This is a genomic window from Halomarina rubra, assembly GCF_023699475.1.
GTDB lineage: Archaea > Halobacteriota > Halobacteria > Halobacteriales > Haloarculaceae > Halomarina > Halomarina rubra.
In genome coordinates this window covers 390925-445419 of record NZ_JALXFV010000005.1, presented here as the reverse complement: position 1 = coordinate 445419, position 54495 = coordinate 390925, and the positions used below count along the sequence as shown (strand labels likewise).

Annotated in this window: 59 protein-coding genes (1 of these 59 only partly in view); 34 read left to right on the top strand and 25 right to left on the bottom strand. The window is 67.0% G+C overall.

All coding sequences use genetic code 11. The annotated features are described in order from the left end of the window. From M1L36_RS12025 to M1L36_RS12010, 4 genes are all read right to left on the bottom strand, one after another. Positions 1–698 carry the 5' portion of a radical SAM protein gene (locus M1L36_RS12025; RefSeq protein WP_250873974.1) on the bottom strand. Its footprint begins 295 nt before the window's first position, so only the first 698 of its 993 coding nucleotides appear in the window; the start codon lies at positions 696–698; the stop codon falls past the left edge of the window. 83 nt (positions 699–781) lie between these two features. Then, positions 782–1435 (bottom strand): hypothetical protein, encoded by a 654-nt coding sequence (locus M1L36_RS12020; RefSeq protein ID WP_250873973.1) that lies wholly within the window; start codon positions 1433–1435, stop codon positions 782–784. Positions 1436–1514: 79 nt separating this feature from the next. Continuing rightward, entirely contained in the window at positions 1515–2630 is a 1116-nt protein-coding gene (locus tag M1L36_RS12015) for an AI-2E family transporter (protein WP_250873972.1), read from the bottom strand. Between the two features lie 171 nt (positions 2631–2801). Continuing rightward, positions 2802–3398 carry a YbhB/YbcL family Raf kinase inhibitor-like protein gene (locus tag M1L36_RS12010; protein WP_250873971.1) on the bottom strand — a complete coding sequence of 199 codons (597 nt, stop codon included), beginning with the start codon at positions 3396–3398 and terminating at the stop codon, positions 2802–2804. Between the two features lie 91 nt (positions 3399–3489). On the opposite strand from M1L36_RS12010, the gene M1L36_RS12005 reads away from it, so the two are divergent. Both M1L36_RS12005 and M1L36_RS12000 read left to right on the top strand, forming a co-directional pair. After that, a complete protein-coding gene (locus M1L36_RS12005; protein WP_250873970.1) occupies positions 3490–4173 on the top strand; it encodes a DUF6517 family protein in 684 nt (227 codons plus the stop codon). A 65-nt stretch (positions 4174–4238) separates the two neighbouring features. Further along, a complete protein-coding gene (locus M1L36_RS12000; protein WP_250873969.1) occupies positions 4239–5324 on the top strand; it encodes a DUF373 family protein in 1086 nt (361 codons plus the stop codon). A gap of 114 nt (positions 5325–5438) precedes the next feature. Here the strand turns inward: M1L36_RS12000 and M1L36_RS11995 are convergent, their stop codons facing one another. Further along, the gene (locus tag M1L36_RS11995; RefSeq protein WP_250873968.1) at positions 5439–6053 is read right to left on the bottom strand and encodes a hypothetical protein; all 615 of its coding nucleotides are present in this window, start codon (positions 6051–6053) and stop codon (positions 5439–5441) included. A 175-nt stretch (positions 6054–6228) separates the two neighbouring features. Here M1L36_RS11995 and M1L36_RS11990 point away from each other — a divergent pair, with 175 nt between their 5' ends. Next, positions 6229–6573, top strand: a complete 345-nt coding sequence (locus M1L36_RS11990; protein ID WP_250873967.1) for a hypothetical protein — start codon at positions 6229–6231, stop codon at positions 6571–6573. Positions 6574–6576: 3 nt separating this feature from the next. On the opposite strand, the gene M1L36_RS11985 is transcribed toward M1L36_RS11990, so the two are convergent. The 3 genes from M1L36_RS11985 to M1L36_RS11975 all read right to left on the bottom strand — a co-directional run bounded on the left by M1L36_RS11985 (position 6577) and on the right by M1L36_RS11975 (position 11342). Beyond that, complete coding sequence (locus M1L36_RS11985) at positions 6577–8259, bottom strand: hydantoinase B/oxoprolinase family protein (RefSeq protein ID WP_250873966.1); 1683 nt, start codon at positions 8257–8259, stop codon at positions 6577–6579. Next, positions 8259–10295: a hydantoinase/oxoprolinase family protein gene (locus M1L36_RS11980; RefSeq protein WP_250873965.1), complete on the bottom strand. Its 2037-nt coding sequence runs from the start codon at positions 10293–10295 to the stop codon at positions 8259–8261. The genes M1L36_RS11985 and M1L36_RS11980 overlap by 1 nt, the downstream gene beginning before the upstream one ends. Before the next feature lie 105 nt (positions 10296–10400). Next, positions 10401–11342 (bottom strand): branched-chain amino acid transaminase, encoded by a 942-nt coding sequence (locus M1L36_RS11975; RefSeq protein ID WP_250873964.1) that lies wholly within the window; start codon positions 11340–11342, stop codon positions 10401–10403. A 278-nt stretch (positions 11343–11620) separates the two neighbouring features. Here M1L36_RS11975 and M1L36_RS11970 point away from each other — a divergent pair, with 278 nt between their 5' ends. The 3 genes from M1L36_RS11970 to M1L36_RS11960 are packed head-to-tail and all read left to right on the top strand — an operon-like array spanning position 11621 to position 14281. After that, complete coding sequence (locus M1L36_RS11970; RefSeq protein WP_250873963.1) at positions 11621–12139, top strand: hypothetical protein; 519 nt, start codon at positions 11621–11623, stop codon at positions 12137–12139. Beyond that, a complete protein-coding gene (locus M1L36_RS11965; RefSeq protein ID WP_250873962.1) occupies positions 12126–13841 on the top strand; it encodes an SbcC/MukB-like Walker B domain-containing protein in 1716 nt (571 codons plus the stop codon). Before M1L36_RS11970 ends, M1L36_RS11965 begins: the two co-directional genes overlap by 14 nt. Next, positions 13838–14281 (top strand): hypothetical protein, encoded by a 444-nt coding sequence (locus M1L36_RS11960; RefSeq protein WP_250873961.1) that lies wholly within the window; start codon positions 13838–13840, stop codon positions 14279–14281. The genes M1L36_RS11965 and M1L36_RS11960 overlap by 4 nt, the downstream gene beginning before the upstream one ends. A 277-nt stretch (positions 14282–14558) precedes the next feature. Here the strand turns inward: M1L36_RS11960 and M1L36_RS11955 are convergent, their stop codons facing one another. The 3 genes from M1L36_RS11955 to M1L36_RS11945 all read right to left on the bottom strand — a co-directional run bounded on the left by M1L36_RS11955 (position 14559) and on the right by M1L36_RS11945 (position 16633). Then, a complete protein-coding gene (locus M1L36_RS11955) occupies positions 14559–14960 on the bottom strand; it encodes a CopG family ribbon-helix-helix protein (protein WP_250873960.1) in 402 nt (133 codons plus the stop codon). 321 nt (positions 14961–15281) lie between these two features. Next, a complete protein-coding gene (gene ribB / locus M1L36_RS11950) occupies positions 15282–15935 on the bottom strand; it encodes a 3,4-dihydroxy-2-butanone-4-phosphate synthase (RefSeq protein WP_250873959.1) in 654 nt (217 codons plus the stop codon). After that, on the bottom strand, positions 15935–16633 hold the full coding sequence (locus M1L36_RS11945; protein WP_250873958.1) for a DUF120 domain-containing protein: 699 nt from the start codon (positions 16631–16633) through the stop codon (positions 15935–15937). Before M1L36_RS11945 ends, ribB begins: the two co-directional genes overlap by 1 nt. 177 nt (positions 16634–16810) lie before the next feature. Here M1L36_RS11945 and argS point away from each other — a divergent pair, with 177 nt between their 5' ends. The 5 genes from argS (at position 16811) to M1L36_RS11920 (ending at position 20889) form a co-directional block, all read left to right on the top strand. Continuing rightward, positions 16811–18571: an arginine--tRNA ligase gene (gene argS, locus M1L36_RS11940; protein ID WP_250873957.1), complete on the top strand. Its 1761-nt coding sequence runs from the start codon at positions 16811–16813 to the stop codon at positions 18569–18571. 66 nt (positions 18572–18637) lie between these two features. Further along, positions 18638–19177, top strand: coding sequence for a hypothetical protein (locus tag M1L36_RS11935; protein ID WP_250873956.1), 540 nt, complete (start codon positions 18638–18640; stop codon positions 19175–19177). Between the two features lie 64 nt (positions 19178–19241). Further along, complete coding sequence (locus M1L36_RS11930; RefSeq protein WP_250873955.1) at positions 19242–19763, top strand: hypothetical protein; 522 nt, start codon at positions 19242–19244, stop codon at positions 19761–19763. Between the two features lie 62 nt (positions 19764–19825). Further along, complete coding sequence (locus M1L36_RS11925; protein ID WP_250873954.1) at positions 19826–20338, top strand: hypothetical protein; 513 nt, start codon at positions 19826–19828, stop codon at positions 20336–20338. A gap of 149 nt (positions 20339–20487) precedes the next feature. Continuing rightward, positions 20488–20889, top strand: coding sequence for a hypothetical protein (locus M1L36_RS11920; RefSeq protein ID WP_250873953.1), 402 nt, complete (start codon positions 20488–20490; stop codon positions 20887–20889). A 45-nt stretch (positions 20890–20934) separates the two neighbouring features. Here the strand turns inward: M1L36_RS11920 and M1L36_RS11915 are convergent, their stop codons facing one another. After that, on the bottom strand, positions 20935–21972 hold the full coding sequence (locus M1L36_RS11915; RefSeq protein WP_250873952.1) for a nucleotide-binding protein: 1038 nt from the start codon (positions 21970–21972) through the stop codon (positions 20935–20937). Between the two features lie 90 nt (positions 21973–22062). Between M1L36_RS11915 and prf1 the strand changes: the two genes are divergently transcribed. Together prf1 and M1L36_RS11905 are read left to right on the top strand one after the other, a co-directional pair. Beyond that, complete coding sequence (gene prf1 / locus M1L36_RS11910; protein WP_250873951.1) at positions 22063–23322, top strand: peptide chain release factor aRF-1; 1260 nt, start codon at positions 22063–22065, stop codon at positions 23320–23322. 281 nt (positions 23323–23603) lie between these two features. Continuing rightward, a complete protein-coding gene (locus tag M1L36_RS11905; protein WP_250873950.1) occupies positions 23604–24122 on the top strand; it encodes a hypothetical protein in 519 nt (172 codons plus the stop codon). Positions 24123–24347: 225 nt separating this feature from the next. Here M1L36_RS11905 and fer read toward each other — a convergent pair whose 3' ends face one another. The 3 genes from fer to M1L36_RS11890 all read right to left on the bottom strand — a co-directional run bounded on the left by fer (position 24348) and on the right by M1L36_RS11890 (position 27964). Continuing rightward, entirely contained in the window at positions 24348–24737 is a 390-nt protein-coding gene (fer, locus tag M1L36_RS11900; protein ID WP_250873949.1) for a ferredoxin Fer, read from the bottom strand. Between the two features lie 96 nt (positions 24738–24833). Next, the gene (locus M1L36_RS11895) at positions 24834–26030 is read right to left on the bottom strand and encodes an inorganic phosphate transporter (RefSeq protein WP_250873948.1); all 1197 of its coding nucleotides are present in this window, start codon (positions 26028–26030) and stop codon (positions 24834–24836) included. Between the two features lie 92 nt (positions 26031–26122). After that, positions 26123–27964 (bottom strand): SLC13 family permease, encoded by a 1842-nt coding sequence (locus M1L36_RS11890; protein ID WP_250873947.1) that lies wholly within the window; start codon positions 27962–27964, stop codon positions 26123–26125. A 145-nt stretch (positions 27965–28109) separates the two neighbouring features. On the opposite strand from M1L36_RS11890, the gene hisA reads away from it, so the two are divergent. Next, entirely contained in the window at positions 28110–28826 is a 717-nt protein-coding gene (hisA, locus tag M1L36_RS11885; RefSeq protein ID WP_250873946.1) for a 1-(5-phosphoribosyl)-5-[(5-phosphoribosylamino)methylideneamino]imidazole-4-carboxamide isomerase, read from the top strand. 177 nt (positions 28827–29003) lie between these two features. After that, positions 29004–30350 carry a tryptophanase gene (locus tag M1L36_RS11880; RefSeq protein ID WP_250873945.1) on the top strand — a complete coding sequence of 449 codons (1347 nt, stop codon included), beginning with the start codon at positions 29004–29006 and terminating at the stop codon, positions 30348–30350. A 24-nt stretch (positions 30351–30374) separates the two neighbouring features. Here the strand turns inward: M1L36_RS11880 and M1L36_RS11875 are convergent, their stop codons facing one another. Next, the gene (locus M1L36_RS11875; RefSeq protein WP_250873944.1) at positions 30375–30668 is read right to left on the bottom strand and encodes a GYD domain-containing protein; all 294 of its coding nucleotides are present in this window, start codon (positions 30666–30668) and stop codon (positions 30375–30377) included. Between the two features lie 94 nt (positions 30669–30762). Next, positions 30763–30891: a hypothetical protein gene (locus tag M1L36_RS21385; protein WP_305794465.1), complete on the bottom strand. Its 129-nt coding sequence runs from the start codon at positions 30889–30891 to the stop codon at positions 30763–30765. A gap of 90 nt (positions 30892–30981) precedes the next feature. On the opposite strand from M1L36_RS21385, the gene hisB reads away from it, so the two are divergent. Continuing rightward, on the top strand, positions 30982–31569 hold the full coding sequence (hisB, locus tag M1L36_RS11870) for an imidazoleglycerol-phosphate dehydratase HisB (protein ID WP_250873943.1): 588 nt from the start codon (positions 30982–30984) through the stop codon (positions 31567–31569). 21 nt (positions 31570–31590) lie between these two features. On the opposite strand, the gene M1L36_RS11865 is transcribed toward hisB, so the two are convergent. After that, complete coding sequence (locus tag M1L36_RS11865; protein WP_250873942.1) at positions 31591–32442, bottom strand: alpha/beta fold hydrolase; 852 nt, start codon at positions 32440–32442, stop codon at positions 31591–31593. Positions 32443–32597: 155 nt separating this feature from the next. On the opposite strand from M1L36_RS11865, the gene trpY reads away from it, so the two are divergent. Continuing rightward, the gene (gene trpY, locus M1L36_RS11860; protein ID WP_250873941.1) at positions 32598–33101 is read left to right on the top strand and encodes a TrpY family transcription regulator; all 504 of its coding nucleotides are present in this window, start codon (positions 32598–32600) and stop codon (positions 33099–33101) included. 69 nt (positions 33102–33170) lie between these two features. Further along, positions 33171–33788: an IMPACT family protein gene (locus M1L36_RS11855; protein WP_250873940.1), complete on the top strand. Its 618-nt coding sequence runs from the start codon at positions 33171–33173 to the stop codon at positions 33786–33788. Between the two features lie 320 nt (positions 33789–34108). Here M1L36_RS11855 and upp read toward each other — a convergent pair whose 3' ends face one another. Continuing rightward, positions 34109–34801, bottom strand: coding sequence for a uracil phosphoribosyltransferase (gene upp / locus M1L36_RS11850; protein WP_250873939.1), 693 nt, complete (start codon positions 34799–34801; stop codon positions 34109–34111). A 55-nt stretch (positions 34802–34856) separates the two neighbouring features. After that, the gene (locus tag M1L36_RS11845; protein WP_250873938.1) at positions 34857–35033 is read right to left on the bottom strand and encodes a DUF8107 family protein; all 177 of its coding nucleotides are present in this window, start codon (positions 35031–35033) and stop codon (positions 34857–34859) included. Between the two features lie 109 nt (positions 35034–35142). On the opposite strand from M1L36_RS11845, the gene M1L36_RS11840 reads away from it, so the two are divergent. Both M1L36_RS11840 and M1L36_RS11835 read left to right on the top strand, forming a co-directional pair. Beyond that, on the top strand, positions 35143–35463 hold the full coding sequence (locus tag M1L36_RS11840) for a hypothetical protein (protein ID WP_250873937.1): 321 nt from the start codon (positions 35143–35145) through the stop codon (positions 35461–35463). Between the two features lie 15 nt (positions 35464–35478). Next, positions 35479–35886: an SRPBCC family protein gene (locus tag M1L36_RS11835; protein ID WP_250873936.1), complete on the top strand. Its 408-nt coding sequence runs from the start codon at positions 35479–35481 to the stop codon at positions 35884–35886. Positions 35887–35919: 33 nt separating this feature from the next. On the opposite strand, the gene M1L36_RS11830 is transcribed toward M1L36_RS11835, so the two are convergent. Next, on the bottom strand, positions 35920–37107 hold the full coding sequence (locus tag M1L36_RS11830; RefSeq protein ID WP_250873935.1) for a CobW family GTP-binding protein: 1188 nt from the start codon (positions 37105–37107) through the stop codon (positions 35920–35922). Between the two features lie 157 nt (positions 37108–37264). On the opposite strand from M1L36_RS11830, the gene M1L36_RS11825 reads away from it, so the two are divergent. The 3 genes from M1L36_RS11825 to M1L36_RS11815 all read left to right on the top strand — a co-directional run bounded on the left by M1L36_RS11825 (position 37265) and on the right by M1L36_RS11815 (position 40484). Beyond that, positions 37265–37561, top strand: coding sequence for a DUF7990 family protein (locus M1L36_RS11825; protein WP_250873934.1), 297 nt, complete (start codon positions 37265–37267; stop codon positions 37559–37561). Positions 37562–37569: 8 nt separating this feature from the next. Next, positions 37570–38520, top strand: coding sequence for an ArsA family ATPase (locus M1L36_RS11820; RefSeq protein ID WP_250874062.1), 951 nt, complete (start codon positions 37570–37572; stop codon positions 38518–38520). Between the two features lie 125 nt (positions 38521–38645). Next, a complete protein-coding gene (locus M1L36_RS11815; RefSeq protein WP_250873933.1) occupies positions 38646–40484 on the top strand; it encodes a carbon starvation CstA family protein in 1839 nt (612 codons plus the stop codon). A gap of 231 nt (positions 40485–40715) precedes the next feature. Here M1L36_RS11815 and M1L36_RS11810 read toward each other — a convergent pair whose 3' ends face one another. Beyond that, complete coding sequence (locus M1L36_RS11810; RefSeq protein ID WP_250873932.1) at positions 40716–41339, bottom strand: DUF8052 family protein; 624 nt, start codon at positions 41337–41339, stop codon at positions 40716–40718. Positions 41340–41454: 115 nt separating this feature from the next. Between M1L36_RS11810 and M1L36_RS11805 the strand changes: the two genes are divergently transcribed. The 4 genes from M1L36_RS11805 (at position 41455) to M1L36_RS11790 (ending at position 45408) form a co-directional block, all read left to right on the top strand. Beyond that, positions 41455–41676 carry a DUF8007 family protein gene (locus M1L36_RS11805; protein ID WP_250873931.1) on the top strand — a complete coding sequence of 74 codons (222 nt, stop codon included), beginning with the start codon at positions 41455–41457 and terminating at the stop codon, positions 41674–41676. A 366-nt stretch (positions 41677–42042) separates the two neighbouring features. Next, positions 42043–43323 carry an RNA-guided endonuclease InsQ/TnpB family protein gene (locus M1L36_RS11800; RefSeq protein ID WP_250873930.1) on the top strand — a complete coding sequence of 427 codons (1281 nt, stop codon included), beginning with the start codon at positions 42043–42045 and terminating at the stop codon, positions 43321–43323. Positions 43324–43387: 64 nt separating this feature from the next. Beyond that, positions 43388–44083, top strand: coding sequence for a DUF5828 family protein (locus M1L36_RS11795; protein WP_250873929.1), 696 nt, complete (start codon positions 43388–43390; stop codon positions 44081–44083). Between the two features lie 125 nt (positions 44084–44208). Continuing rightward, positions 44209–45408, top strand: a complete 1200-nt coding sequence (locus M1L36_RS11790) for an inorganic phosphate transporter (protein ID WP_250873928.1) — start codon at positions 44209–44211, stop codon at positions 45406–45408. A 41-nt stretch (positions 45409–45449) separates the two neighbouring features. Here M1L36_RS11790 and M1L36_RS11785 read toward each other — a convergent pair whose 3' ends face one another. Next, on the bottom strand, positions 45450–46838 hold the full coding sequence (locus M1L36_RS11785; protein WP_379819985.1) for a hemolysin family protein: 1389 nt from the start codon (positions 46836–46838) through the stop codon (positions 45450–45452). Between the two features lie 146 nt (positions 46839–46984). On the opposite strand from M1L36_RS11785, the gene M1L36_RS11780 reads away from it, so the two are divergent. The 3 genes from M1L36_RS11780 to M1L36_RS11770 are packed head-to-tail and all read left to right on the top strand — an operon-like array spanning position 46985 to position 48382. Next, positions 46985–47248 (top strand): glutaredoxin family protein, encoded by a 264-nt coding sequence (locus M1L36_RS11780; protein ID WP_250873927.1) that lies wholly within the window; start codon positions 46985–46987, stop codon positions 47246–47248. Continuing rightward, a complete protein-coding gene (locus M1L36_RS11775) occupies positions 47249–47758 on the top strand; it encodes a redoxin domain-containing protein (RefSeq protein WP_250873926.1) in 510 nt (169 codons plus the stop codon). A 9-nt stretch (positions 47759–47767) separates the two neighbouring features. Continuing rightward, the gene (locus tag M1L36_RS11770; protein WP_250873925.1) at positions 47768–48382 is read left to right on the top strand and encodes an L-threonylcarbamoyladenylate synthase; all 615 of its coding nucleotides are present in this window, start codon (positions 47768–47770) and stop codon (positions 48380–48382) included. Positions 48383–48422: 40 nt separating this feature from the next. Here the strand turns inward: M1L36_RS11770 and M1L36_RS11765 are convergent, their stop codons facing one another. Both M1L36_RS11765 and M1L36_RS11760 read right to left on the bottom strand, forming a co-directional pair. After that, positions 48423–49079, bottom strand: a complete 657-nt coding sequence (locus M1L36_RS11765) for a CRISPR-associated protein Cas4 (protein ID WP_250873924.1) — start codon at positions 49077–49079, stop codon at positions 48423–48425. A 255-nt stretch (positions 49080–49334) separates the two neighbouring features. Then, positions 49335–49937 carry a helix-turn-helix domain-containing protein gene (locus M1L36_RS11760; RefSeq protein ID WP_250873923.1) on the bottom strand — a complete coding sequence of 201 codons (603 nt, stop codon included), beginning with the start codon at positions 49935–49937 and terminating at the stop codon, positions 49335–49337. Between the two features lie 162 nt (positions 49938–50099). Between M1L36_RS11760 and M1L36_RS11755 the strand changes: the two genes are divergently transcribed. From M1L36_RS11755 to M1L36_RS11740, 4 genes are all read left to right on the top strand, one after another. Beyond that, the gene (locus tag M1L36_RS11755) at positions 50100–50684 is read left to right on the top strand and encodes a biotin transporter BioY (RefSeq protein WP_250873922.1); all 585 of its coding nucleotides are present in this window, start codon (positions 50100–50102) and stop codon (positions 50682–50684) included. Between the two features lie 12 nt (positions 50685–50696). Then, a complete protein-coding gene (locus M1L36_RS11750; RefSeq protein ID WP_250873921.1) occupies positions 50697–51395 on the top strand; it encodes an energy-coupling factor ABC transporter ATP-binding protein in 699 nt (232 codons plus the stop codon). Between the two features lie 15 nt (positions 51396–51410). Then, entirely contained in the window at positions 51411–52151 is a 741-nt protein-coding gene (locus M1L36_RS11745) for an energy-coupling factor transporter transmembrane component T family protein (RefSeq protein ID WP_250873920.1), read from the top strand. 67 nt (positions 52152–52218) lie between these two features. After that, positions 52219–54417 (top strand): heterodisulfide reductase-related iron-sulfur binding cluster, encoded by a 2199-nt coding sequence (locus M1L36_RS11740; RefSeq protein WP_250873919.1) that lies wholly within the window; start codon positions 52219–52221, stop codon positions 54415–54417. Positions 54418–54495 lie beyond the last annotated feature (78 nt).

Sequence of the window (54495 nt, the reverse complement as noted above, 5' to 3'; positions counted from 1 at the left end):
TTGAACACGCTCGTACAGAAGTACACCTTCGGGTGGTCGCCCATCTCCTCTAAGACGCCGTGGGAGCCCTCGACGGCGCTCATGTGACCCTCGCGGAGTTCGAACCCCTCCTGTTGCATCCGCTCGTAGTTCCCGTCGGACATCTCGAACTCGTTGACGTTACAGAAGTCGGCCGCGCCCTCGTCGAGGAAGTCGAGGAACTCCGTCTCGCCGCGGATACCCGGTATCTCGAAGGCGGGGGTGAGCCCCTCCTCGCGGGCGATGTAGAGGATGTCCTCCCACTCGGTGCCGTGGAGGTCACCCCACTGCTCGTAGGGCGGGTGGAAGCGAATCTCGTCGAGGCCGGCCTCCGAGAGACGGCGCATGTTCTCGCGGCCGCCCGTGATGCCCGTGTAGAGGTGGGTGTGGTGGTCCTCGCCGAACTCGTCTTTCAGCAGGCGCAGATAGCGACAGGTCTTCTCCATCGCCTCCTGGGGTTCGCCGCCGGTGATGGAGGTGCCAAGCGCGCTCATGCGCTTGGCCTCGGTGATGATCTCCTCGTCGTTCTCGATGGGTCGCTCGTTGGCGTAGGTCTGGGTGACGTTCTTGCGGTTCTCACCCAGCGGGCAGTAGAAACAGTCGCGCTGGTCGCAGTAGCCGTAGACGAACAGTACCATCTTGCCGCCTTTCGCGCACTGTTCACAGCCCTTGGACAGCATTCTGTTCTCGAATGCGAGTCCGAGCGGGAAAAACCGTGCGTTCCAGGGGGCGGTGTGGGTGAGTGTATCGTGCGCCCGTCGGTTCAGACCGCCAGACAGGCCCCCTCGGTGGCTAGCCAGCCCCTGTTCTCGGGGCTGAACACGAAGCGAACTCGGGTGACGACGTGTGAGGAGTCACACCTGTGCGCGTTGACCGCGACGACGCGCGGGTCGTCGCCGGTCGTCCGGACGACGGCGAACGCCGTCCGCGGTCCCGCGTCGGAGCCGTCGAGGCGGGTGCTGGTGTTCGACCGCGGCGGCAGGTCGAACACGCGGGGTTCGTCCGGGCGCGGCGGGGTGACGAGAGACGTCGAGCCGTCGACGACGGCCGCCAACTGCGCGGCGACCGACCGGTCGGCGGCCAGTTCCCGTCGGACCGTCCCGTTCGTGCCCACTACGTCGACCGCCGAGAGCGGTCGGTCGAGGAGGTAGACGCGCACCTCGTAGGACGTGTTCTGCGTGTTGTCGACCGAGAGCGTGGTCTCGATGTCGGGCATCGCGGTGTCGCGCTCGGCACCGCTCGTCGTGGTGGTGGTCTCGCTGACCGGCCGCGCGGTGGCCGTCGCCGTGGTCGTCGCGGGGCGGTCGTCGGTCGGGACCACCGCGGGTGTCGGCGTGTCGACGGTCGGTGTGGTCCCGCCACAGCCGGCGAGGACGACGAGCAGGACGAGGAGGACGAACGGGGAGGGCGGTCGCATACGCTCGTACTCGACGTCTCCGAGAGATTATCGTTCCGTTGTCTCGGTGGAGCCGACCGCGCTCACTGTCGGTGCCCGCTCACCCCTCGTCGCTCGTCCCGCCGGTCCCGGTCCGAGGACTCGACCCGAGCCCCTCTGCAGCAGTGACGTGAGGGGTGATACGCTCGTCGTGTATCAGTTCGGTGAACACGATACGGACGAACTGGACCATGAGGACCATCAACAGCGGTCCGAGGAACAGCCCGTACCAGCCGAACAGCGTCGTCCCGAGGATGTACGCGAACACGGTGAGGCCGACGTGGATGGTCCGGCCGGCGACGTACGGTTGGACGAACGTCTGCGGGACGAGGTCCAACACCAGCAACGACACCACGAAGAACCCGGCTGGGTAGACGAGCGAGCCACCGCCCTGCGTGGCCACCCAGACGAGGTAGGCCGTAATCGGGACGTACACCAGCTTGCCGACGACGAGCGGGACGAAACTGGCGACGCCGGTGAGCAACGCCAGCGCCGTCGGGAACGGAATCGTCAGCCCGGCGGGTGCGACGACGTTGAACCCGTTGTAGACGACCACCGAGAGGATGCCGATGGCGAGTGCCGTCAGCGTGTTCCCGAGGTAGACCGACTCGAGGTCGCGGTCGACCGCCGAGAGGTAGCCGTAGACGGCCGACCGCGTCCCGCCGACCGACGAACGGAACCACCCGGCGAGGCGGTGGTCGTCGCGCAACAGGAAGAAGACGAACGCGAGCGCGAGGAACAGTCGGACGAGGACGGACGACAGGACCGCGAAGGCCGCTCCCCCGATACGGAGCGCCCCTTGTTCGCGGAGCGTCGAGAGCAGCCGCTGGGGGTCGCTCAGGAGCGACGAGACGTCGACGTACGGCTGGAGGAGGCTCCTCACCTGCTCCGTCGACACCGCCCCGAGTTCGAGTGCGACACGGACGGCGAGGTACCCGACCAGAGCGACGAGCGGGAGCGCGACCAGTAACAGCGTCGCCGTCGCGGCGAGTCCGTGTGAGTCCACCCGTCGCTCGACGCGCCTGTCGACCGGCCGCACCGCGTAGTAGACGAACAGCCCGAAGACGAGCGCCCCGAGAAACGGGCGGACGGCGACGAACAGGATTCCGGCGAGGACGACACCGAGGAGCCACCACGCCAGTCGTGACTGGTCGACGTCGGAGGCGACTCCCTTCATCGGCGGCGACGCTCGCTGGAGCGCCGAGCGGACGGTACGGCCGCTTCGTCGTCACGAGGTCGGTGCCGAGACATACCGACTGTGCGTCAGGGTCGCGGAAAACGGTGGGGCTTGTCCCTGATACCCCGGTTCCGGAGCGTGTCACGGCGGTGGCCCGTTCCGGTGGGCCGACTACTCCTCTCCACCGCCGTAGGTGCCGGTGAGCGATGACTCGCCGACGACGCGCCCCGAGAGCGCCTCGCGGACGGCGCTCGGGGCCGCGCCCGGTTCGACGCCGAGGGACTGTTCGGTCCCGGCCATCCGGATACGGTAGACGTGCTCCTCGCCCTCGGGTGGGTTCGGCCCCGCGTAGCCGACGTCGCCGGTGTAGTTCTGGCCCTGGGAGACGGTCGGCGGTTCGCCCTCGCCGTCGACCTCCGTGAGCCGCACCTGTGGTTCCTTGCGGACGTCCTCGGGAATCGACTCGATGCCGACCGGGACGTCCCACATCGTCCAGTGGACGTCGCCGGTGTCGGCGTCCTCCATCACGACCGTGAGGTGCTGGATGGACGCGGCCGTCCCGACGACGATGAGCTCCGGCGAGACGTTCTCGCCGTCCTGCGTGTAGCGCGTCCGGAACCGATTGACGTCGATGGCGGGGACGTCGAAGGTGACCGTCGCCTCCGGCCCACCCGCGTTCGCGGCGCTCCCGCCGGCCTGCGTCTGCGTACACCCCGACAGCGCCGCGACCGTACCGCCCGTGGCCGCGAGGAAGGCCCGTCGCTTCATACGGGTCGTTCGACGCGACGACTCTTGAAGGGAGGCGGTCCCGGCCACCGGTAACCGCTGGACGTTTGCCGACCTGCGCCGTTCCGGAGGCATGGACGGACCACGTGACGACACCCGACGGCCGAGGGCGCTCGGGCGGCGACGACTGCTCGGCGGTGTCGCCACCGTCGGCGTCGGCGCGCTCTCGGGGTGTCTCGGTGTACTGACGGGCGACGAACCGGCCCGGTTCAGCGCCAGTGCGGCGACGGTCCCCGACGCGACGGTCGACGAGACGGGCTACGGTCACCAGCGAACCGAGGAGGTCCCCGTCACGCGAACGTACGAGGTCGGCGGGCAGTCTCGTGACGTCGAGGCGGTGAACGTCGTCGCGGAGTACGAACGGGCGGTCGAGATTCCGGTCGTCGGTCGGTTTCGGGCGGCATTGTTCGCCGTGCTGGCGACGCCACAGGTCGAGGTCCTCGGCCGGTCGTTCAACCCCGTCGGCGAGATGTCCACCGACGAACTGGTGGCGATGGTCCAGCAGCGCTACGACACCATCAGGGACCTCCGGAGAGAGAGCGAGCGGCGCGTGACCGTCCTCGGCGAGGAGACGCGCGCCACCCGCTACGCCGGGACCGCGCTGTTGCTGGCGGGCGAGGTCCGCGTCGACGTCTACCTCACCGTCACCGAAGCCGTCGCGGCGGACGGGGACTTCGTCCTCGGCGTCGCCGCCTACCCGCAGGTGCTCGACGACCGCGACGAGGTGACGGCGATGGTGCAGGCGGTGACGCACTGACCACCGGTCGGCCTGCTGGCAGCAACCCCGAAACTCATTACCACCGGACTGCCTATCGACTGGTGATGCTGTTGGTCCTCTGTGTCGACCTCGACGACGACCTCGGACGGAAGACCGGGTTCAAGACGCCGGTCGTCGGCCGGGACGCCGTCGAGGAGGCGGCGGTCGCGCTCGCGACGGCCGACCCCGAGGACTCCGACGTCAACGTGCTGTTCGAGGGCGTCCACCTCTACGACCAGTTCGACGGCGAGGAGCGGGAGGTGGCGGTCGTCACCGGGACGAACGGGTCGGACGTCGCCGCCAACCGGAAGGTGGGCGAGGAGGTCGACACCGTCCTCGCGCGGCTGACGACCGGCGAGGACGTCCAGGCGGTCGTCGTCACCGACGGCGCACAGGACGAGTCGGTCATCCCCGTCATCCGCTCGCGGGTCCCCATCGACGGGGTCCGCCGGGTCGTCGTCCGGCAGGCACAGGACCTCGAGTCGATGTACTACACCATCAAGCAGGTGCTCGACGACCCCGAGACGCGCGGAACCATCCTCGTCCCGCTGGGTATCCTGTTGCTCATCTACCCGCTGTTCGTCGTCGCCGAGTACTTCCAGTTGCCCGGCGTCACCTTCGGCGTCGTCTCGGGACTGCTGGGGCTGTACCTGCTGTTCCGCGGGTTCGGCGTCGAGCGCCTCGTCGACCGCGTCGTCGACCGGGCGCGCTCGGGGCTGTACGCCGGGCGAGTCACCCTCGTGACGTACATCGTCGCCGCGGCGCTGCTGTTCATCGGCGGTGCCGGCGGCGTCGAGGAGTTGGAGGCGCTGCGCTCGGCGAGCGGCGACGTCGGCGTCCTCGAGGGCGGGGCCGCGCTCGTCAACGGCGCTGTGCTGTGGGTCACCGCCGCCGGCGTCGTCGCCAGTCTCGGGCGTATCACCGACGAGTACCTCCACGAGCGGTTCAAGTGGCGCTACTGCAACGCGCCGTTCTACGTGCTCGCAATCGCGGCCGTCCTGGAGGGCGTCAGCGCCTACTTCCTCGCCGAACAGGGCGCGCCGTACCTCGCGGGGGCGCTCACCGTCGGAACGCTCCTCGGCGTCGCGAGCACGCTCGTGTTCGCCGTCGCGGAGGCCCGCCTCTCCCGGGTGTCGGAGACGACGGTCTGACGGGGCCGCTACCGAGGGTGGCGTGGCGGCGGTCTCGCCGGGCGACGATCGACCGTCTCCTCTCGAGGTCGTCCGTCCGAATCGGAGAGTCACCGAACTTCGCGTCCGTGAGCGCTAACTCCCGGCGGCCACACCGTGTTCGTGGCGTGTCGAGTCCGTGGCGAGGAGGTACCCCATCGCGAGCAACGAGGCGGCGAGGAGTTCGACGAACGGGAACCCGGTCGGGAGGACTCCTCCCGTCAGGCCGTCGGCGTAGGGCAGCGCCCACGTCCCCGCGAACACCAGCAGCGGGACCCCGGTGAACCGGACAGGTCCGGGTTTCCGGAGGTACGCCAGTCCGAACAGCCCGACACCCGCTACGTACGGCAACAGACTCAGAAACGCGAGATTCGGCACGTCGGGGAGTGGCCCGACCTGAAGGCTGAGGAGACCACTCACGAAGAGCACGGGCGTGAGTACCATCAGCGCGCCACCGGCGACGGCTACTCGCGGCGTGTCGTCGGCGAGACGGTAGTAGAGACCGAGCAGTGCGACGAACGCGAGTGCGAATCCGACCGTGGCGAGCGAGAGAACAGCCCCGGCCCATCCCGGCAGGAGCGCCGGAACCGAGAGGTCGACGAACCTTCGGAGGGTCCTGCCCGCGACGTCGGGCACCAGCAGCCCTCCCGCGACCAGCAGGAGCACTCCCGTCTGTTCTTCGAGTAACTCTCTAACTTCTGAACGAATCATCGACGACCGCCTCTCAAGTGTGGCTAAATTTAAACGTTGCTCACGGTGGCTCGTCACGGCGTCTCCGCCAGCGACCCCGTGGCAGGGGCGGGGTCGCTGGCCACTACTCGCGACGGCTCCATCGATCGGCACGCCCGCACCAACGCCTTTGTTCGCGGTCGGTGAACACGTCGCCATGTCGCTCGACACCAGCGAGGAGGCGTGGCGAACCGCCGCCGACGCGTCGACCCACCGCGATGAGGCCCGACAGTTCCTCCGCGACCACGCGGGGGTCGCCTACCACGACCGGGAACTCGCCGACGCCGTGATGGGAACGGCGTGGGCCGAGCGCGGTCACGGCGACGTGACGACCACCGACGCGCTCCGCGACCTCGTCGACACGCAGTTCCTCCACGACCAACTGGACGAACTCGTCAGAGAGGGCCACGTCGAGGCGCGCAACGTCCCGACCGCCCGCCTCGGCGACGAACCGTATCCGGCCGACTGGGACCACGTCACCTTCTACACGACGACCGAGTGAGGGCTACGACCCGTCTCGGTCGCTCGACTCGGCCTCGCGCTCGTGGGCGTCGGTCGCGTCGCCGCCGACGCCGTTCGCCCGGTCGCGCTCGCGGGCGGCGTCGCTCCGACGACGCGGGTCTCCGTAGCCGCCCCCGCCCGGCGTCCGGACGACGACGGTCGTCCCGGCGGGGACGTCCCGCGTCACCTTCGCGGGCAGTCGTTCCGTCTCGCCGTCGGGGTCGACGAGCAGGTTCTCGCCGGTCGCGCCCGACTCGCCGCCGGCCCGGCCCCGCGGCGCGTGACGACGCCGCTCGGTCAGTAGCGAGACGGTCGCCGGCACCGTCACCCGGACGGCACGTTCGAGGCCGAGTCCGCCCCGGAACTCGCCGTCACCGCCGCTTTCGGGGCGGAACCCGTAGCGTTCGACGCGCAGCGGGTAGGCCAGTTCCAGCGCCTCGACGGGCGTGTTGAGCGTGTTCGTCATCCCGACCTGGACGCCGTCCATCCCGTCGCGGTCGGCGCGCGCGCCGAACCCGCCGCCGACGGTCTCGTAGTAGGCGAACGAACCGTCCCGGCCGCCGACGGTGAGGTTGTTCATCGTCCCCTGGCCCTGTGCGGGGACGCGTTCGGGCACGGCCCCGGCGAGCGCCTCGAACACCACGTCGGCGACGCGCTGGCTGGTCTCGACGTTCCCGCCCACGACGGCCGCGGGTGGGTTCGGGTCGAGCAGACTCCCACCGGGAATCCGGACGTCGACGGGGTCGTAACAGCCCTGGTTGGGCGGTACCTCGGGGTCGGTGACACACCGGACGGCGAAGTACACCGCACTCTCGGCGACCGCCCGCGGCGCGTTGCAGTTGCCCGCGACCTGCGCTGCCGTCCCCGCGAAGTCGACGACGAGCGAGTCGCCCTCGACGGTCACCGAGACGGTGATAGGGACGTCCGCGTCGGTCCGGCCGTCACCCTCCAGGACGTCCCGGGCCTCGAAGGTGCCGTCGGGGAGGTCAGCGAGCGCGCTCCGCGTTCGCTCTCGGGAGTAGTCGACGACGGCGTCGAACGCCTCGACGAGTCCGTCGGGGCCCCGTTCGTCGGCGAGTTCGCGTAGTCGCTCGGCTCCACGTTCGTTCGCGGCCACCTGCGCCCGGAGGTCCGCGCGGCGCTCGTCGGGGTCGCGGACGTTCGCCAGCAGGAGGTCGAACACGTCGTCGACGCGTTCGCTCCCACGCTGGAGTCGGACGGGTGGGAGACGCAGGCCCTCCTCGTAGATGGCCTCGGCTCCGGCGGGCATGCTTCCGGGCGTCGCCCCGCCCACGTCGGCGTGGTGTGCACGCGAGACGGCGTAGCCGAGGACGTCGGCTTCGGTGTCGCTGCCGTGGTCGTCCTCGTCCCCGGCCGCGATGGGCGAGACCATCGTCACGTCCGGGAGGTGGGTGCCGCCCGCGAACGGGTCGTTGAGCACCCAGACGTCGCCGGGACGGGGGTCCTTCGCGAGCACCGCGTCGACGGCGGCGGGCATCGCCCCGAGGTGGACCGGGATGTGCTCGGCCTGCGCGACGAGGCGACCGTCCGCGTCGAACAGCGCCGTCGAGCAGTCCCGCCGCTCCTTGATGTTCGGCGAGTACGCCCCGCGAATCAGCACGCGGCCCATCTCCTCGGCGACGCCTTCGAGGCGGTTCCGCAGCACTTCGAGGGTGACGGGGTCCATCAGCGGACCCCTCCGCTCTCCTCGGAGCTGTCGCTGGCATCGCCGGCCACTCCCCGGTCGAGGACGAGCGTGCCGTCCGCCCGCACCGTCGCCGTCCACGCCGGGGGCACGACGACGGTGCTCTCGGCCTGCTCGCAGACGGCCGGCCCAGCGACCGTCCCGTCGACGGGGAGTCGCTCGCGGTCGTAGACGGCCGTCTCGTGGGCCTCGCCGTCGAACCACGCTTCGCGGCTCCTGACTCGCGCGTCGGCGACGCTCGCCCCACCCTCGTAGCCGACGGCGACCGGGTCGCGTTCGGCGACGCCCTCGGCGCGGAGCGTCACGAGGTCGACCGGGTCGTCGAGGCGGTAGCCGGCGGTCCGCTCGTGTGCCGCGTCGAACCGTTCGCGGGCGGTGTCGGCGTCGAACGGGCGCGGGAGGTCGACCGTGAGTTCGAAGCTCTGGCCCGCGTAGCGACAGTCCGCGGCGAACGAGACGGCCAGTTCGTCGAGGTCGGCGCTCTCCTCGCGGACCGTCTCGGCGAGTTCGTCGAGCGTCGCCTCGACGCTCGCGGGGTCGGCGTCGGTCAGCCGCCGCGGTGCGGTCCGGGCGGCGTCGTGGCGCTCGTCGGCGACGAGCAACCCGTACGCCGAGAGGACGCCACACGCCGTCGGCACCAGCACGCGTTCGATACCGAGTTCGTCGGCCAGCGCGGCGGCGCACATCGGCCCCGCGCCGCCGAAGCCGACCAGCGAGAACTCGCGGGGGTCGTCGCCGCGTTCGACCGTCACGGCCCGAACCGCCCGCGTCATCGTCGCCGTCACGACCCGAAGGACGCCCTGTGCGGCCGCGAGCGGGCCGTCCAGTCCCGCCTCGTCGGCGAGGTCGGCGAGGACGGACTCGGCGGCGTCGGCGTCCAGCGTCAGTTCGCCGCCCAGCGCGGCGTCCGCCCCGAGGTAGCCCAGTGCGAGCGTCGCGTCGGTGACGGTGGCGTCGGTACCGCCGTTGCCGTAGCAGGCGGGTCCGGGCGTCGCGCCCGCGGACCGCGGGCCGACGCGGAGCGCACCGCCAGCGTCGACCCACGCGACGGAGCCACCGCCCGCGCCGACGGTCGTCACGTCGACCATCGGAACGCGGATGGGGCGCTCGCCGACCGCGCCCTCGGTGGTGCGCTCGACCGTCCCGTCGCGGACGAGACCGACGTCGCTGGAGGTGCCACCCATGTCGAACGTGACGACGTCGCCGTCGTCGGTCGCGTCCGCGCCGACGACGCCCGCCGCCGGTCCCGACAGCGCGGTCGTCACCGCCCGTCGGCGGACCGCCCGCACGTCCGCGACGCCGCCGTTCGACTGCATCACCCGCGGGGCGGGCAGGCCGCGGTCGAGCGCCGCCGATTCGAGTCGCGAGAGGTACGCGTCGATGGCCGGCGTGACGGCGGCGTTCGCCACCGTCGTCGCGGTGCGCTCGTACTCGCGGAACTCCGCGAGCACCTCGTGGGAGACCGAGACGGGCACGTCGAGGCGTTCGCGCAGGCCCGCGGCGACCCGACGTTCGTTCTCGGGGTGGGCGTACGCGTGGAGGAGACAGACCGCGACGCTCTCGGCGCGACAGTCGCGCAGTTCGGCGGCGACGCGGTCGACCGCCTCGTCGGTGACCGCGCGTTCGACGCCGTCGGGCGTCGTCCGCTCGTCGACCTCGAAGCGCCTGTTTCGGGGGACGAGCGGGTCGGGGAGGGTCGCGTCGAGGTCGTACAGCGACGGGCGATTCTGACGGCGAATCTCCAGCACGTCGCGGAAGCCCGCCGTCGTGACGAGCGCCGTTCGCGCGCCGCGGCCTTCGAGGAGCGCGTTCGTCGAGACGGTCATCGCGTGGTCGAACGCGTCGACATCGCCGGGGTCGACGCTGGCCTCCGCACAGGCCTTCTCGATGCCCGCGAGGACGCCCTCGCTCTGGTCGGGCGTGGAGGGCACCTTCGCCGTCGTCAGGCCGTCGGCCGTGTGGAGCACCACGTCCGTGAACGTCCCGCCGACGTCCACGCCGAGTCGCGGCCTGCTCACGGTCGAGCCTCCAGCGTGTCGTGTGTCGTCATTGGCCGTCGCTACCGGGCGTGGGTCGAAAGAGATGGCGGATGTGTCGGCGGCGACGGTGGGTCGTGACCGGCCCTACTGCTCGTCGATGTACGTGAACCACTCGTCGTGGTCGTCCGTGCGGCGCTCGACGAGGTCGAAGAACGCCTTCTGGAGCTCCTCGGTGACGGGACCGCGCCCGCCCTCGCCGACGGTGACGTTGCCGACGCTCTTGATGGGTGTGACTTCCGCGGCCGACCCCGTGAAGAACAGTTCGTCGGCGGTGTGGAGTTCGCCACGCGAGACGACGGCCTCGTCGTGGACGGTGTAGCCGCGCTCGCGGGCCAACTGGATGACGGTGTCGCGGGTGATGCCGTCGAGGATGGACTGGGCCAGCCCGGGCGTGTAAATCTCGCCGTCGCGGACGACGAAGATGTTCTCGCCGGGGCCTTCAGCGACGTTGCCCTCCTTGTTGAGGACGATGGCCTCGCGGAACCCGTTGCGGCGGGCCTCCTCGCCGGCGAGGAGGCTGTTGACGTACAGCCCCGTCGTCTTGGCGTTCGTCGGAATCTGGCTGGAGGCGTGTTTGCGCCACGAGGAGACCATCACCTCGATGCCGTTCTCCAGGGCGTCCTCGCCGAGGTACGCGCCCCAGGGCCAGCAAGCGATCATCGTCTTCGTCGGGCAGTCACCCGGCGAGACGCCCAGCGAGTTGTAGCCGTAGTAGACGAGCGGGCGGATGTAACACGACTCGAGGTCCTGTCGGCGGATGAGGTCGAGCGTCGCCTCGGTCAGCTCCTCGCGGTCGTGGGCGATCTCCATGTCGTACGGCTTCGCCGAGGCGTACAGGCGGTCGAGGTGTTCCTCCCACCGGAAGATGGCGGGGCCGCGTTCGGTGTCGTAACAGCGCACGCCCTCGAAGACGCCGGTTCCGTAGTGGAGTCCGTGGGTGAGCACGTGGACCTGTGCGTCCTCCCAGTCGACGAACTCGCCATCCATCCAGATGGTGCTGATATTGTCCATGTCAGAGAATGCCATACGTATTTTACCTGTATTGTAGTCGCATCGGTTGTCTATTATGCGTTCCTAATCGGCGAATGGTATGGATAAGTTCGGAATCCACACCGTCTGGTTGACGGTTATTTGCCGCAACCATAAATCGCGGGGCCATATGCCTGAGTGTTGTCAAACAGTGCAAGCATACTGTCAGTCACTATACGCCAGTGCCTTCCTGAATACTAGTTGCCGCGGCGAAATTCTAATTTTGGCGAATGATTTATGGCTGGTCATATCTGAGCGACAATTAGTACTGCCAGATGAGCTTCCAAGACAGGATTGAAAGTGGGGGAGTAGGTGCAATAATGCTCTACTTCTGTGCTGTGGGGCTTTTGATCAGTGCAGGCTATTCAGACACTGGTTGGGTCACTTTCACTATTGCCGCATTCCCAGTTCTCCTGTTGATGCTCTTTGTGGATGTTTTCAGTAGCCGTTTGAACGACTACTGGGCTGGTGGTAATCTTAAGCAATCGACGAGACGACTTTCGAGATTCGGAGAACCCGATGATTTGTACTTCTCTGCTCCTCCAGAGGTGCAGGAGCAGATTGACTACGTTGATGACCTATCGTACGGCAAAAACGTGTCTATACTGTCGGGGTTGCTCGTTGCGGTGAGCGCACCAGTAGTCGGGTTCCTCCACCTGGACTGGGTTGGTTTCGTAGCGGCAATCCCTGTGTGTGCCGTTGCTGTCGCGTTCAGCCGCTGGGCGATACAAGGTCTGAATCAACAGGCGCTGAAAAAGCCGAAAATTTACGAAGCACATTATGAAAATCAGTAGAATCCATGCGAGTAACTTCGGTATCGATGAATTCCCGACCATAGAAGAAGAGAGCGTTGAGGGAGATGATCTCCTAATCTTCGGTGGAAATCGGTCTGGTAAATCCTTGAGCTTCAATGCACTCTTGTACGGCTTATACGGTGCAGACGCAACTTATGGGATTTCACCCGGTCGCAATAGTGATGTCAAAATTCACTTTGACGATGGGTCTGCGATCGACCGGTCTGGTAGTCCCCACGAGTTCCGTAATGAGGGCGAAGTCTACGTTGCTAAAAACGGTGTCCGGAGATTCGTTGGGCGGCAAGAACTAGTCTCACTTCAGTTCCTTCACTCAGAAGTCGGCGAACAGCCATTATCTGTATATGATGGAGATGAGCTGGTTCAGCACATCCGTCGGGCGCTCAATTCGGAACTTCAGCAAGAGATCGAACGACACCGCTTGGCGTCCACTCATCTCAAAAATGCTGTTGAGATGGCTCGACGAGGAGAGAAGGGGACGAGTCTACGCGAACTCAACGAGGAATACAACGGACTCGGATTAGAGTCAAAACGGTCCCGTCTGGAGAAAGTCAAACACCTTGAATCTCTAATTGAGTCCGGCAAGGTTGAGTCAATCATTGAGCGACTCCAACGCGAAGATGAAATCTCATCAAGAATTGAAGACCTCTACGACGAAAAACGCCACATTGAACAGCAACTTCGCAAGCTCCAGCGTCAACTAAGAGAAGAAAAACGGTACACAGACAAGATCAACGACATCATCATTGATGCCATCAGCGAGTTCGCTTGTCCAGTCTGTGACCGACTCGTTGAGGAAAGCACTGCAAAGCACCGACTCAAAAGAGGACAGTGTCCTCAATGTGGGCGTCCTCGTTCACTTTCTGATTTGAAGGAGGATATTGGCGAGAGGGTGGAGTCTGCGGACGGTCGAATCGAATCTCTTGAGGACGAAATTGAGGAACTTGAAAGCCGTGAGGAAGAAATCGAAGAAGAGATCTCTTCCCTCAAGGAGCAAGAACCGGACCTCTCTGAATTGAATAGTCTGGTCAGGACTGCGATTAAGGAGGCTGACTACAACATCAACACTCTCATCTCCAATACCGACGATTACTTGACTCAGTATCAGGAGTCGGTTGAGGAATTAGAGAACAGAAAGGCCGAGCTTGAGGAAGAAATTAGCACCAAGGAAGACACCATTGAGGTGTTGTCTGATTCTCAGGAGCATGCAAACGAGCTGGCTGAGAAACTTTCTGAGCAAAGCTTCGACGAGGTCATCGACACGTTCCGTGAGAGGTGGTCAGATAACTACTCCAGTATGGCTCCTGAACTTGGTACTGAAATCAGATTAACTACGCAAGGGGACATCCGTATCCCTGGTACGGACTCGGAAGGGCCACGAGATTATAGCCGAGTCAGTGGTGGGGAGAAGCGGTTGATGAACTTGTCTTTCGTGTTCACACTGGCGCAGTTCGCTCAACAAGGAGACACCGAACATAGTTTTGAAACACTGGTGATGGACGAGCCACTGACCAATCTTGAAGACGACGTTCAGGAGAGCGCGTTGGAATTCTTGATTGGGTCGAGTGTTCAGGTTATCATGACTACTCCCGCAGAACGGTTGAAAGAGCCGTTCACAGTGAACCAGATTGTCTCTCTGGACCGAATTGAACTTGAACAAATGAAACTCGATGCGTTCGCATGACTGACGAAGACAAATCGCACCATCCTCGATTGATGGTTCTGCATGAATCTGGAGGGCATATCGAAGGCCGAGCCAAATTCCACAAACTCCTGTATAAGTACAGGGGCGAGGAAGATGGCCGTTCATCAATTGAACAAATTCGAGAGGAGAGAGGCCCGTTCGACCCGGGCCTATCTAAAGCGATGCAACGCTACGTCGATCTCGGTATCGTCGAGGTGGATGAATCCGACGAGCCGCACAAAATCGGTGAAACCGAGAAAGGGGAACGCTACATGAGTGGCTTTGAGCGCACGAAGTCGAGACTCGACTCTAAATTCGCTCGTACGAAGGAGTTTGTCGCCGATGTGGTCGATAAGCATGGTGGCAGAAGTGCGCGTGATATAGTCCAAGACGAAGACGTGCAAGAGGACAAAGACAACCCATACGGCAAGGAATTGTAGCAGATTCAGCTACTGCTTACTGGCTTTCAGAGTTTCTATTGGACAAAGACTCAGAGTCATCGCTTGATTGTTTAATTATCGAATTCTAACCTCAGAAAATGACAACATTGGGTTTTGAGGCCGATTTTAATTAATTGCTAAACTCTAAACGTCATCATCTTCAGACACAGATGGTGTCGACGTCCATGTCGGCAAATCCCATACCTGACCCTCCGCACCGGGCCTCTTGAGTGTTGGCGATTCTTGCCTGCCGCCCGTCAGGAGACGTGTCGACGGCTCAGGACTCCACGCCGCCGTCACTCAGCGAGAGTGTCTTCACGCGCCCGACTGCATCGAAGTCGCGCAACTCGTAGACGAGTTCTCTGACGCGTTCGGCGTCGCCGCGACAGAAGACGGTCTCCAGACACCACTCGCCCTGGTGGGCGTGGCTGGTCGACTGGATGACGTCCTGGTAGTCGTGTTGCACGTCGTGGAGGTCGCCGATGACCTCGTGGTGGGCGTAGTCGAACGCGAGCACCGCCGTCACCTCGCCGGTGAGCGACTCGAGGCGGGCGTGGGCCTCGGTGTACTCCTTGACCGCCTCGCGGACGGCCCGCGAGCGCGAGTCGATGGCCTCGGCCTGCCACACCGCGTCGAACGCCGCGAGGTCCTCCTCGGGGAGGTTGACCGTGGTTCGCATGGCTCCGAGTCGGACCGCTCCGGGCAAAGCAGTGGTGGGTCCCGCGTCGGCCGTGTGAGAATCGTGTGCCACCGAGCGAGGGCGAAGCGGCGGCCGCCCCAACCGCCTCCGACTCCGTCCGCCGTCGACGGCCGTCGCATACCGGGTCGTCGAACCACCACCCGGTGCCGTACGGGAACGCACTCCACCTGTCTCGGGGGTGTGTACGGCGGGTGGTGGCGGACCGAACTACGGGCTCCGCTGTCGTGAGTGTGTAGCTACACATCGGAAGCACAACGACCTCCAGCGGTCGCCGGGGACCTGTCCGACTCCCCGAACGGGTCAGTCGAACTGGCGGACGACGTCCGCCCCTTCGACGTACGCGAACCCGTTACGCTCGGCGTAGGCGCGGGCGTCGGCGGGTGAGAGCGCCCGTCCGCTGCGGTCGTCGAGCATCTCACAGACGACGACGGCCGGGGGGAGGTCGGCGGCCTCGGCGAGGACGAGGCCGAGTTCGGTGTGGCCCTCGCGGTCGGCGACGAGGTTCGGGGCGGCCCGGAGCAGGTGGACGTGGCCGGGAGCGCGGAACTCCTCGGCGAAGTCGACGCCGTCGGGGTCGGTGGCGGCGCGAGCCAGTTCGGTGATGGTGCGCGAGCGGTCCGCGTCGGTGATGCCGGTGAAGGTGTCGCGGTGGTTGACCGTCAGCGAGAACGACGACCGCTCGTCGTAGCCGAGGTCGTGGTCCGCGCCGACGGGGTGGTCGATGACCTCCTGGGCGAACGGGAGGTCGAACGTCTCACAGACGGCGTCCGAGAGCGCGACGCAGACCAGTCCGCCCGCGTCGTTACGCATCCGGGCGACCGCCTCGGCGGTGACGCTGCCGGCGGGGTAGATCAGGTCGGTCTCGCCCTCGCGGTCGGCCGCGTCGTGGACGAGGACGGGTTCGCCGCGCTCGAAGGCGGCGACGGTCCGTTCGACGCCGTCGGTCCGCTGCATCACTGGCCCTCCACGGTGACGGTGACCGCGTCGCCGTCGTCGAGGTCGAGGTCGTCGCGCAGTCGGTCGGGGGCGATGAGTTCGACCTTGTCCTGGCCGTGGTGGGTCCGCTCGGGGGCGACGACGTGGACCGTCTCGTGGCGGCCGTCGTCCGTCGCGAGCGTCGCGGGCCAGCAGAACGCCGGCCCGTAGGTGCGCTCGTCGTCCTCCCAGCCGTCGATGCGGATGGGTTCGAGGCCGTCGAGCGCCGCGCGGGCGCGGGTGCTCTCGGCGTCGAGGTCGACGTTCAGCGTCCCCGGGAACGGCTCGTAGCCCAGCCGCTCGACGAACTGCCGGTTGTACCCCGGTAACGAGATGTAGTGGCGACCCTCGCCCATCCCGCCGGTGACGGTGCCGTGGAGGTCGACGCCGCGTTCGGCCTCGAACAGGCGGCGGTAGTCGGCGTACTCGCGTTCGAGGACGCGGCGGCCCTCGTCCGTCGTCGCGACGAGTTGGCCGTCGGCGACCATCTCGCGGTCGACGAGGCCGGCCTCGTCGAGTTCACGGAGGCGTCGGGAGACGGTCTGGGTCGAGACGTCGAGGTGGGCGGCGAGTCCGGAACAGGAGACCTGCGCTCGCCCGTCGAGCGCACCGTCGAGGGCGAGGCGCTTCAGCGTCTCGCGGGCGTCGGCCCCGACCGCGAGTGTCGATTCTGCCATGTACGAACTGAGAACCTGGTAGGCATAAGCGTAACGAACGCGGTACGCATAACAGATTCGTTACGGAGTGGCGCGTGGTGACACGGACCGCACGACGGCGGGCCACTGCCTCGATACTGTGGCTACACGTGCCGGGGTAAAGAAACCCCTTTACCGGGTGGCGGGCAAGCGAGCGGTATGTTCCTACCGTTTCGCGACGAGGTGACGGCGGCGCTGACCGCCGCCCTCGACGACCTCGGGTACGGCACCGAGGACCTCGGTATCGAAGAACCACCGGAAGGGATGGGCTCCGTGCTCGCCTCCAGCGTCGCGTTCCGTCTGGCGAGCGAGGCCGGCGCACCACCGCCACAGGTCGCCGGCGAGTTGGCCAAGGCCGTCGACCTGACGGACGCGAAGTACGTCGACCGCTGTGAGACCCAGGGGCCGTATCTCAACTTCTACCCCGACGAGGCGTACTTCTCGGGCACGCTCGACGCGGCCCAGACCGAGACGTTCGGTCGCCTCGCACCGACCGGCGACAGCGTCGTCGTCGAACACACGTCCGCGAACCCGACGGGACCAGTCCACGTCGGCCGTGCACGCAACCCCATCGTCGGCGACGCCGTCGCCAACCTCCTCGAGTACGCCGGCAACGACGTCGAACGCCACTACTACGTCAACGACGCGGGTCGCCAGATGGCCGTCTTCACCTGGGCCTACGAGACGTTCGACGAGTCCGAACTACCGGAACCGGAGCGCGACCGCATCGAGTACGACCTCGTGCGCTACTACCGTGCGGGCAACGAGTTCCTGGAGGAGGGCGACGCCGCCGACGTCGCCGAGGCCGAGACCGAGATCGAGGCCATCCTGCAGGGACTCGAAGAGGGCGACGAGGAGACGTTCGACCGCGTCCGCGAGGTCGTCGACCAGGTGCTCTCGGGGATGCGCGAGTGTCTCGAACGCCTGCCCGCCGAGTTCGACGAGTTCGTCCGCGAGACCCAGTTCATGCGCGACGGTTCGACCGACGACGTCGTCGCCCGCCTCAAGGAGTTCGACGAGGCCGTCTACGAGGAGGAGGCGTGGCAACTCGACCTCTCGCCACACGGCATCGAGAAGAACCTCGTCTTCCTGCGCTCGGACGGCACGTCGCTGTACACCACGCGCGACCTCGCCCACCACGAGTGGAAGTTCGAGAACTACGACCGCGCCGTCACGGTGCTCGGCGAGGACCACAAACTCCAGGCCGACCAGCTCAGGACGACGCTCGACCTGCTGGGCAACGACACCGACAAACTGGAGTCGGTCATCTACTCGTACGTCAACCTCCCCGAGGGGAAGATGTCGACCCGCGCGGGCACCGGCGTCGACCTCGACGACCTGCTCGACGAGGCCATCGACCGCGCCCGCGACGAGGTGACCGACCGCCTCGACGACCGCATCCGCGACGACGACCTGGACGACCACGACGTCGAGCGCATCGCCCACCAGGTCGGCATCGGCGCGGTCCGCTACGACATCGTCTCGAAACAGCCGACGAAGGCCATCACCTTCGAGTGGGACCAGGCGCTCGACTTCGAGGCCCAGTCCGCCCCCTACGTGCAGTACGTCCACGCCCGTGCCTGTGGCATCCTCAACGAGGCGAGCGACGCCGGCATCGAGGCCGACGCCTCCCTCGACGTCGCCCTGCTCGACACGCCCGAGGAACGCGACCTCCTGCGTCACATCGCACGACTCCCCGCGGTCGTCGAGGAGGCCGCCGACTCGCTCGAACCCCACCAGATAGCCACCTACACCCGCGAGTTCGCCGAGGCGTTCAACGCCTTCTACCGCGAGTGTTCGGTGCTCAACGCCGAGGACGACGACGTGGCTGCCGCCCGCCTCGCGCTCGTCGCCGCCTCGAAACACGCCGTCGCCAACGCGCTCGACATCCTCGGGGTCGCCGCCCCCGAGTCGATGTAGGCCCGGTCGCGACCTGTCCGCTCGGACGAACGTTTTTGTCGGTCGTTCACGAACCGTCGAGTCGTCATGCCCTCCCGTCGTGCGCTCCTCGCCGCCAGCACCGGCACGCTCGCGCTCTTCGCCGGGTGCGCGGACACGCTCGGGTCGGTCGCTCCGACGGCGGACCCCGCGTCGGCCGACGACCTCGCCTCCTACGACTGCCCGCCCCACGGGACGAGTCGCGAGCGAGCGGTCTGCTCACAGACGGTCGACCCGGAGTCGGCCTCGGTGTACCTCCTCCCGTCACGACCGGTCGCCGACAGCGCGGCCGCCATCGACCTGACGCTCCACAACGACTCCGACACCGACCTCGGGTTCAACCCCCACACGTGGATGATTCACGTCGAACGGACGACCGGATGGGTCGAAATCGAACAGCAGTCGCAGGGCAACGGTGCCCTCACCGTCGCCCCCGGCGAGACACACACGTGGACGTTCGAGGGAGCCGTCCGGAAGATAAACGAGACGGTACCACTCGACTCGGGAACCTACACCGCCGAAATCGGCGTCCCCGACCCGGACGGTGACGACTGGCTCTCGTGTCTCGCGCTGGTCAGCCTCCGCTGATGGACTTGTCGCCCTGACCCCCCGCCCCGAAGGGTTATCCACTCGCTCGGTGACACGAAGACGAATGGTCCCGACTCGCTTCCGCCCGCCTCCCTCCCGACTCGTCGCCGTGCTGTTCGCGGTCTGTGGCGTGCTCGCCTACGAGTTTGCTCTCCTGTGGTCGCGGTACGGGCCGGTGTCGGTGGGGTCTCCGTGGTCGCTCGGTCTCCTCGCGATGCCGGTGGTGTTGATGCTCACGGCGACCCGAGGCCGATGGGATTCGCGGACCGTCGTCGCGTTGCTCGTACTCGGCGTCGTCGCGTCGGCCGTCGGGTTCCTCGAATCGACCGCGACCGTCGTCGAGCCCGCGCTCACCGGCGAGACGTACTACGCACTCGAGTACGACTGGCAGAGCAACACCCTGCTGTTCGGGGAGACCGCGCCGGGCGGGACGCCGGTCGGCAGTGCACGGCCGAACCGCCTCTCGGCAGTGCTCGGAGCCGTCGCGCTCGCGCTCGGTGTGTACGGCTGGCTCCCACGGCAAGTGTCGACACGGTCTAGCGACGACTGCGTCTCGTCGGAGGGAGGCGTGAAGTCGACCCGCTGACCGCGTCGCCACCTTCGACCTGTCCCGAAGGGCTATACTCCTCGAAGCTGACACTCGGGTGAATGGTCCCGACACCGGTCCGGCCGACCCGTCGCCAACTCGGTGGAGGCGCGGTCGCCGTCTGCAGTGTGCTGGGCTACGAGTTCAGTTTGTTCTGGGTGAACTACGGCCCGGTGTCGAACCACGAGTTCTGGCTGCTGGGTCTCCTCGCGGTGCCGGTGGCGTTGATGCTCACGGCGACCCGAGGCCGATGGGACTCGCGGACCGTCGTCGCGTTGCTCGTGTTGGGGACCGTCACGTCGGTGGTGGGGCTCGTCGGATCGAGTGCTGTAGCACCGGCCGGCCCGATACTCGGCCCGGAGACGTACCACGCCTTCCGATACGACTGGGCGAGCAACACGCTCCGATACGGACAGACGAACCCCGGAGGGACGCCGCCGTCGCTGGTCCACCCCCACCGCCTCTCGATGCTTTTCGGAGTCGTGGCGCTCACACTCGGCGCGTACGGCTGGCTCCCCTGGCGGCGGACGCGCGACCGACGGTCGGCAAGCGGTGAGTGCGCAGCCGACACGTAGCTATCAGTCGAACTGGCCGCGAAGCCGCCACGAGGAACTCCCTCGCTCCTCTTCGCCTCGACGCTCCAGGCCGTCTCGCGCTCGCCACACCGGGCGAGAGATACTTACAAATCGCTGACGTCTCTACTCGTGCCCTTCGGGTGACAGCCATGAAATCCGACTCACCGCCGGCGATCGCTATCGACGACGTGGAACTGTATCGCGGGTACCCACAGCGCTTCGACGTCACGCTCTTCGACGTCGCCCAGTTTCGTCTGTGGGTGGAGTCACGAGGGGGAGACGCGAGCACGTCGGGACTGCAGTGGCGTCTCGTCAGCGTGGCACCGGTGTACCCGACGTCGCTCCAGGTCGAACCACCGCTGTATCGCTGGCGAGCCGGGCGTCGACACGACCGCGTCGACGTGACGGTCGAACTCCGGTCGGCCGGCGACGTCGCACTCGGCACCCGAACCGTCGTCGTCGAGAGCTGGCACACGCTCGATGGCGACCCCGACGAACGCGTCGCAGCGACCGTGACGCTCGTCGACCAGCCGGGCTGGATGGAGTGGTGAACGGCTCGACGGCCGTCACGTGCGGGAGAACGCTCACACGACGCGTCAGTCGAACAGCCCACGGAGCCGCCCGAGTGCGCTCTTTCGCTCCTCGGTGGACTCGGCGCTCTGGGCCGCGTCGTCGTCCGTCGACTCGCGGTCCGCGTCGTCGGGTATCTCCACGCCCGCCTCGGCGGCGGCGCTCTCGATGATGCTCCCCGGCGTCTCGTCGGTGTCCTCCGCGGCGGACTCCGCGGAGTCCTCGTCGGTCTCGCCGGTGGTCGTGGCCGTCTCCGCGTCCTCGTCGCTCGACCCGTCGGCGTCCGTCCCGCCGTCGACGCGCACGACGGCGGGTGTCAGTCCTCCGGGAACCGTCGGCGGGTCGGGAGCGACGTGTGCGTAGACGCCCGCCGGTTCGGGGAGGTCGTCGGTGCCCAGCAGCGCGGCCGCGAGTGTGTTGTACGCCTCCGCGACCGGACTGCCGGGGGTCGCGACGGTGTCGTCGGTGACGAGGCGGTCGTCGGTCGGGACGACGGTGAGCAGGTCGTCGCCGAGTTCGGTGACGACCTGCTTCGTGTAGGCGTCGTCGCGCCCGCGGGTGACGAGCACGCCCGCGACCTCGCCGTCGACGCGTTTGGCGAGTTGGCCGGTCTTGGCGGCGTCCTTGATGGCGACGATGTCCGGCGAAGTGACGAGGACGGTCCGGTCGGCGAGTCCGAGCGGGACCGTCACCTCGTGAGAGAGCCCCGCGCTCGTGTCGACGAGGACGACGTCGTAGCGCTCGCGGAGCGTGGTGAGGACCCCCCGGAGGTTCGCGGGGTCCGCGGCGGCGAACGCGTCGAGCGACTGTGTGCCGGGGACGACGTCGAAGCCGTGGTCGGTCGTGACGGTCGCGTTCTCGACGGCCGCCTCGCCGGCGAGGACGTCGTGGAGCGCCGGCTCGTGGTCGATACCGAGCGCTTCGCCGAGGTTCGCCATCCCGAGGTCCGCGTCGACGGCGACCGTCTCGTAGCCCGCCGCGGCGAACGCGGTCGCGAGGTTCACCGTCGTCGTCGTCTTACCGACGCCACCCTTTCCACCGGCGATGGCGAACACCTGCCCCATTGTGAGCTACTGGGGACGACGGGCACAAAACGATTGCTTCGTTCTCTGAGGGTCAAAGGGTACTTACCTGCCATTCCTGTAGTGGGGGTAATGAGTAGCCCAGCGGACGACTCGTCGGAACAGTCCGACCGCCAGAAGTACGAGTTCCAGAAGGTCATCGAGGAGCTCAAGGAGTACTCGGGATCAGGAACGCAGCTCGTCACCATCTACGTCCCGCCGGACCGGATGATTTCGGACGTCGTCGCCCACGTCACCCAGGAGCACAGCGAAGCGGCGAACATCAAATCGAAGGACACGCGAACGTCGGTCCAGGACGCACTGACGTCGCTCAAAGACCGCCTGCGCTACTACAAGTCCCCGCCCGAAAACGGGATGGTGCTGTTCTCGGGCGCTATCGACAGCGGTGGCGGCCAGACCGACATGGTCACGCGCGTCTTGGAGAACCCGCCCGAACCCGTCCAGTCGTTCCGCTATCACTGTGACTCGGCGTTCCTCACCGAGCCACTGGAGGAGATGTTCGGCGACAAGGGGCTGTACGGCCTGGTCGTCCTCGACCGACGTGAGGCGACCGTCGGCTGGTTGAAGGGCAAACGCATCGAGGCCGTCAAGTCCGCCTCCTCGCTCGTCCCCGGCAAGCAGCGCAAGGGGGGTCAGTCCGCACAGCGGTTCGCCCGGCTTCGTCTGGAGGCCATCGACAACTTCTACCAGAAGGTCGCGGGGATGGCCAACGACCTGATGGTCCCGAAACGGCACGACATCGACGGCGTCCTCGTCGGTGGCCCCTCGCCGACGAAAGACGAGTTCCTCGACGGCAGCTACCTCCACCACGAACTCCAGGACATCGTCATCGGGAAGGTCGACGTCTCCTACACCGACGAGTCGGGCCTGAAGGAACTGGTCGACTCCGCGGAGGACCTCCTCGCCGAGACGGAGGTGATGAAGGACAAACAGCAGATGGACGAGTTCTTCAAGGAACTCCACGACGGCGACCGCGCCACCTACGGGTTCGAGGCCACCCGCAAGAACCTCATCATGGGCTCCGTCGACCGCCTGCTCATCTCCGAGGACCTGCGTCAGGACGTCGTCACCTACACCTGCGAGAACGGCCACGAGGAGCGCGAGGTCGTCGACCAGCGCAAGAACACGCCCGACCACGACTGCTCGGAGTGCGCCGAGAGCGTCCCCGCCGACGAGAGCGAGCGCGAGGACCTCATCGAGCACCTGATGGAGATTGCCGACCAGCGCGGCACCGACACGAAGTTCATCTCCACCGACTTCGAAGAGGGCGAACAGCTGATGAACGCCTTCGGTGGCGTCGCCGGGATTCTCCGGTACGAGACCGGTATCTAGGGATACCACCGTTCAGCCACCACCTTTTATCCACGACCGGGGGTTCGTTCGCTACGCTCACTCACCCCCGGAGGGTAAAAGCTGGAGCAAAAGGATTCCCTCACCCCCTCAGTCGCTACGCTCCTTCGAGGGGTTCAGTCACCCCGCTCTCTCGCTTCACTCGTTCGCGGTCTAGTACCCGAGACAACCGCACTGCACAGATTGCCGGTATTGATGGACACGTGCCGCGAATGTATCATTCTCCGCAGAAGATATTTACCACTCATTGACTGACTGGTTGTATGAATCGCCGTGCCCTCCTCTCATCGCTCGGCGTGTGTGCCGCAGCGAGCCTCGCTGGATGTTCGGGCTACTTCGACCGAACGACCGGGACTGTGTTCAGAAAGAACGCTAGCGTGGCCGTTCAGACTCAGCGTGGTCCCGTCTGGACGAGTTTAGCTGTGATTGTCGGTGGTGTGGACGACCGAGACGTGCTGATTCACTACGACCCCGAGTACGTCTCCGTCGACACCGATGCCGTTGAGATGACCATCACAGATGAGCAGCGAGACCGACTGGACCGCGATTTCATCGGGAGCAGTTATATAGCCGGTCTCATTCCCGACGGTAAAGAGCAGGGTCCGATTCGGGAATTACATCGTCCCGAGTTCAATGAGATGCGGGTCGGTGGGAAGGCGACGGTGAGCCAGTACACGACTGAAGAAGGTTCAACGTACTTCCGACTCCACGGAACGGACCCACGTCCCAATGAGCTCTCGATTTCTCACCTCTCTCGGATACCCGCCACGAACCGCTCGTGATAGACTCACGCTCTCTGTCTAACAGCTGAATCAGCTGGGACGGGCTTGAAGAAACCTTCACAGCATCCGCGCGAACGAAGTGAGCGCGGTCCACCGAGAGTGAGCGATAGCGGACGAGCGGGCTGACGAGCGAGCGGAGCGCTCGAAGAGCGTGAAGCGAGCGAGGAGTGATTTTGGTCGAGCTTTTATCGGGCAGGCGAAGCCCGCCCGTTATAAAAGGTCGGTTTAGATGACGCGGTTCTGGAGGTAGTCCAGGTGTTTCGCGTTGTAGACGATCTTGACCTCGTCGGCCGTCGGCGAGCCGATGCAGGTCAGGCGGACGTTCTTGTCGTCGACCTCTTCGTCCGAGAGGATCTGCTGCATGTCCATCTCGATGCCGCCCTCCTTGAGGATGGCTGCGCAGTTCGCACACGCGCCGGCGCGACACGAGAACGGCCAGTCGTAGCCCTGGGCCTCTGCGGCCTCAAGGATGTACTCGCCCTCGTTGACGTCGAGCGTGCCGTAGTCCTCGGCGTCGAGGCCGGCGTCGGCGGCGGTCTCAAAGAGGTCGTCGTCGTCGAGGTCCCAGCCGTTGTCGTCCAGGACTTCGTAGTTGAGGTATTCGACTGTAGGCATCACACGGGGCTACTCCGGCCGCCCTGTTAGATGTTGCTGTTACAGGTTTAGGCGGGCCTAAGACGCTGTTCGCGGCGATTTCCGGTCGCGACCCGTTCAGAAGACGGGGACGAACCGGAAGACGAGGTAGGCGGCGACCGCCGAAATCGTGGGCGTCAGCACCCAGAGGACGACGACGCGGGCCGTCGCTGCCGGGTCGAACAGGTCGCCGGCCTTCAGCGTGGTGGGGTCCTCCTCGCCGATGCTCGGCACCTCCTTGACGCTCTTGACCTGGCCACCGCCGTGGCCGTCGGCGGCGAGGGCGTCGACGCTGACCGAGGGGGCCTTCCCGCTACGGGCGGCCTTCGCGGCGTCCGAGAGCGTCGTCGTGCGCGTGGCCCGACCCCACCCCAGACCGACGATGCACATCGTCGCGCTGACGGCGAGGCTGGCGGGGATGCCGATGAGCGAGAGGAACGTGATGAGACTCGCCGAGATGGTCTCGACGATGAGCGCCGCGGTCAGCGGCAGGTCGGTCAGCCCGCTGCCGACGGTGTCGAGCGTCCGGCGGGCGATGGTGAACGCACCGAGGCCGATGGCCCCACCCGCGACGAGGACACCGAACTCGACGGAGATAGCTCCCGCACCGACCAGCGGCGCGACGGCGTTGGCGACGTTCGACGCGCCCGCCGAGAACGCCATGTAACAGGCGATGGCGACGACGAGGACGGTGCCGACCACGTCGCGAGTTCGGGCGTTCGGGTGGCGACGCGGGACGGGGAGCGGTCCGACGTGGCCGACGACGAACGCGGGGTCGTCCGCGGAGTCGAGGTCGAGCCAGGCGTCGAGGTAGGGGTAGAGGTAGCGCCCGATGACGCCACAGACCCAGAACGCGAGGATGGGGGCGACGAGCCACCAGGTGACGATGCGACCCATCGTCTCCCAGTTGATGGTGTTCGTCGCGACGCCGAGACCGGCGATGGCCCCCACCGCGGTCATCGAGGTGGAGGCGGGGACGCCGAACAGGTTCGAGACGAGCAGCGCCATCCCGACGAAGAAGAGGACGGCGACGCTCGCCGCGAGCGTGAACTGGTCGCTCGGGACGATGTCGCCGCCCATCGTGTCGATGACGTTGACGCCGACGGTCCCCCCGCCGAGCAGGGCGAACCCGGTCATCAGCGCGCCGGCGGTGAGTTTGCCGAGCGTGCCGCTCCCCACGGCGGGGCCGAAGGCGACGCCCGTCGACGAGCCACCGATGTTGAACCCGACGAACACCGCGACGGCTAATCCAACGAGTAGGAGAACCTCGACCACACCTGACCGTTGTTCGTGGTCGGGTTTAAATCATGGTGTCGCCGAAACCGATAGCCGGCCTGACCGTCCGCTCGGCCGCCAGGTTCGGCCGATCAGAGCCCCCAGAACACGACGATTCCGGTGACGGTGACGACCGACAGCAACACCTGGAGCGGCGCGCCGATGCGGAGGTAGTCGCCGAACGTGTAGCCGCCGGGGCCGTAGACGAACAGGTTCGTCTGGTAGCCGATGGGCGTCATGAACGACGTCGAGGCGGCGAACATCACCGCGAGGACGAACGCGAACGGACTCGCGCCCAGTTCGATGGCGGCGGTCACCGCGACCGGGAGCATGAGGACGACGCTCGCGTTGTTGCTGACGAGTTCGGTCAGCAGACCGGTCACCATGTAGAACACCCACAGCACGCCGACGATGGGGAGGAACTCGGCGGTGGCGGCGACGTAGTGCCCGAGCAGTGCCGCCCCGCCGGTCCGCTGGAGGGCGATACCCAGCGGGATGACGCCCGCGAGCAGGAAGACGACGTTCCACTCGACGGTGTCGTACAGTTCGTTGGGGCGGATGACGCCCGCGAGCACCATCGCGACGACGCCTGCGAGCGCGCTGACGAGGATGTCGACCACGCCGATGGCGGCGACGGCGACGACGGCGACGATGATGGCGACCGCGTACGGTATCTTCCCGGTGCGGTAGTCGGGTTCGTCGGGTTCGCGGGCGACGATGAACTCCCGGCCCCGAGCGAGGCGGTCGAGCGACTTCCGAGTCGTGCTCACCAGCAGGGTGTCGCCCGACCGGATAGGGGTGTTCTCGAGACGGTTGCGGATGACCTCCCCGCGCGAACGGAACGCGAGGACGGTCGCGTCGTAGCGCTGGCGGAACGTCGAACTCCCGAGGGTCTCGCCGACGAGGAACGACCCGCGGGGGACGACCACCTCGGCGACGACGGCCTCGTCGTCGGCCAGCGCGGCGTCGCTGTCGGGACCACCCGCCGGTCGGAGGCCGTCGAGGACGACGAGTCGGCGGACGGTGGCGCTGTCCGCTCGCAGGCGGAGCGTGTCCCCCGTGTCGACCGTCTCGTGGGCGAACGGGCCGTAGAGCCAGGTCCCTCCCCGGTGGACCTGCAACACGTCTGCGTCGAACGCTGCGAGCGCGGTCTCGACGGGCCGGCCGACGAGCGTCGACCCCTCCGGGACGACGACGTCCGTGAGGTACGTCGCGATGCCGTACTCCTCGACGTAGTCCTCCTCGGGAGGGACGCGTTCGGGGAGCAACCGGTCGGCGAACAGCAACAGGTACGTGACGCCCACGACGAGCACGACCACCCCGAGGTGGGTGAACTCGAACATCGACAGCGGGTGGAGGTCGGTACCGGGGTACTGCACCGAGAGTCGCCGAGCGACGTCGCTCGCGAGGATGTTCGTCGAGGTGCCGATGAGCGTGAGCGTCCCGCCCAGCACCGAAGCGTACGACAGGGGAATGAGCAGTTTCGAGGGCGACGTCCGGCCCTTGTGCGCCAGGTCGGTGATGACGGGGACGAGGATGGCGACGACCGGCGTGTTGTTGATGAACCCCGAGGGGAGGCTGGTGACGCCGATGGTCGCCGCCAACTGCTTTCGCCGGTCGGTGCCCGCGAACTGCGCCATGCGGCGGCCGAGAATCTGGACCAGCCCGGTCTTCGAGATGCCCGCCGACAGGATGAGCATCGCCAGCACCGTCAGCGTCGCCGGGTTCGAGAACCCCGAGACCCCGAGTTCGGGCGTGATGCGGGTGTACGGTTCGAGCACGATGAGCACCACCATCACCAGGATGGCGGTGACGTCGACGGGCAGCGCCTCGGTGACGAACAGCGCCAGCGCCAACACGACGACCGCGAACACGACCAGTATCCCGGCCGTGAACTCCGGAGCGGGGGCGACCTGGAGCGTCGCTGCTGGCATCACGTAACCCAGTCGTCACGTGTGGAGGTAAGGACTCCGCCGACGCCCTCGCGGGCGTGTCCGTCCGAGGAGGCGGACGGTGGCGGTCGACGCCCCCGCACGGCGTCTCGGTGACTTTACGCCCGCGTCGCCCGAGAGTTCGACCATGTTCTCCGAGTTCGAGGTCGTCCCCGCGGTGGACGTGCAGGGCGGACAGGTCGTCCAGTTGGTCGGTGGCGAGCGCGGCACCGGCACGGAGTACGGCGACCCGGTCGAGGCCGCCGAGCGGTGGGTCGAGGGGGGTGCACGGACGCTCCACCTCGTCGACCTCGACGGGGCGTTCGAGGGCGAGCGAGCCAACGCCGACGCCATCGCGGCGGTCGTCGAGAGCGTCGACGTCCCCGTCCAGATGGGCGGTGGCATCCGCACCGCCGCGGACGCCCGCGCGCTCCTCGACGCCGGCGTCGACCGCGTCATCCTCGGGACGGCGGCCGTCGAGAACCCCGACATCGTCCGCGAGGTGAGCGCCGACTACCCCGAAGGCGTGCTGGTCAGTCTCGACGCGAAGGGCGGGGAGGTGGTCGTCTCGGGGTGGACCGAGGGGACGGGTCTCGACCCCGCCGAGGCCGCCGAGCGCTACGCGGACCTCGGAGCGGCGGGCATCCTCTTCACCGACGTCGACGTCGAGGGACAGTTGGAGGGCGTCCGGACCGACCCGGTCCGGCGACTGGTCGAGGCCACTTCGATTCCCGTCGTCGCCAGCGGTGGCGTCGCCACGCTCGACGACGTGCGCGCACTCCGTGAGACGGGTGCGGCCGCCGTCGTCGTCGGTACGGCGCTGTACGAGGGACGGTTCACCCTCCCCGAAGCGATGGCGGTCTGAGGGGGGAGACCAGGCGCGACGGGACCGGGCGCGACGGGGTCGGGTGCGACGAGCCACCACCGCGATGGACGCCCGCGTCCGTCGATACCCACGACCGGGCACCGTCGGCCAGCGTCGCTCGGGGACGCACACGGCTGTTCTGGCGGGAGTTATCACGGCCGGCCCGAACGCTCCGGTATGCGTTCGTACAAGGCGAAGGCAGTCACGCCGATTCGCCTCCCCGACCGTGAAGGGCGCACCGAGGCGCTCGACGCGGCCGGTCACAACGTCTTCAATCTCGACTCGGACGCGGTGTACGTCGACCTCCTCACCGACTCCGGAACCGGAACGATGAGCGACGAGCAGTGGGCCGCGTTGATGCGCGGCGACGAGGCGTACGCCGGTTCGTCGAGCTTCGACCGCCTCCAGTCGGCCGTCGCCGACGTGATGGGCTTCGAGCACGTCATCCCGACCCACCAGGGCCGCGGCGCGGAGAACGTCGTCTACGGCTCGCTGTTGGAGGAGGGCGACGTCGTCCTGAACAACACCCACTTCGACACGACTCGCGCGCACGTCGCCAATCAGGGCGCGGAAGCGGTCGACTGCCCCGTCGAGGGTGCGTGGGACCGTACCGTCGAGGGCGAGTTCCTCGGCAACTTCGACGTGGAGAAGGGCCGCGCCATCGCCGACGAGGTCGGAGCGGAGAACGTACCGGTCGTCGTCACCACCATCACGAACAACTCGGCGGCCGGACAGCCGGTGAGCCTGGCGAACATCCGCGAGACCGCAGAACTCGCCGAGGAGCTCGACGCCTGGTTCGTCGTCGACGCCTGCCGCTTCGCCGAGAACGCCCACTTCGTCAAGGAGCGTGAGGCGGGCCAGGGCGACCGTGACCTCGCCGCCATCGCCCGCGAACAGCTCTCGTACGCCGACGCCATCACGATGAGCGGGAAGAAAGACGCCATCGTCAACATCGGCGGGTTCGCGGCGATGCGCGACGAGGAGCTGTTCGAGCACGCCAAACAGCGCGCCATCCTCTACGAGGGGTTCCCGACCTACGGCGGCCTCGCCGGCCGGGACATCGAGGCGATGGCCGTGGGACTCAGGGAGGCCGTCGAACCGCCGTACGTCGCCGAGCGCGTCGAACAGGTGGCGACCCTCGGTGAACTGCTCACGGAGGCGGAGATTCCCATCGTCACCCCGACGGGCGGGCACGCGGTGTACGTCGACGCCGGGGAACTGCTCGACCACATCCCAACCGAGCAGTTCCCCGGCCAGCGCCTCGTCTGCGAACTGTACCGCGAGGGCGCGGTTCGGGGCGTCGAACTCGGCTCGTTCGCGTTCCCCGGCGCGGACCGTCCCGACTACGTCCGCCTCGCGGTCCCCCGGCGTACCTACTGGCGCGAACACCTCGAACACGTCGCGGAGACGGCCGCCGCGGTCCGCGAGAGACGAGAGGAGTACGTCGGCCTCGAGATCGTCGAGGAGCCACCGATGAAGGAGCTTCGGCACTTCTCGGCGCGCCTCGAATCGGTCGAGAACTGAGGGGACAACCGACGACGAACCCGCTCAGGGCAGGTTCGACATCACGTCGCGGTACTCGTCCTCCGCGAACGCCTTCAGCGTCTCCGTGGTGACGTTGCCGCTCCTGCCCAGCGCGAGCGCCATCTTCGCCATCGCGTCGTCGTCGGGCATCTCCATCATCGCGACCATGTCGTGGTCGCCCATCGTCATGTAGAACTCCCGGAACTCCCCGCCGAGGGACTCGGCGAGGTCGCGGGCGTCGTCCAGTCTGCTCGGACTCTCGTCGATGGCGGCCATCCCCTGTTCCGTCCAGTCTGCGAGCACGATGTACGTCGGCATAGCGGGCGACCTAGTCGGCGAAACTATAACTAGTTTGTCACGATTCGTCCAGTGGTGGACGCGTTCGTCGGGGTGACTGTCGACTCGGTACGACTCATCGACGGGCGCGGTACCCGAGATACGCGACGCCGGCGCTCGCCGCCGACAGCGTCGGACTCGTGCTCGCGAGTTCGGGCACCGACCGCGTCGCCGTTCGGAGCAGTCGCTCGCTGACTCGGGTCACGGCCGAACGGGGGACTCCCGACGGAAAAACGACACGCCGGCGGCGAGTGCTGAGGGAAACGGCTTAGCCCACGGCCCCGCTCTCTCGGGTATGACCACGCGGAGCGCGACGGTGACGCGCACCACGAGCGAGACGGACATCGACCTCGAACTCGTCGTCGACGGGTCGGGCGAGGCCGACGTCGAGACGGGCATCGGCTTCTTCGACCACATGCTGACCGCGTTCGCCAGCCACGGTCTGTTCGACCTCCGGGTCGCGTGCGACGGCGACCTCCACGTCGACGACCACCACACCGTCGAGGACGTGGCGCTCGCACTCGGCGAGGCGTTCGACGAGGCGCTCGGCGACCGCTCTGGCATCGTCCGGTTCGCCGACCGTCGGGTCCCACTGGACGAGGCCGTCGCCGGGTGCGTCGTCGACGTGTCGGGCCGCCCCCTGTTTCGCTTCGACGGCGAGTTCTCGCAGGCGACGGTCGGGGAGTTCACCAGCCACATGGCGGGTCACTTCGCGCGGTCGCTGTCGACGACGGCCGGCCTGACACTGCACGCGGAAGTCGAGGGTGAGAACGCCCACCACGAGATAGAGGCGCTGTTCAAGTGTCTCGCTCGCACCCTCGACGACGCGACCCGGATGGACGAGCGCCGGCAGGGGACGCCCAGCACGAAAGGCGAGTTGTAGAGAGGGGACCGTCGGAGACGACTACGCGCTCGGTCCCGCGACTCTGGTGTCTCTGTCGCGCGTTCGGTCGACGAACGCCGTCAGTTCCGCGTTGAACTTCTCTGGTTCCTCCCACTGCGGGCAGTGGCCGCTCTCCTCGAACCGGACGAGTTCGGCGTCCGGAATCGTCGCTTCGAGCCACCCGCCGACGTCGCCCGGGAACACGGCGCTGCGTTCGCCGTAGCAGAGCAGCGTCGGTACGTCGATAGCTGCGAGAGCGGGTCGGAGGTCGGTCCTCGCCATGTCGGTCAGCACCGCCGTCGCGGCTTCCGTCGGCGTCCGTGCAGTTCGCTCGTACATCTCGTCGACCGTCTCGGCCTCGGGCGGCACGGCGAAGAACGTCCCGAGCAACGGTTTGACCGTCTCTGCCCGAGCGGCGTGCATCCCGGCGACGACGCCGTCGAGTGCCTCCGCGGAGAACTCGCCGAACAGCGGGTACTCCCAGCCCTCCTCGGAGTAGAAGTGGGGGCTCTGGTCGGCGAGGACCAGCGCTCGGAGCGCGTCGGTCCCGTACCGGTCGACGTAGGTCAGTACGACGGCCGCGCCCATCGACCACCCGACCAGCGTGACGTCGTCGAGGTCGAGTGCCCCGACGAGGTGGTCGAGGTCGGCGGCGTACCGGGCCAGCGTGTGTTCACCGTCGCCCGCCTCGGAGCGGCCGTGTCCTCGAAGGTCGTAGCTGACGACGTGGTGGTCGGCCGCAAGCACGTCGACGTTCTTCTGCCACCAGTACTCGGCGTCCATCGTCCACCCGTGGACGAGGAGGACGGTGTCGCCGTCACCCCGCTCGTCGTAGTGAAGTTCGGCACCGTCTTCAGTCTCCACGTATGACATGACAGAACTGGCACCGTTCGTCGAGATATACTGCACTGACCGATTTACGGTCTGTCCGGCGTTCGGAGGGGATCACTACCAGTTCGTCGCGACCGGTCCTCGGCGACGCGACGGAAACCACTAAACGCACCTCCGCCAACAGGGTCTCAACAGCGATGTTCGACGAGATAATGGAGAAGTTCGCGAACAGTCCGAGCCAGCAGGCGGTCATCCGCCTGTTGCTCGAACGCGGGTTCTCGGTCAACGACGAGGGCCGGGTCGTCTCGGGGGGTATCGAGATTCCCAACACGGGCATCGCCCGCGAAATCGACGTCGACCGGCGAGTGGTGGACGCGACGACCGACGCCATCCTCGAGGACCCGGAACTCCGTCGCATCTTCCAGAACATCTCCGCGATTCCGAGTCTGCGTGACCTCGCGCCCGTCCTCGACCTGACCGTGCTCACCGTCTACGTCGACGACGCCGAGGCGTCGGGCATCGTCGCCACCGTCACGGGCACGCTCGCCGACGCGGGCATCTCCATCCGCCAGACCGTCAGCGAGGACCCCGAGTTCACCGACGAGCCACGGCTGTCGGTCATCACGGACGCCGAACTCCCGGGTGACCTCATCAACGAGATTCGCGCCCTCCCGTTCGTCCGGAAGATAGAACTGGAGTGACGACGGCCCGTACCTGGGCCGCCCACCACGACGCGAAACCCGTTTGTGACTCCTCGCCGAACTCCGACCGTGACAGAGTCGTACCGCACGCTCGCCGGCCCCGGCGAAGCCGCCTTCGAGGTCCGTGGTTCGGAGTTCGTCGGCCACGCCCGGCCTGTCGCCGACGTCGGAGCGGCCGAGGCGTTCGTCGCCGAGGTGCGCGCGGAGTACGACGACGCGACCCACAACGTCCCCGCGTACAGGGTCCGCGAGGGAGACGCCACGCTCGGCGAGGGGATGCTCAGGGAGTACTCCACCGACGACGGCGAACCGTCGGGGAGCGCCGGGAAGCCGATGCTCAACGTCCTGCAGGGCCAGGAGTTGGAGAACGTCGTCGTGGTCGTCACGCGCTACTACGGCGGGACGAACCTCGGCGTCGGCGGCCTCGTCCGGGCGTACTCGCAGGCGGTCAAGGAGAGCGTCGAGGCGGCCGGCGTCGTCGAGGAGGTGCCCCACGAGTCGATGGTCGTCGACACCGGTTACGACGACTCCGGGACGGTCCGGGGCATCCTGGAGAGCGTAGGCGTCGAGTTCGAGGCGAACTACGACGAGCGCGTCCGCTTCGAGGTGCGAGTCCCCGTCGCCGAGAGCGAGGCGCTCCGGGACCGTCTGCGAAGCGCGACCAGCGGTCGTGTCGACCTCTCCTGAGTGGAAACGCGAGAACGAGGTCGGGGAGGTCCCCACCGCTCCCCACCGGCCGACGCCCGCTGCGTCCGCGGTCCGTCCCTGACGGAACCAGTCTTCCTCTCTATTCAGTGACAATAAACGTTTCGTCGCCCCGGTTCGGAGCGCTCCGGAGGTCTCCCCCGTGAACCGTCGACGGACGGGCGTCCGCTTCGACAGCGGTCGCTCCGGGGCGAAACCACACGACTAGAGGGCCGTCTACAGTCGAAGAGAGGGGGTTCGGTGGCGGGTCGGTCCGCTCGCGGTGCGTGGGTCGAGAAGCGGTCGGGTCCGGGTCGGTCCGGTCAGTCCTCGCCGCGACCGCCCGTCCCGAACGCCCGGTCGCCGGCGTCGCCGAGACCGGGGACGATGAACCCGTCCTCGTCGAGGTGGTCGTCGATGGCGACCGTCAGCAGGTCGGCCTCGGGGAACTGCTCGCCGACGCGGATGAGACCGTCCGGCGCGGAGACCGCAGAGAGGACGAACAGGTCCGCCGGCTCCGGCTGGTCGTTCAGCACGTGGTCGAGGACGACGCACATCGTCGACCCGGTGGCGAGCATCGGGTCGGCGACGATGACGGTGTCCTCCTCGCGGATGGTGGGGAGTTTGACGTAGTCGATGGTGATGGGGAACTCCCCGCCGTCGTTCATCCCGGCCTCCTCGTCGCGGCCCGCCGAGATGACGCCCTGCCGGGCGCGGGGGAACGCCTTGAGCAGGCCCTCGACGAACGGCGTCGCCGCGCGAAGCACGTTGATGATGACGACGTCGTCCATGCCGGTGACGCGCTCGCCGGTCATCTCGGTCATCGGCGTCTCGACGGGGACGTACTCGACGTCCATCGCGCCGTCGATGATCTCGTAGCCGGCGATACGACCGAGCTTCACCAGCCCCTTGCGGAACGACACCTGCGACGTCGAGACGTCGCGGATGCGCGAGAGCGTGTCCCGGGCCAGCGCGTGGGTCAGCAGCGAAGCGTCCCCGCGGTCCTCGATGGTCATTTGCCGAACGCTGGATGCCGGCGTGTATAACGCTGTGGAAACGTTCTCGAACTCCTCAACGAAGCACGACGACGTACGTCAACACCGCGAGGACGAGCGTCCCGACGACGAAGTTCGTCGGCGTGAACGCGACGAGCCCTCCGAACTCGCCCAGAAAGAGGACGAGGCTCGCGAACAGCGCCGACAGCACGAGGTCGAGGACGAGCAACACGCGGATGTCACCGTCGGCCATGTCCGGGTGTTCGTCGCCCGCGACATAGCTGTGTGGGACCTCGTCGCCGGCGAGACAGTCTCGCTGGCCCTGCCGTAGCTACATCACGGCGCTTCCCTAGCGCTCGAACGTGCGCGTCCGGAACCGCGAGGGACAGCCCGTCGACCCCGTCCCGTTCTTCGTCGCGGCAGGGATGACGGCGCTCGGGTGTTACTCGTTCGTCCCGCCGTACTGCCTCGCGTTCGGCCTGTCGGTAGCGGAGGGGCTGGCGCTCGCGACGGTGCTGTTCGTCGCCGTCACCGCGCTCTCGTTCTACCGTCTGGTCTGGACGGTCCGCCCAGAGTTCCGCGCGGAGGTGCCCGCCAGCGAACGCCTGCGGACGCTGTTCTACGTCGCGCTGGTCGTCGTCGGCCTGCTCCTGCTCGCCTCCCTGCCGTTTTACGTCCCTTGACCCCGAGGCTCGCCTATGCGAACAGTCGAGGTGTCGCGGTTCGTCGCCGCGCCGCCCTCCGTCGTCGCCCGCGTGGTGACGCCGCGGGCGGTCATCGAAGCCGAGGGGAGTTTCGACGTCCAGGAGGTCGCCGAGGCGGACGAAGCGAGCGAGACCGACCAGACGCTCGTCCGGGCCAGCAAGACGGGACTCTCCATCGTCTTCGCGTTCGAGGAGCGCGCGGACGGGCTGTTCTACGACCAGCTCGACGGTCCGCTGGAGACGCTGACGACGACCGTCAGCTACAGCGCCGAGAACGAAGGGACGAGACTGACCGCCACCTCCGACCTCGAAGCCGGAATCGGCCCGATGGAGCGACTGGCGGCGTGGAAGCGTCGCGGCGAGTTGAAGCGGGCGCTCCGGAACCTCGACCGGCAGTGCTGAGGCAACCGTTCGACCACGTGCGCTATCGCGCGGCTACGCCACGAACGTTCCGTCGGCGTCGGTCGGGAACTCGTGGCGCTCGACGGTGGTGCCGGGGGCGACCAGACACGACTCGACGCGTTCGCGGATGGCCGCTTCGTCCATCCCCTTCCCGATGAACACGAGTTCGACCCGGCGGTCGCCCACCGTCTCGTCCCACTCCAGGTCCGGGTGCATCCGGCGTTGCATCTCCTGTCTGGAGGGGTCGAGACCGGCTATCCACTGGCCGTGGACCTCGACGCGCCGTGAGGGGCCGGCCTGCGCGACGTGGTACGAGCGTTCGTCCTCGCCGGCCAACCAGACGATACCCTTCGCGCGAATCACGCCCTCGGGAAACGCCCTGAGGAACTCGGCGAACGACGCGGGGTCGAGCGGGCGGCGAGCGCGGACGACGAACGACTCGACGCCGTAGGTCGTCGCGGGGTCGGCGTGGTCGTGGTCCCCGTCGCCCTCGGCGTGGGCGACGGCGTGCTTCCAGGCGTCGGTCTCGCTGACGGTGTCGAGGTCGAACCGTCCGGAGTCGAGCAGTTCGGGGGGGTCGACCCGTCCGTGCTCGATTCGGACGAGGTCGGCACGGGGGTTGAGCGAGCGGACGAGTTCGGCGACGGCCTCGACCTCGGCCGCCTCGACGAGGTCGCACTTGTTGAGGAGGACGACGTCTGCGGTCTCGACCTGTGCGACGAGCAGTTCCCCGAGCGGGCGGGTCTCGCCCTCGCGTTCGACGCGGCCCGGTCGGTCGCGGGCGACGGCGTCGGTCTCGACGGTCTCGCTGCTCTCGACCGTCTCGCGGAACGTCGAGACGTCGACGACGGTCGCCAGCGTGTCCAACTCGTAAGGGGCGCTCGCCGCCCCGGTCGTGAACAGCGAGGCGACGGGCGCGGGTTCGGAGATGCCAGAGGACTCGACGACGAGGTGCTCGAACTCCCGTTCGCGTGCGAGGCGACTCACCTCGACCTCCAGGTCGTCGCGCAGGTCACAGCAGATACAGCCGTTCGACAGTTCGGTGACGTTGCCGTCGCGGTTGGCGACGAGTTCGGCGTCGATGTTCACCGCGCCCATGTCGTTGACGAGCACCGCCAGCTTCCGGTCGGCGTTCGTCAGCAGGTGGTTGAGCGTCGTCGTCTTCCCCGCACCCAGTGCCCCGCTGAGGACCGTCACCGGCGTCCCCCCGCTGTCGTTCATGGGCCGTGTCTCGGACGCCCCGGACTTAGCTCCGTCGCGGCCGGTCGAGCGCCTCGGTGCGGCGCACGCCACCGCCCGACCGTCGTCCGACTCACCGTCGTCCAACCGCTCCACACAGCCCCGACACGCTTTTCGTCGGCGGTTGTCACCACCCACCATGGACCTCTGGGAGCGTATCGCGGCGTTCCGCGAACGCATCGCCGAAATCGCACGCGGGCTGTATCACGGGATGATTTCGCACCCGGCGTACGAACTCGTCGAGAAGGAGGCCGAAGACCAGGAGGACGCCTTCCTGCTGGCGTGTTTCCCCGACGCCTTCGGCATCCCCTCGCCGGTCTCCTACTACACCGCCGAACTGCTGCCGTACCTCGGCGACGAGTTCGACCAGTGGGAGCGGCGTATGTGGGACCGCGACTCGATGCTCGAACGCAAGGGCCAGCAGTACCACTTCTGATGGCCGCGATGCAGCAGTTCGTCTTCTTCGGCGGGAAAGGTGGCGTCGGCAAGACCACCGTCTCCTCGGCGTACGCCCACAAGTGCGCGAGGGCGGGTCTCGACACCCTGCTCGTCTCGACGGACCCCGCCCACTCGACGGCCGACGTCTTCGACCAGCGCTTCGACGACGACCCACAGCGCGTCGACGGCTACGACTCGCTGTGGGCGATGGAGATCGACCCCGAACAGGAGGTCGCAGAACACCTCATGGAGATCAAGCGGGCGCTGGGCGACCAGGTGAGTCCGAGCATCGTCAACGAGATCGACCGACAGGTGGAACTCGCCCACCAGACGCCCGGCGCTCACGAGGCGGCGCTGTTCGACCGGTTCATCGAGGTGATGCGGACCGCCGACGAGTACGACCGCGTGGTCTTCGACACCTCGCCCACGGGCGGGACGCTCAGACTGCTGTCGCTCCCGTCGTACCTCGAGGGGTGGATCGACCGCCTGCTCAGCAAGCGCGAACAGAGCGTCGACCTCTACGAGAAGGCCGCCATCGGCGACATGGAGCCACGCCGCTCGGCGATGGGCGACCCCATCATCGCTCGCCTCCGCGAACGGAAGGAGAACTTCGAGTTCGCCGGTGAGACGCTTCGGAACCGCGCCCAGTTCTTCCTCGTGTGCAACCCCGACGAACTCTCCCTGCGCGAGACCGAGCGTGCTATCGACAGCTACGACGAGCGCGACCTGCCGGTTGGGGGCCTCATCATGAACCGCCTGACGCCCGAACCCGACCCGGAGGAAGAGGGCCGCGGCGCGCGATTCCTCCGCCAGCGCGTCGAGACCGAACGCGCACACGTCGAGACCGTCGAGACGACGTTCGACCCGCCGCTCGTGGCGGCCATCGAGACACGAATCGCCGAGGTTCGTGGCGATTTGCTAGCCGACGTCGCGGACGAACTCGACGTCTCGGTTTAAATAAACGACGAGACGTCCGAATCACGGAACGCCCGTTCACGGACTCCTCTCACTGGTTGAACACTGTTCGAGTTGAATCGGATGGTAACGCTTATTGGCAGGTTGTTCATGGGTAACAACGAACCATGGTACAAATTGCCGTGCTGGTGGCGCTCTCACTCGTCACGTTCACCGTCGGGTATCTCGCGTACTCGCGGTACCTGGCGCAGTTCGTCGAGTTGGACGACGGACGGGAGACGCCAGCACACAGGATGGAAGACGGCCAGGAGTACGTGCCGTCACAGCGGTCGGTGCTGTTGGGGCATCACTATTCGAGCATCGCCGGGGGGGCACCCATCGTCGGGCCGATTACGGCCAGTGCGGCGTTCGGGTGGCTGCCGGCCATCCTCTGGATCGCCATCGGGAACCCGCTGTTCGGGGCGGTCCACGACTTCATGTCGCTGTCAGCAAGCGTCCGTCACGACGGGAAGTCCATCGGCTACATCATCGGCGAGTACGTCGGCAAGCGGGGGAAGGACATGCTGTTGTGGTTCGCTTTCCTCACTATCATCCTCGTCATCGCCGTGTTCGCGCTGGTCGTCGGGGTCGTGTTCAACGCCTACCCCTCCTCGGCCACCGCGAGCCTCATCTACATCGCGCTGGCGCTCGTGTTCGGGGTCTACCTCTACCAGTTGAACCTCCCGTTCCTGCCCGGTGCCGTCGCGTTCGTCGCGATGGTGTTCGCCGGCGTCTGGGTCGGCGTCCAGTACCCCATCGCGCTGGTCGGCACCGCCGACACCGCTTCGAACGTCATCGTCCTGCTCGGTGACGCCTCGGCGTTCGAGTGGCTCCCGCTCGCTGGCCAGTACGGGGCGAACGCCGCCGCGTGGGTCCCCGTCATCGTGCTCTACGGGTTCCTCGCCAGCGTCCTCCCGGTGTGGGTCCTGCTCCAACCGCGTGACTTCCTCACGTCGAGCCTGCTCTACACCGGTGTCGGTGCGATGCTGCTCGCCGCGCTGCTCGCGCTCGTCGTCCCGTTCCAGCCGGTCGACGTCACCGTCGCGGGCGAGACGGCGACCGTCAGCTCACTGACGACGCAGTACGACATGTTCCTCGGGTTCAACAGCGACCTCGGACCCATCTTCCCGTTCCTGTTCGTCACCATCGCGTGTGGGACCATCAGCGGCTTTCACTCGCTGGTCTCCTCGGGGACGACCGCGAAACAGCTCAACAAGGAGAGCGACGCCCGCGCTATCGGCTACGGCGCGATGCTCGGCGAGGGCCTGCTCGCGACCACCGCGGTCGGCGCGTTCGCGCTCATCGGCTTCGCCGACTTCTCCTCGGGCGTCGCCGGCGCGCTCAACAACTTCCCGGCGGGCGGGGCCGCGATGCTCTCCATCTTCGGCCTCGGCGTCACCTTCGGCGCGGCGTTCATCGGACTGGTGTTCGTCAGCTTCCTGCTCACGAGTACCGACACCGCCGTCCGACTCGGCCGCTACATGATGGACGAGATCGTCGGCGTCCCCGAGACGTCGACCCAGCGCTTCGCGACGAACCGCTACGTCTCCTCGGGGCTGCTGCTCTGCTTCCCGGCGTACCTGCTGGTCGGCAGCGGGTCGTGGTCGACGCTCTGGCCGCTGTTCGGCGGTGCGAACCAGACGCTCGCCGCGCTCGCCCTGCTCGCCGCCACGCTCTGGTTGGCGAACTGGGACGACTCCAAGCAGTTGCTCTCGACGGGGCTGCCGATGGCGCTGATGCTCGTCGTCACGCTCACGGCGCTCGTCTGGATCGGTGCGTACCGCGCGCCGACGGCCGCACTGGAGGCGCTCAACGCAGGTGAGACGGTGTCGTTCGTCTCCTCGGCACTCCAGAGCGTCATCGCCCTCGCGCTCGCGGGACTGGCCGCCGCCATCTCCTGGATGGGGTACAAGAACATCAGCCGGGTCAGAGACAGCTACACCGGCACGGCACCGAGCGACGACTAACAACGACCTTTTATCCACGACCGGGGTCGCGGAGCGACCCCGGGGGGTAAAAGCTCGAACAAAAGGATTCCTCCTTCGCTTCGCCACGGCAGAGCCGTGGCTCCGTTCAGTCGTCACCCCGCTCGCTCGTTCGCTGGCGCTCACTCGCTCGCGGTACAACCGAGAACTTCTACAGCTTCGCTACCGCCCCATCACCACACTACACCGCCTCCGCACAGCGCCGCCACCGCCTCAGAACAGTCCTTTGAGTCGGTCGAGGACGCCGCCGCCCTCGGTGGTGGTGTCGTCCCAGACGTCGAACGCGTCGGCGACGGGGACGTCCGCGGCGACGACCCGGTGGTCGTCGGGAACGACGGCGACCAGGTTGACCTCGTAGTGGCCGTGGTAGCCGTACTTCAGCATCGTTCGCTCCTGGTGGCCGGCGACGAACGACGCGGCGTCGTCGGGCAGGTCGTCGACGACGACGACGAACGTGAACTCCGTCGCGTAGTGCTCTTCGTCGTGGTCGAGGTCCTCGGCGAGGTCGTGGCCGAGTTCGACCAGCGCCTCCAGGTCCGCGACGGTGACGCGGGGCCGCCGGTCGACGTAGAGGTGCTCGTAGCTGTACTGGTGGCCGAAGGAGATGGCGGGGTGGAGGAACTGCTTGTGGCTGTCTATCTCCAGTAGGCCGTACAGGTCGAACGTCGTCCCGTGGACCCGTTCGTCGCTCGCGAGGTCGTAGTTGAACTGGAGGCTGGCGGCGACCCGGTCGAGGTACGGGTCGTCCCACGTCGGGCAGTCGCCGACCGCCTCCTCGTCGGGCGTGCCCGCCGGACGGTCGGATGCGCGCTCGGTGGTCATCTGGTCGTGGCTCATGGTGAGCAGTCGCATAGCAGTTGCGACACACGAGAGGGCTGGGCCGGCCGCCGTCGCCACCGTCGCTGGCTGCCCCGTGCCAACGTTTAACCAAATCGCGTCCGAACGTGGGGCCATGACGGGAGAGGAGACGAACGCCGGCGGGGACACCGAGAAGTGCGGTCGGTGTGCGATGACCTCCGTGACCGGCACGTTCGAACACGCCGAGGACCCGTTCGAGCAGGGGCGCATCGAACTGGACGAGCGGTCGCTGCGGGCGGCGTCGCCCTCGGCGTGGCTCTCGGGGGTTCGCGACCGACTCGACGCCGCGGCGACGCGGTTCGTCTACGGACGTTGACCGGTCACGGAGACTGTCGGACGATTACTTGAATTCGAAACGCTATGGCTTCTTCCTCAACGAGCGAGAAACGCAAAGGAGTGAGAAGGCGATGCAACGTCTTTAGAGCGCTTTGCGTTCTGATAGACGGACCGGGCAATCCACGGTCCGTCAACGCCACACGGTCTCCAGACAGACTCGACACTCAGTCCTAAGGTCCACGCAGTCGCAACCGCTTTGTACGTTGTTTGCATAAGATATGGTGTGGCGACGCGCAAGACCATCTCTATCCGCGATGACCAAGAGGAGTGGGTTCAGGAGAATCATCTGAGTCTTTCTTCGTTCGTCCAAGAGAAACTTGACGAACTCATCGAAGAACGGTCGTAGATGAACTACAACTACCGGTATCGTCTCCGACCGTCCGACACTCTAGAAGAACGGTTGGTGTGGACGGCCGATACTTGTAGACAGGTCTACAACCACTTCCTTCACCGGCTCAACCGGAGCGACAGTACCTCGGCGTACTCTGAACAGAAGCACTTGCCGAGTCTCAAGACGTGGTGGAGTGATCTGAAAGACGTTCACTCAAAGGTGCTCCAGAAAGTCATTCAACGGTTGTATGACAACCTCTCTCGGCTGGGTGACGCCAAGAACGCCGGTCGAAAGGTCGGCCACCTCGGGTGGAAGGCACCAGACGAGTACCGCAGTTTCACCTACAGCCAATCCGGCTTTGAGCTCAAGAACACGAGCGGTCGGACGCGACTGTGGCTCTCGAAACTTGGAGACATTCCCCTTACCTTCCACCGCGACCTCCCCGACGACGCCGACGTGAAGACAGTCACGGTCAAACAGGAACCCACCGGGAAGTGGTACGCCATTCTTGGCATTGAGACACACGACAACCCACCCGCGAAACCCGAACATCCGGAATGGTGCGTCGGCATCGACGTAGGGATTCGAAAGTACACTCACGACACCGATGGCACGGCAGTCGAATCGCTTGACCTGTCCGCCGAACGCGAACGACTTGAACGCGCACAGCGCGACCTCTCGCGGAAAAAACATGGCTCTGCGAACTGGGTGAAACAACGTCGCGTTGTGGCCGAACGGCACGCCGACCTGAAACAGAAACGCCGTGACTTCCTCCACAAGCTGTCGAACTACTACGCCACCGAGTACGACCTCGTAGCCGTCGAAGACTTGAACGCGAAGGGGTTAGTCGAACTACAGGGGAACTCTCGGAACCGCGCAAGTGCGGCGTGGGGGACGTTCCTACAGATGCTCGACTACAAGTGCGAGCGGGAAGGAACGCACTTCGTCGCGGTCAATCCGAAGGGAACGACCAAGGAGTGTGCGTCGTGCGGCGTTTCGACGGACAAGCCGTTGTGGGTCCGTGAACACGCCTGTCCGGCGTGTGGGTTCGAGGCGGATAGAGACGCGAACGCGGCGTGGAACATTCTGTCTCGTGGTATCGAGAAGCGGTTAGGAGCGGGACGCTCCGAATTAACGCCTGTGGAGACTGCACTCCCTGTGGACACTGTCGTGTCTGCACAGCGCGTCGTGGAAGCAGGAAGCTCTACCATCAGAAGTCGACTACTTGCGGACAGCAACCAGAACATTCCGAGTTCTGGCGACACCCACAAGCACAAACTGTCTGGCGAGAAGTAGGATAGGGTAGTTCACCGTAGCCGGTGAGGTTTTTGCCGTGTGGTCACCTACTCTCGAGTAGCGCATGGAAGAGACCGTCTCCGGGTTCAGTGTTCGCGGGTCGTGGGGCGACGTCGTCGAACACGGTGAACGAATCACCCGTGCCCTCCTCGACCTCGACGACGAGGTCGACGTCGACACCGAGGAGTTCGAGGAGTGGGACGAGTGGCGACCGAAGAGCCACGAGCGGATGGACACGCTCAACGAGAAGACCGCAGAACAGGCCGCCGTCGGCGAGGGGAAAGGCGAGCGCGCGGGCAAGAGCCCCGACGAGGACCTCAAGACCGCCGGCGAGAAGCTCTCGGAGTCCTACGAGAAACTCGACGAGGACACCGACGAGGCCGTCGACAAGTGGAGCGAGTCCATCGACTACGTCGCCCGCGCGGCGGACTCGGCGGGTCGGCGCGCCCTCCGGAAGGTCGAGGGCGCGGTGTACCGCAACGTGATGACGCAGATGTCGCCGTACTACTTCGACAACGACCTGGTCAGTGCGAACCTCCAGCGTGCCGAACGGAGCAGCCCCGAGTACGAACTCGAGGTCAACGTCAACGACGACGACCTGAAGATTCGGGTGTCGAACCGTCTCGCGGACTACGAACAGAGCGTCGAGCGCTGGCACATCGACACCGAGAAAGACACCGAGGTGCTGGAGGCGGTCGAAGGCGGCGACGGCGTCGACGTCCCCGAGGACAACGACGACGCGCGCCCCACCGCGAACTGAGTCGGCCCCTCGCCCCACCGTCCGCTTCGGACGGCCCCGTCCGCACACTCCGCTCCAAAATCACAGTGAATCGCGTCCCAGAAGGCTACAGCTTCTTGTGTCGGTCCGTCGAACGGCTTAGCTGAATGGTCGCGCTCGCGCTGGTCGTCACGTTGGTCATCGCCGGACTCGCCAGTCTGTTCATGGCGTGGGCCATCGGCGCGGGCTCCTCGGGCTCGACGCCCTTCGCCCCCGCCGTCGGCGCGAACGCCATCTCCGTCATGCGGGCGGGGTTCTACGTCGGTATCCTCGGGTTGCTCGGCGCGCTGTTACAGGGCGAGAACGTCACCGAAGCGGTCGGTCGGGAGCTCATCGGCGGCGTCACGCTGTCGCCGCTGGCGGCCGTGGTCGCCCTGCTGCTCGCCGCCGCGCTCGTCGCTATCGGCGTGTTCGCGGGCTACCCCATCGCCACGGCGTTCACCGTCACCGGTGCGGTCGTCGGCGTCGGCCTCGCGATGGGCGGGGACCCGGCGTGGGCGAAGTACCGAGAGATATCGACGCTGTGGGTGCTCGTGCCGTTCGTCGGCGGCGGGGCGGCCTACGCCACCGCACGCCTGCTCCGGAGCGACCGCGTCCCCGAGCGCGGCGTCGTCCTCGCGCTCGCGGCACTCGTCGGCGTCATCCTGGCGAACGTCGACTTCGCACTGCTCGGCCCGGCCGGGCAGGCGTCGAGCGTCGCCGACGCCGTCTACCTCCAGTCGGAAATCGCGAGCCGAACGGTCGTCCTGGCCGGCGTCTCGCTGGTGTTCGCCGCCGTCGCGGCGGGGCTGCTCGCGCTCGACCTCCGGAACGGGGCGGTCGCCGCTCAGCGTCACTTCCTGCTCGTCCTCGGCGGACTGGTCGCGTTCTCGGCGGGCGGCAGTCAGGTGGGGCTCGCGCTCGGTCCGCTGCTCCCGTTGCTCGACGACCTCGCGACCTCGATTCCGCTGTGGGCCATCCTGTTCGGCGGCGGGGTCGGGTTGCTCGCGGGGTCGTGGACCGGCGCGCCGCGGATGATCAAGACGCTCGCCCAGGACTACTCCTCGCTCGGGCCACGGCGCTCTATCGCCGCGCTCATCCCCTCGTTCGCCATCGCGCAGTCGGCGGTGTTCCTCGGCGTCCCCGTCTCGTTCAACGAGATCATCGTCTCGGCCATCATCGGCAGCGGCTACGCCGCGGGTGGGTCGGGCGTCAGCGCCGAGAAGATGCTCAAGACGGTCGGGGCGTGGATCGCCTCGCTCGCGCTCGCCCTCGGGTTGGGCTACGGGCTCTATACCGTCGCGTCGCTGGCGCTCGGGATGGTCTGAGTCTGCGAGCGAGAGTCGGAACCCCGGGCGAGCGGTCGCGCTCAGTCGTTCCGGGCTTCGGCTTCGGTCTCGTCGTCGGGCACGGCTTCGGTCGTCAGCCGCGCCTTCATGATGCGGGTGTTGTCGACCTGCTCGACGCGGATGACGACGCCGTCGTAGGTTATCTCCTCGCCCTCCTCGACGAGGCGGCCCGCCCGGTTGAAGATGAACCCGGCGATGGTCTCGAACTCCTCGCCCTCGGGGAGGTCGATGTCGAGCGCCTCGTTGACCTCGTCGATGTTCACCTCGCCGCGGACGATGACGGTGTCCTCGTCGACGAAGTCGATGGGTTCGTCCTCTTCTCCCTCCAGAATCTCGCCGACGATCTCCTCGGTGAGGTCCTCCATCGTCACGAGACCCTCGGTCGTGCCGAACTCGTCGATGACGATGACGAGGTGGACGCGGTTGTCGCGCATCTCGCGGAGCAGTTCGTCGACGTTCTTCGACTCGGGGACGTGGAGCGTCGGTTCGACGAGGTCGTCGAGTTCGAGTTCCTCGTGCTCGCCGTAGTTGAGGTCACGGACCAGGTCCCGGATGTGGACCGTCCCGATGACGTTGTCGAGACTGCCCTCGTAGACGGGCAGGCGGGCGTGGCCCGACTGGATGCACTGGCTGATGGCGTCGTCGATGCTGTCGTCCTTGTCGATGGCGGTCATATCCAGGCGCGGCGTCATCACCTCCTTGGCGATGGTGTCGTTGAACCGCAGCGTGCGCTGGAGCATCTCGCGTTCCTCCTCGTCGAGCACTCCCTCGCGCTCGCCGGTCTCGATGATGTCCTGTATCTCCTGTCGCGTGACGTAGGAGGTCTCGATGGCGCTCTGGCCGCCGGTGACGCGGTTGACGGTCCGCGTCAAGAAGTCGAAGGTGACGACCAGTGGGAGGAGAACGTACTCGGCGAGTTTCAGCGGTCGAGCGACGCGCATCGCCCAGCTCTCGGTGTTCTCGATGGCGTACGATTTGGGGGCGCTCTCGCCGAACAGGAGGACGAGCGCGGTGATGCCGAACGTCGAGATGGCGACGCCCGCCGCGCCACCGAATCCGAAGTACGCGAGCAGTCCGGTCGTGATAGAGGACATCGCGATGTTGACGAGGTTGTTCCCGACGAGGATGGTGACGAGCAGGCGGTGGGGGTCGTCCTTGAGGCTCTTGAGTGTCAGTCCGGCAGTCGAGCCGGAGTCGGCGAGTTTCTCGACGCGGTGGGAGGCCAGCGAGAACATGGCGATCTCCGACGAGGAGAAGAAGCCCGAGAGCGCGATGAGGACGGCGATGAGACCGGCACCGAGTACCGCGACCATCGTCGGTGTGAGTTCGACGACACCGAACAGGTCGACGCTGTTGGTCTGTACGACCAGCGTGGCGATATCGGGCGGTTCGTCTAGTGAACGAGGCATGGGGAGAGAGCGCACTGGCGGAAGACTATGGCCCATTAACGGGGAAATTTTCGTGGGAGGTAGATTAAACGTTGTCATGGTACGCTCTCCGTCGTGCCGCGCACAGCGGCGACACGCTTAGGGTGGATTCGGCCGTCAATCGACCCATGAGTGACCCGGCGATCACGCTCTACCGGTTGCAAGCGTGTCCGTACTGCGAACGCGTCGTCCGTGTGCTCCAGGACAACGACATCCCGTACCGCTCGCGGTTCGTCGAACCGATGCACGCCGACCGCAACGTCGTCAAACGCATCTCCGGGAAACGCACCGTTCCGGCCATCGTCGACGAGAACACCGGCGTCACGATGTCCGAGAGCGCCAACATCGTCGAGTACCTCGAAGCGACGTACGTCGACGGGGTGAGTGCGTAGATGGTCGACTTCGACGTGGTCGAACTCCCGGCGGCGGACGCCCCGGCCGTCGGTGACACCGCGCCCGACTTCACCCGCCCGCTCGTCGACGACGAGTACTGGGAGAACGTCGCACTCTCCGAGCTGTACGCCGACGGACCCGTCCTCCTCGTGTTCCACCCGATGGACGGCGCGTTCCCCGCGACGTACATCTGGAACGAGATCCGCGACCGTGGCTGGCAAGAGCGTCTGGAGGTCGTCGGCGTCTCGGTCTCCTCGCCGTACGAACACAAGACGTTCATCCCCGAGCGGGGCATCGACTCGCGACTCTACTCCGACCCCGACGCGGGTGTCGCCGAACTGTACGGCATCGACCACGAACTCGACGGGATGGCGGGCGTCCGCGAACCGCGACCCGCGGTGTTCCTCCTCGACACCGAAGGGACGATTCGGTACTCCTGGGTCGCCAGCGAGTGGCCCGACTTCCCCGAGTACGACGAGGTCGAAGCCGCCATCGCCGACCACGCCTGACCGTCGAGCATGACCGACTCCGCTCCCGACCTCCCCGTCCCCGACGCCGACCTCGACCGCGCCGCCAGCGCCATCGAACGGGGTGACTGCGTCGTCTACCCGACCGAGACGGTGTACGGTCTCGGCGCGGACGCACTCGACTCCACGGCGGTCGACCGCGTGTTCGAGTTGAAGGGCCGAGACCGCGAGAAGCCCGTCTCCTTGGCCGTCGCGACCGTCACCGACCTCGGCGCGTACGTCAACCTCGGGGAGCGCGAGCGAGCGTTCGCCGAGGCGTTCCTCCCCGGTCCCGTCACGCTCGTCGCGGCGCGTCGTGACGTGGTTCCGGACGCGCTGACCGGCGGTCGCGAGCGCGTCGGCGTCCGCGTCCCCGACCACGCGGTCGCCCGTGCGCTGGTCGAGCGCGCGGGGACGCCGGTGACGGCGACGAGCGCCAACCGCTCGGGAGCGGGCAGCGCCCGCACCGTCGACGACGTCGCGGCCAGCATCCGCGAGGCGTGTGTCGTCCTCGACGCCGGCGAGACGCCCGGCGGTGGCTCGACGGTTGTCGACGTGGCGACGGACACGATCCACCGCCGCGGCCCGAACGCCGAGTCGGTCGAGCGGTGGCTGGCCGAGCACTGACGGCCGCTCCTCGCTCCCCGCTCGTCGCTGCTCGGTCCGCTCACCCCAACCCGAGCAGCGACCGGAACGAGCGCGTCCTGACCCCGCAGTCGCTCCGGTACTCGCAGGACTCGCACTTCGAGCGGTTCCGGGTCCGGGCCGGCGGGCCGTCGATGCTCGCGGCCGTCCGGAGCGCGCGCCGGAACGCGCCGGTCCGTCGGGCGGTGAGTTCCAGTTCTCGAATCACGCCGTGAGCGCCGTACTCGACGTACGCCCGCTCGACCTCGGTCTGGCGGTCCCACTCCAACGCACGGGCGAGGGCGACCGCTCGGACGGTGTGTGGCTCCCAGACGCCTTCCTCGGGTGGCTCGCCCCCGACGACGAGCGACGGCGCGAGCGGTTCCTCTAGCACCTTGTGCGCGATGCCTCGCACCCGCCGTCCCTCCAGGAGCGCGTCGCGGTCGGCCGGGGCACAGAGCGCCTCGAACGCCGTGGGGCCGACCCGTGCTCGGGACTGGCCCAGCGCCGAGCGGTACTCGACGGGCGACACCGCGATTGGTTCCTCGTGGAGGTCCGTCTCGGGGTCGAGTAGCTCGTCGTAGCGAAACGGCAGTTCGTGGCGGTCGTCGCGCTCGCCGTACGGGTCGTCGTCGCGCTTCCGGTAGTAGAGCTTTCGCGGGCAGTAGGCGGCTACCGCGAGGTCCGAGACGGCGTGCATGGCTCACGCTGGTCGCGTGTTCGTACTTGAAATCGTGGCGGGGCAGTCGCGGTGCGGTTGCGGAGGTCGTCCGTCCGACGTACCGCGAGCGAGCGGGCCGAGGAACCCGTGAGCAACGCGAACGGGTGTCACCAGAAATCGGAGATTTCTGGTTGCTAACCAGAACGGCTCCGCCGTTCTGGTGATGGCGCTGGTTTTTAGCCCAGGTTTTGCCAGCGAGCGCGCCGACGGCGCGCGAGTGCAGCAAAACGTGGTCTAGAAGCTAACGTCCGTCTCCATCCCCTCGGTGGCCTCCTCCAGACCGTCGTCCTCGACGCTCTCGGTGTGGTCCTGGAGGTCGGCGTCGGTCAGCAGTTCGGCGAACTCGTCGGTGAACCGCCCGTTGACGCTTCGTTTGGCGTTCTGGGTGTCGACGACCGCGCTGTACTTGCGCAGCGTCGACTCCGAGACGCCGAGTTCGTCGGCCATCTCGCCGGCCGACCGGTCGCGCTCGTCGTTCCGGAGTTCGCGCAGGCGGTCGAACTCGAAGGGGGAGTCGGTCTCCCGGTCGCGCAGCAGGTGCAGGTCGTGGCGTGCCTGCACGACCACTCGTCGCTCGACACCCAGTGCGTCGGCGATGGTGGTGTCGTCCTCGCCGTCGTAGTACCCCCGGACGACCCGGCGAAGGTCGGCGGGCGAGCGGTCGCTGGCGAACTCGAACTGCTCGCGCATGCGGGCGACGATGTCGTTGAGTCGTTCGTCGATGCGGTCCTCGTCCTCGGTGAGCGAGCCACGCCCGTCTTCCTGGCGCTCGGTGACTGTCTCGCCATCGGTCACGTCGATGAAGATGTCGCGTAGCTCCGCCGTCTTCTCGTCCATCAGTGGTGAAAACGGAATGCGTTATACGTATTTCAATCTACCTCCCAAACAGTTGGTACTCCCCCCCGATTCCGCGTGCTGACCGCCGAGAGCTGACGGCCGGCGTGAACGACGACGCTCGTCAACCGTAGCCTACTCGGTGGTTGACGACGACGCCCGACCATGAGCACACAGGAGCAGTCGGTCGACCTCGTGGACGCGAGCACCGCGCTCGCACTCGCCCGCGTCGCACTGTTCGCCGCGCTGGCCGGCGCGTTCGCGTTCGTCTCGTTCGAGTACCCCCTCTCACCCGCCCCGGTGACGCTGCAGGTGCTGGCAGTGTTCCTCGCGGGTCTCTTCCTCGGGCCTGTCTGGGGGGCGGTGTCGATGGGCGTCTACCTCGTCGCGGGTGCGGTCGGGTTGCCCGTGTTCGCCAACGCGACGGCCGGCGTCGGTGTGCTGTTCGGTCCGACCGGCGGCTACCTGCTGTCGTACCCGCTGGCAGCGGGCGTCATCGGCTACGTCGCCCACGGCGGCCCGGAGGTGCGCTCGCTCGACGAGGTGGGTGTCCCCCGACTCGTCGCGGCACTCGTCGCGGGCGTCGTCGTCATCTACACGCTCGGTGCCGCGGGCCTGATGGCGTTCGGCGGACTGGGCCTCGAGGCGGCCGTCGTCGGCGGTGCGGTCGTGTTCCTCCCGGCCGAGGCCGTGAAACTGGCGGCGGCGGTCGGTATCGCCCGGAGCGACGACGTCGCCATGGACGCCTGAGGTCGTCTCGCGATGATAGAGGTTCGGAACCTCGTCCACCGCTACGGCGACGCCCGGGCGGTCGACGGCGTGTCGCTGACGCTCGCCGACGGCGAGTTCGTCGTCGTCGCCGGCCCGAACGGGTCGGGCAAGACGACGCTCGTCCGCCACTTCAACGGGCTGTCGACGCCCGACGAGGGGAGCGTCCTCGTCGACGGCCACGACGTGACCGACCACCCGGTGACGGCGCGGTCGTCGGTCGCGATGGTGTTTCAGGACCCGCGGGAGTGTTTCGTCGCTGCCACGGTCGGCGCGGACGTGGCGTTCGGCCCGGCCAATCTCGGCCTCACCCACGACGCTATCGAGGAGCGCCGTGAGCGCGCCTTGCGGGCGGTCCGGATGGACGGCCGTGAGGACGAGCGCATCGACGAACTCTCCGGGGGTGAACAGGCCCGCGTCGCCATCGCCGGCGCGCTGGCGATGGACCCGACCCACCTCGTGCTGGACGAACCGTTCGCGGGCCTCGACTGGCCGGCCCGGGAGGCGGTGCTCGACCACCTCCAGGCACTCCACGAGCGCGGGACGGGCGTCGTCGTCGTCACCCACGACCTGCGGGACGTGGCGGCGAGCGCCGACCGCATCGTCGTCCTCTCCGACGGGCGAATCGCGCTGGACGGCCCGCTCGACGCTGTCGAGGACCGCCTCGCCGAGTTCGGCGTCCGACCACCGTGAGGGGGGGCTGACCCGGTGTACGTCCCCGGTTCCACGCCCGCTCACCGCCTCGACCCGCGAGCGAAACTCGCCGTGCAGGTCGCGTTCGCGCTCGCGGCGTTCGCCCACACGACCCCGCGCGGACTGGTCGTCGCGACGGGCGTCGTCGCCGCGTGTCTGTGGGCCGCCCGGACGCCGCCGTGGGAGGCGCTCGACGAACTCCGCCTGCTGGTCCCGTTCCTCCTCGCCGGCCCGCTGGTCGAGACGGTCGTTCTCGGCCCGCCCTGGCTCGCTCCCGAGCAGGCCGTCGCACCCGCACTCGCCAGCTACCGGACGCTGCTCGTCGTGCTCGTCGCGGCGGCGTACGTCCGGACGACGCCGACTCGCGAGTCACAGGCGGCGCTCCAGTGGTTCGTCCCCGGCAAGCCCGGTCGGGCGCTCGGTCTCTGTGTCGGCCTCGTCGCGCGGTACCTCACCGTCCTGCGCGCGGACCTCCGCCGAACGCGGACCGCGATGCGGGCGCGACTGGGCGACCAGTTACCGGTCCGCGAGCGGATGCGTATCGTCGCCGTCACGGGCCTCGGACGAGTGTTCGACCGGTCGGACCGCCTCGCGCTGGCGATGCGAGCGCGCTGTCTCTCGTGGAACCCCACGCTCCCGCGACTCCGGCTCGGACGAGCGGACGCGGTGGCGCTGGCGCTCGCGACGGCGTTGCTGGCGTGGGCGGTCGCGCCGCTCGTGGCGTCGACGGGCCCCCTCGTGTGGCCGCTGGCCTGACAGAAAACGCGAAACGGCGGACTACCCGTTGATAAGACTTAACCCGGAGTCGCGTCGCTGGTAAACCATGACAAACTTCGGGTACGCACTGGGGGTGATGCAACAGGAACCCGTCACACGGGAGACGTTCTGGCGTATCAGCCCGGTCGGGGAGGTGATGTTCTACTTCCTCGCCGCCGTCACCGTCGTCTGGTTCCTGTGGGGGGTCTACGACCGGTTCGCTCGCTACAGCGACGGGACGGCCGACCACGCTGCCCGACTCGACGACCTGCCGGCACGCATCGGGCGGGCCGCGAAGGTGGTGTTGACCAACGAGAAGCAGTTCAACCGCGACTTCGTCGGCGGCGTGATGCACGCGTTCATCCTCTGGGGGTTCCTGACGCTGCTCATCGGAACGACCATCCTCGCCATCGACATGGACATCTGGACGAAGGCGCTCGGCCAGCCCTCCTTCTTCGTCGGTGACTTCTACCGCTCGTACTCGCTGGTGATGGACGCGATGGGTCTGCTGTTCGTCGTCGGCGTCGGCGTCGCTATCTACCGTCGCTACGGTCTCCGCATGGAGCGCCTGTGGGACAAGCACAACAGCTGGGAGGACGCCTTCCTCGTCTGGTCGCTGTTCTTGCTCGGCGTCGGCGGCTACGTCGTCGAGGGCCTGCGCATCCTCGGGAACGACTACCCACCTCACGAGACGGTGTCGTTCGTCGGCTGGTTCGTCGCGCTCGTCTTCGAGACCGGCGGGGTGGACCAGAGCATGGCGGGGGCGGTCTACCCGTTCGCCTGGTGGTCCCACGCGCTGCTCGCGTTCGGGTTCATCGTCGCCGTCCCGTACGCCAAGCCGTTCCACATGATATCCAGTTTCGCCAACGTCGTCACGAACGACGACAAGGCGGGCAAGCGCCTGCCCGGTATCCCGATGGACCTCGACCACACGAACGCCGAGGACATCGACGACTTCTCCTGGAAGGAGATCCTCGACCAGGACGCCTGTACGAAGTGCGGTCGCTGTTCGTCGGTCTGTCCCGCCAAAGCGTCGGGTCGCCCGCTCGACCCGCGGAACGTCATCCTCGACCTGAAGAGCTACCGCGAGGACCTCGACGCCGGCGAGACCGAGTCGAAACCCATCGTCGCCGACGGCGGCGGCGTCATCGAGGCCGAGACGATGGAGTCCTGCATGGCGTGTATGGCCTGCATGGACGCCTGCCCGGTCGACATCGAGCACCTCTCGTCGTTCACGAAGATGAACCGTCAGCTCACCGACGAAGGGGAGCTCGCCCCCTCCATCCAGGACATGTTCCAGAACGTGATGCAGAAGGGCAACACGTTCGGCGACCCCAACCGCAAACGTGCGGACTGGACCGAAGACCTCGATTTCGAGGTCACCGACGCCCGCGAGGAACCCGTCGACTACCTCTGGTACGTCGGCGACTACCCGAGCTTCGACGACCGCAACAAGGCCGTCGCCCGTTCGCTGGCGACCATCTTCGAGGCCAGCGACGTCTCCGTGGGCATCCTCTACGACGACGAGGTGTACGACGGCAACGACGTGCGCCGCGTCGGCGAGGAGTTCCTGTTCCTCGAACAGGCCGGCACGCTCGTCGAGTCGTTCGAGGCCTGCGAGTTCGACACGCTCGTCTGTACGGACCCTCACTCGTACAACACGTTCAAGAACGAGTACCCGGAGATCGACTTCGAGGAGTTCGCCGACGACCCGATGATGGAGTTCGACGTCGAGGGGTTCTGGAACCGCCGCGACGAGGTCGAGGTGCTCCACTACACGCAGGTCGTCCAGGACCTCGTCCAGTCGGGCAGTCTCCCCCTCGACGGCACCGAACTCGACTACACCGTCACCTACCACGACCCCTGCCACCTGGGTCGGTACAACGACGAGTACGAGGCTCCCCGGAACCTCGTCCGCGCCACCGGCTGTGACCTCCACGAGATGCCGCGCAACCGCGCCAACTCCTTCTGCTGTGGCGGCGGCGGCGGCGGGCTCTGGATGGACTTCGAGGAGGAGCCGAAACCCAGCGAGGAACGCCTGCGCGAGGCGCTGGAGGACACCGAGGCCGGCACGGCCATCGAGAAGTTCGTCGTCGCCTGCCCGATGTGCCTGACGATGTACGAGGACGGTCGCAAGACCGGCGGCTTCGAGGGGGACATCGAGATCGTCGGTCTCTCCGAACTCCTCGCCGAGGCCATCGAGTCGAAGGGCATCTCCGTCGGTTCGTCGGGGACGTCCGAGTCGGCGACGCCCGCGGACGACTAACGACCGTTTTCTTCGTCGGGTGCGCCGGAGGCGCACCGCTCCTCGAAACCCCTCGACGAAAAAGGCCGAGTTCGAGCG

Coding starts and splice junctions, on each gene's coding strand:
- M1L36_RS12020 (WP_250873973.1), bottom strand. CDS start 1,435: ATGCGACCGCCCTCCCCGTTCGTCCTCCTCGTCCTGCTCGTCGTCCTC.
- M1L36_RS12015 (WP_250873972.1), bottom strand. CDS start 2,630: ATGAAGGGAGTCGCCTCCGACGTCGACCAGTCACGACTGGCGTGGTGG.
- M1L36_RS12010 (WP_250873971.1), bottom strand. CDS start 3,398: ATGAAGCGACGGGCCTTCCTCGCGGCCACGGGCGGTACGGTCGCGGCG.
- M1L36_RS12005 (WP_250873970.1), top strand. CDS start 3,490: ATGGACGGACCACGTGACGACACCCGACGGCCGAGGGCGCTCGGGCGG.
- M1L36_RS12000 (WP_250873969.1), top strand. CDS start 4,239: ATGCTGTTGGTCCTCTGTGTCGACCTCGACGACGACCTCGGACGGAAG.
- M1L36_RS11995 (WP_250873968.1), bottom strand. CDS start 6,053: ATGATTCGTTCAGAAGTTAGAGAGTTACTCGAAGAACAGACGGGAGTG.
- M1L36_RS11990 (WP_250873967.1), top strand. CDS start 6,229: ATGTCGCTCGACACCAGCGAGGAGGCGTGGCGAACCGCCGCCGACGCG.
- M1L36_RS11985 (WP_250873966.1), bottom strand. CDS start 8,259: ATGGACCCCGTCACCCTCGAAGTGCTGCGGAACCGCCTCGAAGGCGTC.
- M1L36_RS11975 (WP_250873964.1), bottom strand. CDS start 11,342: ATGGCATTCTCTGACATGGACAATATCAGCACCATCTGGATGGATGGC.
- M1L36_RS11970 (WP_250873963.1), top strand. CDS start 11,621: ATGAGCTTCCAAGACAGGATTGAAAGTGGGGGAGTAGGTGCAATAATG.
- M1L36_RS11965 (WP_250873962.1), top strand. CDS start 12,126: ATGAAAATCAGTAGAATCCATGCGAGTAACTTCGGTATCGATGAATTC.
- M1L36_RS11960 (WP_250873961.1), top strand. CDS start 13,838: ATGACTGACGAAGACAAATCGCACCATCCTCGATTGATGGTTCTGCAT.
- M1L36_RS11955 (WP_250873960.1), bottom strand. CDS start 14,960: ATGCGAACCACGGTCAACCTCCCCGAGGAGGACCTCGCGGCGTTCGAC.
- ribB (WP_250873959.1), bottom strand. CDS start 15,935: ATGCAGCGGACCGACGGCGTCGAACGGACCGTCGCCGCCTTCGAGCGC.
- M1L36_RS11945 (WP_250873958.1), bottom strand. CDS start 16,633: ATGGCAGAATCGACACTCGCGGTCGGGGCCGACGCCCGCGAGACGCTG.
- argS (WP_250873957.1), top strand. CDS start 16,811: ATGTTCCTACCGTTTCGCGACGAGGTGACGGCGGCGCTGACCGCCGCC.
- M1L36_RS11935 (WP_250873956.1), top strand. CDS start 18,638: ATGCCCTCCCGTCGTGCGCTCCTCGCCGCCAGCACCGGCACGCTCGCG.
- M1L36_RS11930 (WP_250873955.1), top strand. CDS start 19,242: ATGGTCCCGACTCGCTTCCGCCCGCCTCCCTCCCGACTCGTCGCCGTG.
- M1L36_RS11925 (WP_250873954.1), top strand. CDS start 19,826: ATGGTCCCGACACCGGTCCGGCCGACCCGTCGCCAACTCGGTGGAGGC.
- M1L36_RS11920 (WP_250873953.1), top strand. CDS start 20,488: ATGAAATCCGACTCACCGCCGGCGATCGCTATCGACGACGTGGAACTG.
- M1L36_RS11915 (WP_250873952.1), bottom strand. CDS start 21,972: ATGGGGCAGGTGTTCGCCATCGCCGGTGGAAAGGGTGGCGTCGGTAAG.
- prf1 (WP_250873951.1), top strand. CDS start 22,063: ATGAGTAGCCCAGCGGACGACTCGTCGGAACAGTCCGACCGCCAGAAG.
- M1L36_RS11905 (WP_250873950.1), top strand. CDS start 23,604: ATGAATCGCCGTGCCCTCCTCTCATCGCTCGGCGTGTGTGCCGCAGCG.
- fer (WP_250873949.1), bottom strand. CDS start 24,737: ATGCCTACAGTCGAATACCTCAACTACGAAGTCCTGGACGACAACGGC.
- M1L36_RS11890 (WP_250873947.1), bottom strand. CDS start 27,964: ATGCCAGCAGCGACGCTCCAGGTCGCCCCCGCTCCGGAGTTCACGGCC.
- hisA (WP_250873946.1), top strand. CDS start 28,110: ATGTTCTCCGAGTTCGAGGTCGTCCCCGCGGTGGACGTGCAGGGCGGA.
- M1L36_RS11880 (WP_250873945.1), top strand. CDS start 29,004: ATGCGTTCGTACAAGGCGAAGGCAGTCACGCCGATTCGCCTCCCCGAC.
- M1L36_RS11875 (WP_250873944.1), bottom strand. CDS start 30,668: ATGCCGACGTACATCGTGCTCGCAGACTGGACGGAACAGGGGATGGCC.
- hisB (WP_250873943.1), top strand. CDS start 30,982: ATGACCACGCGGAGCGCGACGGTGACGCGCACCACGAGCGAGACGGAC.
- M1L36_RS11865 (WP_250873942.1), bottom strand. CDS start 32,442: ATGTCATACGTGGAGACTGAAGACGGTGCCGAACTTCACTACGACGAG.
- trpY (WP_250873941.1), top strand. CDS start 32,598: ATGTTCGACGAGATAATGGAGAAGTTCGCGAACAGTCCGAGCCAGCAG.
- upp (WP_250873939.1), bottom strand. CDS start 34,801: ATGACCATCGAGGACCGCGGGGACGCTTCGCTGCTGACCCACGCGCTG.
- M1L36_RS11845 (WP_250873938.1), bottom strand. CDS start 35,033: ATGGCCGACGGTGACATCCGCGTGTTGCTCGTCCTCGACCTCGTGCTG.
- M1L36_RS11835 (WP_250873936.1), top strand. CDS start 35,479: ATGCGAACAGTCGAGGTGTCGCGGTTCGTCGCCGCGCCGCCCTCCGTC.
- M1L36_RS11830 (WP_250873935.1), bottom strand. CDS start 37,107: ATGAACGACAGCGGGGGGACGCCGGTGACGGTCCTCAGCGGGGCACTG.
- M1L36_RS11825 (WP_250873934.1), top strand. CDS start 37,265: ATGGACCTCTGGGAGCGTATCGCGGCGTTCCGCGAACGCATCGCCGAA.
- M1L36_RS11820 (WP_250874062.1), top strand. CDS start 37,570: ATGCAGCAGTTCGTCTTCTTCGGCGGGAAAGGTGGCGTCGGCAAGACC.
- M1L36_RS11815 (WP_250873933.1), top strand. CDS start 38,646: ATGGTACAAATTGCCGTGCTGGTGGCGCTCTCACTCGTCACGTTCACC.
- M1L36_RS11810 (WP_250873932.1), bottom strand. CDS start 41,339: ATGAGCCACGACCAGATGACCACCGAGCGCGCATCCGACCGTCCGGCG.
- M1L36_RS11805 (WP_250873931.1), top strand. CDS start 41,455: ATGACGGGAGAGGAGACGAACGCCGGCGGGGACACCGAGAAGTGCGGT.
- M1L36_RS11800 (WP_250873930.1), top strand. CDS start 42,043: ATGAACTACAACTACCGGTATCGTCTCCGACCGTCCGACACTCTAGAA.
- M1L36_RS11795 (WP_250873929.1), top strand. CDS start 43,388: ATGGAAGAGACCGTCTCCGGGTTCAGTGTTCGCGGGTCGTGGGGCGAC.
- M1L36_RS11790 (WP_250873928.1), top strand. CDS start 44,209: ATGGTCGCGCTCGCGCTGGTCGTCACGTTGGTCATCGCCGGACTCGCC.
- M1L36_RS11785 (WP_379819985.1), bottom strand. CDS start 46,838: ATGCCTCGTTCACTAGACGAACCGCCCGATATCGCCACGCTGGTCGTA.
- M1L36_RS11780 (WP_250873927.1), top strand. CDS start 46,985: ATGAGTGACCCGGCGATCACGCTCTACCGGTTGCAAGCGTGTCCGTAC.
- M1L36_RS11775 (WP_250873926.1), top strand. CDS start 47,249: ATGGTCGACTTCGACGTGGTCGAACTCCCGGCGGCGGACGCCCCGGCC.
- M1L36_RS11770 (WP_250873925.1), top strand. CDS start 47,768: ATGACCGACTCCGCTCCCGACCTCCCCGTCCCCGACGCCGACCTCGAC.
- M1L36_RS11765 (WP_250873924.1), bottom strand. CDS start 49,079: ATGCACGCCGTCTCGGACCTCGCGGTAGCCGCCTACTGCCCGCGAAAG.
- M1L36_RS11760 (WP_250873923.1), bottom strand. CDS start 49,937: ATGGACGAGAAGACGGCGGAGCTACGCGACATCTTCATCGACGTGACC.
- M1L36_RS11755 (WP_250873922.1), top strand. CDS start 50,100: ATGAGCACACAGGAGCAGTCGGTCGACCTCGTGGACGCGAGCACCGCG.
- M1L36_RS11750 (WP_250873921.1), top strand. CDS start 50,697: ATGATAGAGGTTCGGAACCTCGTCCACCGCTACGGCGACGCCCGGGCG.
- M1L36_RS11740 (WP_250873919.1), top strand. CDS start 52,219: ATGACAAACTTCGGGTACGCACTGGGGGTGATGCAACAGGAACCCGTC.